Annotated in this window: 51 protein-coding genes and 1 pseudogene (1 of these 52 running past the window's edge); 31 read left to right on the top strand and 21 right to left on the bottom strand. The window is 58.9% G+C overall.

What is annotated here, in order from left to right; translation table 11 throughout:
* Positions 1–1,109 carry the 5' portion of an aspartate ammonia-lyase gene (aspA, locus tag BM132_RS18825; RefSeq protein ID WP_025216214.1) on the bottom strand. 316 nt of this gene lie to the left of the window's left edge, so the window shows 1,109 of its 1,425 coding nt (coding positions 1–1,109); the start codon lies at positions 1,107–1,109; its stop codon lies beyond the left edge, outside the window.
* A 181-nt stretch (positions 1,110–1,290) separates the two neighbouring features.
* Between aspA and BM132_RS18820 the strand changes: the two genes are divergently transcribed.
* The 5 genes from BM132_RS18820 to BM132_RS18800 all read left to right on the top strand — a co-directional run bounded on the left by BM132_RS18820 (position 1,291) and on the right by BM132_RS18800 (position 5,111).
* A complete protein-coding gene (locus BM132_RS18820; protein ID WP_092399478.1) occupies positions 1,291–2,208 on the top strand; it encodes a LysR substrate-binding domain-containing protein in 918 nt (305 codons plus the stop codon).
* Positions 2,209–2,543: 335 nt separating this feature from the next.
* Positions 2,544–3,035: a 5-(carboxyamino)imidazole ribonucleotide mutase gene (purE, locus tag BM132_RS18815; RefSeq protein WP_003196369.1), complete on the top strand. Its 492-nt coding sequence runs from the start codon at positions 2,544–2,546 to the stop codon at positions 3,033–3,035.
* Between the two features lie 12 nt (positions 3,036–3,047).
* The gene (locus BM132_RS18810) at positions 3,048–4,133 is read left to right on the top strand and encodes a 5-(carboxyamino)imidazole ribonucleotide synthase (RefSeq protein WP_092457717.1); all 1,086 of its coding nucleotides are present in this window, start codon (positions 3,048–3,050) and stop codon (positions 4,131–4,133) included.
* Positions 4,134–4,236: 103 nt separating this feature from the next.
* Positions 4,237–4,482 carry a GlsB/YeaQ/YmgE family stress response membrane protein gene (locus tag BM132_RS18805; protein WP_039593587.1) on the top strand — a complete coding sequence of 82 codons (246 nt, stop codon included), beginning with the start codon at positions 4,237–4,239 and terminating at the stop codon, positions 4,480–4,482.
* Positions 4,483–4,574: 92 nt separating this feature from the next.
* Complete coding sequence (locus tag BM132_RS18800) at positions 4,575–5,111, top strand: DUF3299 domain-containing protein (protein WP_092457714.1); 537 nt, start codon at positions 4,575–4,577, stop codon at positions 5,109–5,111.
* A 136-nt stretch (positions 5,112–5,247) separates the two neighbouring features.
* On the opposite strand, the gene BM132_RS18795 is transcribed toward BM132_RS18800, so the two are convergent.
* Positions 5,248–6,147 (bottom strand): D-hexose-6-phosphate mutarotase, encoded by a 900-nt coding sequence (locus tag BM132_RS18795; RefSeq protein WP_092399831.1) that lies wholly within the window; start codon positions 6,145–6,147, stop codon positions 5,248–5,250.
* A 57-nt stretch (positions 6,148–6,204) separates the two neighbouring features.
* Complete coding sequence (locus tag BM132_RS18790) at positions 6,205–6,609, bottom strand: acyl-CoA thioesterase (protein WP_003177184.1); 405 nt, start codon at positions 6,607–6,609, stop codon at positions 6,205–6,207.
* A gap of 362 nt (positions 6,610–6,971) precedes the next feature.
* Here BM132_RS18790 and BM132_RS18785 point away from each other — a divergent pair, with 362 nt between their 5' ends.
* The 8 genes from BM132_RS18785 to BM132_RS18750 all read left to right on the top strand — a co-directional run bounded on the left by BM132_RS18785 (position 6,972) and on the right by BM132_RS18750 (position 17,769).
* Positions 6,972–8,270: an MFS transporter gene (locus BM132_RS18785; protein WP_092457711.1), complete on the top strand. Its 1,299-nt coding sequence runs from the start codon at positions 6,972–6,974 to the stop codon at positions 8,268–8,270.
* 219 nt (positions 8,271–8,489) lie between these two features.
* Entirely contained in the window at positions 8,490–9,488 is a 999-nt protein-coding gene (locus BM132_RS18780; protein ID WP_092399472.1) for a phosphate ABC transporter substrate-binding protein PstS family protein, read from the top strand.
* Between the two features lie 455 nt (positions 9,489–9,943).
* Positions 9,944–11,977: an ABC transporter permease subunit gene (locus BM132_RS18775; protein ID WP_177193363.1), complete on the top strand. Its 2,034-nt coding sequence runs from the start codon at positions 9,944–9,946 to the stop codon at positions 11,975–11,977.
* A gap of 15 nt (positions 11,978–11,992) precedes the next feature.
* Complete coding sequence (gene pstA, locus BM132_RS18770) at positions 11,993–13,663, top strand: phosphate ABC transporter permease PstA (RefSeq protein ID WP_092399468.1); 1,671 nt, start codon at positions 11,993–11,995, stop codon at positions 13,661–13,663.
* A gap of 139 nt (positions 13,664–13,802) precedes the next feature.
* Complete coding sequence (gene pstB / locus BM132_RS18765) at positions 13,803–14,636, top strand: phosphate ABC transporter ATP-binding protein PstB (RefSeq protein WP_092457707.1); 834 nt, start codon at positions 13,803–13,805, stop codon at positions 14,634–14,636.
* A 113-nt stretch (positions 14,637–14,749) separates the two neighbouring features.
* Positions 14,750–15,511, top strand: a complete 762-nt coding sequence (phoU, locus tag BM132_RS18760; protein WP_047226725.1) for a phosphate signaling complex protein PhoU — start codon at positions 14,750–14,752, stop codon at positions 15,509–15,511.
* 169 nt (positions 15,512–15,680) lie between these two features.
* Complete coding sequence (locus BM132_RS18755) at positions 15,681–16,637, top strand: response regulator (RefSeq protein WP_092399462.1); 957 nt, start codon at positions 15,681–15,683, stop codon at positions 16,635–16,637.
* Positions 16,638–16,872: 235 nt separating this feature from the next.
* Positions 16,873–17,769 (top strand): peptidoglycan DD-metalloendopeptidase family protein, encoded by an 897-nt coding sequence (locus BM132_RS18750; RefSeq protein ID WP_092457704.1) that lies wholly within the window; start codon positions 16,873–16,875, stop codon positions 17,767–17,769.
* A gap of 98 nt (positions 17,770–17,867) precedes the next feature.
* Here BM132_RS18750 and BM132_RS18745 read toward each other — a convergent pair whose 3' ends face one another.
* The 3 genes from BM132_RS18745 to phoB form a co-directional block, all read right to left on the bottom strand.
* Positions 17,868–19,208 carry a hemolysin family protein gene (locus tag BM132_RS18745; protein ID WP_092457701.1) on the bottom strand — a complete coding sequence of 447 codons (1,341 nt, stop codon included), beginning with the start codon at positions 19,206–19,208 and terminating at the stop codon, positions 17,868–17,870.
* 123 nt (positions 19,209–19,331) lie between these two features.
* Positions 19,332–20,618 (bottom strand): phosphate regulon sensor histidine kinase PhoR, encoded by a 1,287-nt coding sequence (gene phoR, locus BM132_RS18740; RefSeq protein ID WP_256244288.1) that lies wholly within the window; start codon positions 20,616–20,618, stop codon positions 19,332–19,334.
* Between the two features lie 81 nt (positions 20,619–20,699).
* Positions 20,700–21,389 (bottom strand): phosphate regulon transcriptional regulator PhoB, encoded by a 690-nt coding sequence (gene phoB, locus BM132_RS18735; protein WP_003177195.1) that lies wholly within the window; start codon positions 21,387–21,389, stop codon positions 20,700–20,702.
* A 152-nt stretch (positions 21,390–21,541) separates the two neighbouring features.
* Between phoB and BM132_RS18730 the strand changes: the two genes are divergently transcribed.
* Positions 21,542–21,931: a COG4315 family predicted lipoprotein gene (locus BM132_RS18730; protein ID WP_092457697.1), complete on the top strand. Its 390-nt coding sequence runs from the start codon at positions 21,542–21,544 to the stop codon at positions 21,929–21,931.
* Between the two features lie 158 nt (positions 21,932–22,089).
* Here BM132_RS18730 and ubiA read toward each other — a convergent pair whose 3' ends face one another.
* Together ubiA and BM132_RS18720 are read right to left on the bottom strand one after the other, a co-directional pair.
* On the bottom strand, positions 22,090–22,980 hold the full coding sequence (gene ubiA, locus BM132_RS18725) for a 4-hydroxybenzoate octaprenyltransferase (RefSeq protein WP_092457695.1): 891 nt from the start codon (positions 22,978–22,980) through the stop codon (positions 22,090–22,092).
* Positions 22,980–23,543: a chorismate--pyruvate lyase family protein gene (locus BM132_RS18720; RefSeq protein ID WP_047226791.1), complete on the bottom strand. Its 564-nt coding sequence runs from the start codon at positions 23,541–23,543 to the stop codon at positions 22,980–22,982. Before BM132_RS18720 ends, ubiA begins: the two co-directional genes overlap by 1 nt.
* A gap of 197 nt (positions 23,544–23,740) precedes the next feature.
* On the opposite strand from BM132_RS18720, the gene BM132_RS18715 reads away from it, so the two are divergent.
* The 3 genes from BM132_RS18715 (at position 23,741) to BM132_RS18705 (ending at position 25,557) form a co-directional block, all read left to right on the top strand.
* Positions 23,741–23,905, top strand: a complete 165-nt coding sequence (locus tag BM132_RS18715) for a rubredoxin (protein ID WP_047226732.1) — start codon at positions 23,741–23,743, stop codon at positions 23,903–23,905.
* A 35-nt stretch (positions 23,906–23,940) separates the two neighbouring features.
* Complete coding sequence (locus BM132_RS18710; RefSeq protein ID WP_092458137.1) at positions 23,941–25,089, top strand: NAD(P)/FAD-dependent oxidoreductase; 1,149 nt, start codon at positions 23,941–23,943, stop codon at positions 25,087–25,089.
* A gap of 192 nt (positions 25,090–25,281) precedes the next feature.
* On the top strand, positions 25,282–25,557 hold the full coding sequence (locus BM132_RS18705) for an HU family DNA-binding protein (RefSeq protein WP_047226733.1): 276 nt from the start codon (positions 25,282–25,284) through the stop codon (positions 25,555–25,557).
* Between the two features lie 195 nt (positions 25,558–25,752).
* On the opposite strand, the gene BM132_RS18700 is transcribed toward BM132_RS18705, so the two are convergent.
* The gene (locus BM132_RS18700; RefSeq protein WP_092457692.1) at positions 25,753–26,661 is read right to left on the bottom strand and encodes a hypothetical protein; all 909 of its coding nucleotides are present in this window, start codon (positions 26,659–26,661) and stop codon (positions 25,753–25,755) included.
* Entirely contained in the window at positions 26,658–27,353 is a 696-nt protein-coding gene (locus BM132_RS18695) for a hypothetical protein (RefSeq protein WP_092399448.1), read from the bottom strand. The genes BM132_RS18700 and BM132_RS18695 overlap by 4 nt, the downstream gene beginning before the upstream one ends.
* Positions 27,354–28,001: 648 nt before the next feature.
* Between BM132_RS18695 and BM132_RS18690 the strand changes: the two genes are divergently transcribed.
* Positions 28,002–29,669: a TIGR04141 family sporadically distributed protein gene (locus BM132_RS18690; protein WP_092457689.1), complete on the top strand. Its 1,668-nt coding sequence runs from the start codon at positions 28,002–28,004 to the stop codon at positions 29,667–29,669.
* 412 nt (positions 29,670–30,081) lie between these two features.
* On the opposite strand, the gene BM132_RS18685 is transcribed toward BM132_RS18690, so the two are convergent.
* The 3 genes from BM132_RS18685 to BM132_RS18675 form a co-directional block, all read right to left on the bottom strand.
* Positions 30,082–30,687 carry a hypothetical protein gene (locus BM132_RS18685; protein ID WP_092457686.1) on the bottom strand — a complete coding sequence of 202 codons (606 nt, stop codon included), beginning with the start codon at positions 30,685–30,687 and terminating at the stop codon, positions 30,082–30,084.
* A gap of 1 nt (position 30,688) precedes the next feature.
* Positions 30,689–32,137: an AAA family ATPase gene (locus BM132_RS18680; protein ID WP_177218190.1), complete on the bottom strand. Its 1,449-nt coding sequence runs from the start codon at positions 32,135–32,137 to the stop codon at positions 30,689–30,691.
* A gap of 576 nt (positions 32,138–32,713) precedes the next feature.
* On the bottom strand, positions 32,714–33,073 hold the full coding sequence (locus BM132_RS18675; RefSeq protein WP_092457680.1) for a DUF6124 family protein: 360 nt from the start codon (positions 33,071–33,073) through the stop codon (positions 32,714–32,716).
* A 504-nt stretch (positions 33,074–33,577) separates the two neighbouring features.
* On the opposite strand from BM132_RS18675, the pseudogene BM132_RS18670 reads away from it, so the two are divergent.
* Positions 33,578–33,757: pseudogene (locus tag BM132_RS18670) on the top strand (serine/threonine protein kinase); the annotation flags it as partial.
* 70 nt (positions 33,758–33,827) lie between these two features.
* Here BM132_RS18670 and BM132_RS18665 read toward each other — a convergent pair.
* Together BM132_RS18665 and desA are read right to left on the bottom strand one after the other, a co-directional pair.
* Positions 33,828–34,361, bottom strand: a complete 534-nt coding sequence (locus BM132_RS18665) for a cysteine hydrolase family protein (protein WP_092457675.1) — start codon at positions 34,359–34,361, stop codon at positions 33,828–33,830.
* Positions 34,362–34,636: 275 nt separating this feature from the next.
* Positions 34,637–35,821 carry a delta-9 fatty acid desaturase DesA gene (desA, locus tag BM132_RS18660; protein ID WP_092399407.1) on the bottom strand — a complete coding sequence of 395 codons (1,185 nt, stop codon included), beginning with the start codon at positions 35,819–35,821 and terminating at the stop codon, positions 34,637–34,639.
* Positions 35,822–35,967: 146 nt separating this feature from the next.
* Here desA and dibA point away from each other — a divergent pair, with 146 nt between their 5' ends.
* From dibA to BM132_RS18615, 9 genes are all read left to right on the top strand, one after another.
* Positions 35,968–37,875 carry a phosphodiesterase DibA gene (gene dibA / locus BM132_RS18655; RefSeq protein WP_092457672.1) on the top strand — a complete coding sequence of 636 codons (1,908 nt, stop codon included), beginning with the start codon at positions 35,968–35,970 and terminating at the stop codon, positions 37,873–37,875.
* 142 nt (positions 37,876–38,017) lie between these two features.
* On the top strand, positions 38,018–38,200 hold the full coding sequence (oscA, locus tag BM132_RS18650) for a sulfur starvation response protein OscA (protein WP_047230313.1): 183 nt from the start codon (positions 38,018–38,020) through the stop codon (positions 38,198–38,200).
* Between the two features lie 50 nt (positions 38,201–38,250).
* The gene (locus tag BM132_RS18645; protein WP_092457669.1) at positions 38,251–39,264 is read left to right on the top strand and encodes a sulfate ABC transporter substrate-binding protein; all 1,014 of its coding nucleotides are present in this window, start codon (positions 38,251–38,253) and stop codon (positions 39,262–39,264) included.
* 146 nt (positions 39,265–39,410) lie between these two features.
* Complete coding sequence (cysT, locus tag BM132_RS18640) at positions 39,411–40,229, top strand: sulfate ABC transporter permease subunit CysT (protein WP_092399401.1); 819 nt, start codon at positions 39,411–39,413, stop codon at positions 40,227–40,229.
* Positions 40,230–40,241: 12 nt separating this feature from the next.
* On the top strand, positions 40,242–41,111 hold the full coding sequence (gene cysW / locus BM132_RS18635) for a sulfate ABC transporter permease subunit CysW (RefSeq protein ID WP_092399399.1): 870 nt from the start codon (positions 40,242–40,244) through the stop codon (positions 41,109–41,111).
* Between the two features lie 3 nt (positions 41,112–41,114).
* Positions 41,115–42,104 carry a sulfate/molybdate ABC transporter ATP-binding protein gene (locus BM132_RS18630; RefSeq protein WP_092457666.1) on the top strand — a complete coding sequence of 330 codons (990 nt, stop codon included), beginning with the start codon at positions 41,115–41,117 and terminating at the stop codon, positions 42,102–42,104.
* 424 nt (positions 42,105–42,528) lie between these two features.
* The gene (locus tag BM132_RS18625) at positions 42,529–43,899 is read left to right on the top strand and encodes a cytochrome C (protein ID WP_092457663.1); all 1,371 of its coding nucleotides are present in this window, start codon (positions 42,529–42,531) and stop codon (positions 43,897–43,899) included.
* On the top strand, positions 43,889–44,401 hold the full coding sequence (locus BM132_RS18620) for a sorbitol dehydrogenase (protein ID WP_092457660.1): 513 nt from the start codon (positions 43,889–43,891) through the stop codon (positions 44,399–44,401). Before BM132_RS18625 ends, BM132_RS18620 begins: the two co-directional genes overlap by 11 nt.
* Positions 44,398–46,620: a GMC oxidoreductase gene (locus BM132_RS18615; RefSeq protein ID WP_092457657.1), complete on the top strand. Its 2,223-nt coding sequence runs from the start codon at positions 44,398–44,400 to the stop codon at positions 46,618–46,620. Before BM132_RS18620 ends, BM132_RS18615 begins: the two co-directional genes overlap by 4 nt.
* 140 nt (positions 46,621–46,760) lie before the next feature.
* Here the strand turns inward: BM132_RS18615 and BM132_RS18610 are convergent, their stop codons facing one another.
* Entirely contained in the window at positions 46,761–47,285 is a 525-nt protein-coding gene (locus tag BM132_RS18610; RefSeq protein ID WP_092457654.1) for an Mpo1 family 2-hydroxy fatty acid dioxygenase, read from the bottom strand.
* Positions 47,286–47,372: 87 nt separating this feature from the next.
* On the opposite strand from BM132_RS18610, the gene BM132_RS18605 reads away from it, so the two are divergent.
* Complete coding sequence (locus BM132_RS18605) at positions 47,373–48,059, top strand: Crp/Fnr family transcriptional regulator (RefSeq protein ID WP_092457651.1); 687 nt, start codon at positions 47,373–47,375, stop codon at positions 48,057–48,059.
* Positions 48,060–48,239: 180 nt separating this feature from the next.
* Here the strand turns inward: BM132_RS18605 and BM132_RS18600 are convergent, their stop codons facing one another.
* The gene (locus BM132_RS18600; RefSeq protein WP_092457648.1) at positions 48,240–49,244 is read right to left on the bottom strand and encodes an AraC family transcriptional regulator; all 1,005 of its coding nucleotides are present in this window, start codon (positions 49,242–49,244) and stop codon (positions 48,240–48,242) included.
* Positions 49,245–49,344: 100 nt separating this feature from the next.
* Between BM132_RS18600 and BM132_RS18595 the strand changes: the two genes are divergently transcribed.
* Positions 49,345–50,427 (top strand): fatty acid desaturase, encoded by a 1,083-nt coding sequence (locus BM132_RS18595; protein WP_092457645.1) that lies wholly within the window; start codon positions 49,345–49,347, stop codon positions 50,425–50,427.
* 122 nt (positions 50,428–50,549) lie between these two features.
* Here BM132_RS18595 and BM132_RS18590 read toward each other — a convergent pair whose 3' ends face one another.
* From BM132_RS18590 to BM132_RS18580, 3 genes are all read right to left on the bottom strand, one after another.
* Positions 50,550–53,054 (bottom strand): TonB-dependent siderophore receptor, encoded by a 2,505-nt coding sequence (locus BM132_RS18590; protein ID WP_092457642.1) that lies wholly within the window; start codon positions 53,052–53,054, stop codon positions 50,550–50,552.
* A gap of 86 nt (positions 53,055–53,140) precedes the next feature.
* Positions 53,141–54,142, bottom strand: a complete 1,002-nt coding sequence (locus tag BM132_RS18585; protein WP_092457639.1) for a FecR domain-containing protein — start codon at positions 54,140–54,142, stop codon at positions 53,141–53,143.
* A complete protein-coding gene (locus tag BM132_RS18580; protein WP_092458134.1) occupies positions 54,132–54,632 on the bottom strand; it encodes a sigma-70 family RNA polymerase sigma factor in 501 nt (166 codons plus the stop codon). The genes BM132_RS18585 and BM132_RS18580 overlap by 11 nt, the downstream gene beginning before the upstream one ends.
* A 251-nt stretch (positions 54,633–54,883) precedes the next feature.
* On the opposite strand from BM132_RS18580, the gene BM132_RS18575 reads away from it, so the two are divergent.
* Entirely contained in the window at positions 54,884–56,764 is a 1,881-nt protein-coding gene (locus BM132_RS18575) for a methyl-accepting chemotaxis protein (protein WP_092457636.1), read from the top strand.
* On the opposite strand, the gene BM132_RS28580 is transcribed toward BM132_RS18575, so the two are convergent.
* Positions 56,754–56,939: hypothetical protein (locus BM132_RS28580; RefSeq protein ID WP_218157844.1), on the bottom strand; the 186-nt coding region annotated here is incomplete at its 5' end. The two genes, BM132_RS18575 and BM132_RS28580, sit on opposite strands and share 11 nt — an antisense overlap.

The following is a 56,939-nucleotide window of genomic DNA, read 5'->3' as shown; positions in this document are numbered from 1 at the left end:
ATCAACGGCTCCATCACGTTCAATTGCAGTTGCCCGCCTTCGGCCGCGATGGTCAGGGCCAAGTCGTTGCCGATGATTTGGAACGCGACTTGGTTGACCGCTTCCGGGATCACCGGGTTGACCTTGCCTGGCATGATCGAGCTGCCTGGCTGGCGAGCCGGCAGGTTGATCTCGTTGATGCCGGTGCGAGGACCGCTGGACAGCAGGCGCAGGTCGTTGCAAATCTTCGACAGCTTGACTGCGGTGCGCTTGAGCATGCCGGAGAACAGCACGAAGGCGCCCATGTCGGAGGTGGCTTCGATCAGGTCGGCGGCCGGTACCAGTGGCTGGCCGCTGATGGTTGCCAGGCGCTGCACGGCCAGGGCCTGATAGCGCGGGTCGGCGTTGATGCCGGTGCCGATGGCGGTGCCGCCCAGGTTCACTTCGGTGAGCAATTCAGGCGCCAGGGTTTTCAGGCGTGCCAGGTCTTCGCTCAGAGTGGTGGCGAAGGCACGGAATTCCTGGCCGAGGGTCATCGGCACCGCGTCCTGCAGTTGGGTGCGGCCCATTTTCAGGACGTGGCTGAACTCTTCACCCTTGGCGGCAAAGGCCTGAATCAGGCTGTCGAGGCTGGCCAGCAACGCATCGTGACCCAGCAGCAGACCCAAGCGGATCGCGGTCGGGTAGGCGTCGTTGGTGGACTGCGCCATGTTCACGTCGTTGTTGGGGTGCAGGTACTGGTATTCGCCTTTGTTGTGGCCCATGGCCTCCAACGCAATGTTGGCGATGACTTCGTTGGCATTCATGTTGGTTGAAGTGCCAGCGCCGCCTTGGATCATGTCCACCACGAACTCTTCGTGGAAATCGCCGCGGATCAGTCGTGCACAGGCTTCGCTGATAGCGGCATGCTTGGCTTCGCTGAGCTGGCCCAACTCACGGTTGGCATCAGCGGCGGCCTGTTTGACCATTGCCAGACCGACTACCAGCTTGGGGTAATGCGAGATCGGGACGCCGGAGAGACGGAAGTTGTTCACCGCTCGCAGGGTCTGGATGCCGTAATACGCTTGCGCCGGTACTTCAAGTACGCCAAGCAGGTCTTTTTCTGTGCGGAATGATGCAGCGGAAGACATGATAGAAATCATCTCGATAAGGACCCGGTCTGAGCCGGAACGCTGTGAATCCTAGGCTTTCAGAAAAATTAGAGCCAATGCTGTTAAACACTGCCCTATGCACATTCGGCATAATGGGAGTGTGACGCCGACCGTACGGTGAGCGTGTGACCTGTTTTGGTGCGTGCCTTGGGAGGACGTGATGAATCTAGAAAGCAAATGGCTCGAGGACTTCAGTGCCCTGGCTGCGACGCGCAGTTTTTCCCAGGCGGCCGAACGGCGCTTCGTGACGCAACCGGCCTTCAGCCGACGCATCCGCAGCCTCGAGGCGGCGCTGGGGCTGACCCTGGTCAACCGCTCCCGCACACCGATCGAACTGACAGCAGCGGGGCAGCTGTTCCTGGTGACGGCGCGTACCGTGGTCGAGCAACTGGGTGAAGTGCTGCGTCATCTGCACCATCTGGAAGGCGGGCAGGGCGAAGTGATGCAAGTGGCGGCCGCACACTCCCTGGCGCTGGGCTTCTTCCCGCGCTGGATCGCACAACTGCGCAATGAAGGCCTGAACATCGCCACGCGGTTGGTGGCGACCAACGTCGGCGACGCCGTGCATGCATTGCGCGAAGGGGGTTGCGACCTGATGCTGGCCTTCTATGACCCGGATTCGGCGATGCAGATGGACCCGGAGATCTTCCCCTCGCTGCACCTGGGCCAGACCGAAATGTTGCCGGTGTGTGCCGCCGATGCTGACGGCAAACCGTTGTTCGACCTTGAAGGCGAGGCCAGCGTGCCCTTGCTGGCCTACAGCGCCGGTGCCTTTCTCGGTCGCTCGGTGAACCAGTTACTGCGCCAGCGTGCCCTGCGTTTCACCACGGTTTACGAAACGGCCATGGCCGACAGCCTCAAAAGCATGGCGCTGGAAGGCTTGGGTATCGCCTGGGTGCCACAACTGAGCGTGCGCGCCGAACTGGCCCGGGGCGAACTGGTGGTCTGCGGCGGCGCCCAATGGCACGTGCCCCTGGAAATCCGCCTGTACCGCTGCGCACTGGTGCGCAAGGCCAACGTGCGATTGTTGTGGCGCAAGCTCGAGGGTGGCGCGGCGCAGGGGGTGACTGGCTCCTGATACCACGAAAACTCTTTGTGGGAGCGAGCCTGCTCGCGATAGCGGTGTGTCAGGCAACGATGATGTTGAATGTCAGTCCGCTATCGCGAGCAGGCTCGCTCCCACAGGGAAATTGTGGTGCTTGTTCGCTGACCTGAGAGTCAATAAAACCGCTGTTTAACCACAAATGACAGATGGTCGCGACAGGGGCTGTTTATCTATTTCATTGAGGTATACTGCGCGGCCTTCGGCCGGTCCAGATCGGCCATAATTCGTACAACAAGCCACGCCGGTTTCCTGCGTGGCTTGTTGTTTTTTGACGCGCCTGCGGGCGCCCAGAGAGAAGAGGCACGACGATGAGTGCACTGGTTGGCGTGATCATGGGCTCCAAGTCCGATTGGTCCACCCTTAGCCACACCGCCGATATGCTGGAAAAGCTCGGCATCCCTTACGAGGTGAAAGTGGTCTCCGCCCACCGCACCCCGGATCTGCTGTTCCAGTACGCCGAAGAGGCTGAGGCTCGTGGCATTGAGGTGATCATCGCCGGTGCCGGTGGCGCGGCCCACCTGCCAGGCATGTGTGCGGCCAAGACCCACCTGCCGGTGCTGGGCGTGCCGGTGCAGTCGTCGATGCTCTCGGGCGTCGACTCGCTGCTGTCGATCGTGCAGATGCCGGCCGGTATTCCGGTCGCGACCCTGGCCATCGGCAAGGCCGGTGCGATCAACGCGGCCCTGCTGTCGGCGAGCATCCTGGGCGCCAAGCACCCACAATTTCATACCGTGCTGAAAAAATTCCGCGCTGAGCAGACAGACAGCGTCCTGGACAATCCAGACCCACGCATTGCCTGAGGTGGTTGACGAATGAAGATCGGTGTAATCGGTGGCGGCCAGTTGGGTCGCATGTTGGCCCTGGCGGGAACGCCGCTGGGAATGAACTTCGCTTTCCTGGATCCGGCGCCGGACGCCTGCGCCAGCGCGTTGGGTGAACACCTGCGGGCCGACTACGGTGATCAGGACCATCTGCGCCAACTGGCCGATGAAGTCGATCTGGTGACCTTCGAGTTCGAGAGCGTCCCTGCCGAAACCGTTGCCTTCCTGTCCCAGTTCGTCCCGGTTTACCCGAGTGCCGAAGCCTTGCGCATCGCCCGCGACCGCTGGTTCGAAAAGAATATGTTCAAGGACCTGGGCATCCCTACACCCGCGTTCGCCGACATCCAATCCCAGGCCGACCTGGAAGCCGCCGTTGCTTCCATCGGCCTGCCTGCCGTCCTCAAGACTCGCACCCTGGGCTACGACGGCAAGGGCCAGAAAGTCCTGCGCATTCCTGAGGATGTGGCTGGCACGTTCGCCGAGCTGGGCAGCGTGGCCTGCTTGCTGGAAGGTTTTGTACCGTTCACCGGGGAAGTCTCGTTGATCGCCGTGCGGGCTCGCGACGGGGAAATCCGTTTCTATCCGCTGGTGCACAACACCCACAAGGACGGCATTCTCAAGCTGTCCGTGGCCAGCACCGATCATCCGCTGCAGGCCCTGGCGGAGGACTACTCCAGCCGGGTGCTCAAGCAACTGGACTATGTCGGCGTCATGGCGTTCGAGTTCTTTGAAGTGGACGGCGGCCTCAAGGCCAATGAAATCGCCCCGCGCGTGCACAACTCCGGGCACTGGACCACCGAAGGCGCCGAGTGCAGCCAGTTTGAAAACCACCTGCGGGCGGTGGCCGGGCTGCCGCTGGGCTCGACCGCCAAAGTCGGCGAAAGCGCGATGCTCAACTTCATCGGCAAGGTGCCGGACACCGAAAAAGTCCTGAGAATTGCCGACTGCCATCTGCACCACTATGGCAAGGCGTTCAAGGCCGGGCGCAAGGTTGGTCACGCCAACCTGCGCTGCGCTGACCGGGCCACGCTGGCCCAGCAGATCATCAAGGTCGAGACACTGATCGCCGAACAATAGTCTCAAGCGTCGGTGGAACCATTGGTCGGCTAACTTCTCTGATGGCTAGGTGCCAAAGTCTCAACGGGCTTTGGTCTGGCTACTTATCTCAGAGGGAAATGCCATGGGAATCATTGGAACCATCTTTATCGGCTTGATCGTGGGCCTGCTGGCGCGCTTCCTGAAACCGGGCGATGACAGCATGGGCTGGATCATGACCATCCTGCTCGGTATCGGCGGTTCGTTGGCAGCCACTTACGGCGGCCAGGCCCTGGGCATCTACCAGGCTGGCGAAGGCGCCGGTTTCATCGGTGCCCTGGTGGGCGCGGTGGTGTTGCTGGTGATCTACGGTCTGATCAAAAGAAACTGATTCTATTCTGTGACAAAGCCCCCTCTGCGTTGGCGCGCAGGGAGGGCTAGAATGCCCGGCGTCGCACTTCCTACTTATTGCCGAGCCCATTCATGCGCCGTTTAGTCTTGACCCTCCTTCTGCTGGGCAGCGGCCTGGCCCACGCCGCGGAACTGCCGGAAACCGACTGGCTCGAACTGATGCCCAAGTCGGACCAGAAAGCCCTCGAGGCCATGCCCGAGATTGACCACAACACCCCCGAAGCCAGCGGCACCTTCACCGAAAAAGGTGGCTTGAAACAAAGCAAGGGCTTGCCGGCGGTGATGTATTCGAGCAAGACCGTAGCGTCGATGAACAACAGGCATATCCGCCTGGGCGGCTACCCGGTGCCGCTGGAGTCCGACGCCAAGGGCCGCAGCACGCTGTTTTTCCTGGTGCCTTACCCTGGCGCCTGCATCCACGTCCCGCCACCACCGCCCAATCAACTGGTACTGGTGCGCTATCCCAAGGGTTTGAAGCTGGACGACATCTACACACCGCTCTGGGTGACCGGCACGCTGAAGATCGAAAAGGTCGACAACGACTTGGCCAGCGCGGCGTACGCGCTGGAAGCGGAAAAGGTGAGGGTGGTGCAGGAAGCGGATCTGTAGGTGCCAGTAAATTTGGCGTAGATCCACTGTGGGAGCGAGCCTGCTCGCGATGGCGGTGTGTCAGTCGATGCAGATGTTGACTGACACTCCGCCATCGCGAGCAGGCTCGCTCCCACAAGGGGATTTTCAGTGTGGCTTAGAGCGGCTTGCTGCCGATGCTGACGCCGAGGGTATGACTGGCCTGCGGCAACAGCGTTACCACATCGTCCATCACATTCGCCGTCTCGATACACAGCATGCGCTGCCAGCCATCGTCGGCCATGTCGCTGAAGGCCTTGGCGCGTTCGGTCCAGGGGTTCCAGATCACCGCCGAGCGTGAACCACTGCTGGTCAGTTCGATGCGTCGTTCCCAGTGCGGGTCAACGATGCTCAGCTTCGGTGGGGTATCGAGATAGATGCGATCAGTCTCGCCGGCAAAGTGCAGATCGCCGGCCTGGGTTACGGTATTCCAGTCGTCCAGTGTTTCGATATAACGCAAGCCATCCACGCCTTCGACATGCACGTTGCGCACGTCACTGACAGCAAAGTAACTGTGCAGTGCCTGGCTCAGACTGACGATTTCGCTGCCGCGGTTATGGCTGGTGAGGTGGATGTGCAACTGCTCGTCCATCACGATAGTCAGCGTCAGGTCCACCTGATGGGGCCAGCCCGAGAGGCCATTTTCGGGGTAGGGCAGCACGAATTCCACCTTGAGGCTTTCGCCTTCGGTTTCGATGCCCTTCAACTCCCAATCCATCGCCCGCACCAGGCCGTGAGCGGTGGCCGGTTCGTTGCTCACGCGCATGGCCTGTACGCTATCGGGGTTGCGCGTCAGGTTGCCGAACCAAGGCCAGCACACCGGCACGCCCGCGCGGATGCTCTTGCCCGCCTTGAACGTGGCCTGGTCGTTGAGCCAGATCAGTGGCGGCTGGCCGTCCACTTGATAACTGAGGATGTGCGCGCCTTGCTGGGCCACCAGCAACTCGGCCTGACCGTGGCGGATGCGCCAGCCGTTCAGTTCATCCAGTTTGACGGCTTCGACATGGGGCGTAGGCATACTGCAAATCTCGCTCAGGAACATGAACTGCAATGGACCGCAAAACGGCCCCCGTGTTTAACGGGCGCGCGGCGGAACCGAGCGGGTACGGCCACTGCCATCGATGGCGACGAACACAAACACTGCCTCGGTGACCTTGCGCCATTCGCTGGACAGCGGGTCGTCACTCCAGACCTCGACCATCATCTGGATCGAACTGCGGCCGATCTCCAGCGCCTGGGTATAAAAAGACAGCTGGGCACCCACGGCCACCGGCACCAGAAACGCCATGCGATCGATCGCCACGGTGGCCACGCGTCCACCGGCCACTTTACTGGCCATGGCCGTGCCGGCCAGGTCCATCTGAGAAACCAGCCAGCCGCCGAAAATATCGCCAAAGCCGTTGGTTTCGCGGGGAAGCGCGGTGATTTGCAGGGCCAGGTCGCCTTGCGGGATTGGATCTTCCTGTTCGAGCTCTATCATGCCGGGGGGGCCTCTGACCCGTAACTCTGTCTGATGTATCAGGTGAATAGCCGTCTTTGAAAAAAACGATTCAGCCCGAACATGCGTTCGTCACGTTTTTCATAAAGGCGTGCCAAAGGGAAACTCTGCGAAACCGGCTGGCAGGTTACTACGCCACCAACGACGTTTTCGCACAGCAACCCCTTACAGAGTGTTGCAAGGTTGCGAGTATATCGAGCGATAGACGTCGAGACGACCATCCGGTTCCGATTTTGACTGTCAATTACGCACCTCTATGTGCTTTTTTGAACAATTTGCTATCGTGCCGAGCCTGCCCACCGTTGTCCGGGGTTGCAGAACTGACTATAAGAGAAGCCCTTGCCATGACCACTGCGCCTTCGAGCACGGCGACACCCGTTCAATCGGCTCGTCCGTTGACCCGTAACGATTACAAGACCCTGTCGCTTTCTGCCTTGGGCGGTGCGTTAGAGTTCTACGATTTCATCATTTTCGTGTTCTTCGCCACCGTGGTCGGCAAATTGTTTTTCCCCGCCGAAATGCCTGAGTGGCTGCGCTTGATGCAGACGTTCGGCATTTTTGCCGCCGGTTATCTGGCCCGGCCGCTGGGCGGGATCATCATGGCGCACTTCGGTGACCTGCTGGGACGCAAGAAAATGTTCACCCTGAGCATTTTCATGATGGCCGTGCCGACCCTCATCATGGGATTGCTGCCGACCTATGCCCAGATCGGCATGTGGGCACCAATTCTGCTGTTGCTGATGCGGGTGATCCAGGGTGCGGCCATTGGCGGTGAAGTGCCGGGGGCCTGGGTATTCGTTTCCGAGCACGTCCCGGCGCGCCACATCGGTTATGCCTGCGGCACGCTGACCTGCGGCCTGACGGTAGGCATTTTGCTTGGTTCGCTGATGGCCACTGCCATCAACAGCATCTACACGCCCGTAGAAGTGGCGGATTACGCTTGGCGGATTCCGTTCCTGCTGGGAGGTGTGTTCGGCCTGTTCTCGGTGTACCTGCGTCGCTGGCTGCACGAAACCCCGATATTCGCCGAGCTGCAACTGCGCAAGGCCCTGGCCGCAGAAGTGCCGTTGCGCACCGTGATGCGCGATCACCGTGGCGCCATCGTCATTTCGATGCTGCTGACCTGGCTGCTGTCGGCCGGCATCATCGTGATCATCCTGATGACCCCGACCGTGCTGCAAACGGTGTATCACTTCAGCCCGACCACCGCGTTGCAGGCCAACAGTCTGGCGATCGTATTCCTGAGCTTTGGCTGCATCGGTTCTGGCGTGCTGGCCGACCGCTTCGGGGCCGGACGAGTGTTCGTGTTCGGCAGCGCGTTGCTGTTGATCACCTCCTGGACCTTCTACCACAGCCTGTTCGACCATCCCGATTGGCTGTTTCCGCTCTATGCCCTGAGCGGGCTGCTGGTGGGCACCATCGGCGCGGTGCCTTATGTCATGGTCAAGGCGTTCCCGGCCGTGGTGCGCTTCAGTGGCCTGTCGTTCTCCTACAACCTGGCCTATGCAGTCTTCGGCGGCCTGACTCCGATGATCGTCACCCTCCTGCTCAAGGAAAGCCCGATGGGGCCGGCCTATTACGTGGCCGTTATCTGCGGCATCGGGATTGCGGTGGGGGCGTATCTCTGGAAGAAAGGTCGCTAGGCCTTAATCGACGGTATTGACCTCATCGCGAGCAGGCTCGCTCCCACAGGATCTACGCGGTCCCTGTGGGAGCGAGCCTGCTCGCGATTGGACCTGCGCGATTGTCTTTTCAATCGCAATAATGGCCTTTCATCCAATTGTCATATTTCAGCCATAGAGTGTTCACACGGCTTACCGATACTTGGCCGACTTAACACACCTATCTGCTAGGAGTAAGGCATGAAACTGAAGCGTTTGATGACGGCAATGACCTTTGTCGCCGCTGGCGTTGCGACCGCCCACGCGGTTGCCGCTGTCGACCCAGCCATCCCGAGCTACACCAAGACCACTGGTGTGTCGGGCAACCTGTCCAGCGTCGGCTCCGATACCCTGGCCAACCTGATGACCTTGTGGGCAGAGGACTTCAAGAAAGAATACCCGAACGTAAACATTCAGATTCAGGCCGCCGGTTCCTCTACCGCGCCACCTGCTCTGACTGAAGGCACCTCCAACCTGGGCCCGATGAGCCGCAAGATGAAGGACAACGAGCTGCAGGCCTTCGAAACCAAATACGGTTACAAGCCTACCGCCGTACCGGTTGCCGTAGACGCCCTGGCGGTGTTCGTACACAAGGACAACCCGATCAAGGGTCTGACCATGGCTCAGGTCGACGCTATTTTCTCGTCCACTCGTCTGTGCGGCGCCAAGGCTGACGTCAAGACCTGGGGCGACCTGGGCGTGACCGGTGACCTGGCCAACAAGCCAGTCCAGCTGTTCGGTCGTAACTCGGTATCCGGCACCTACGGCTACTTCAAAGAAGAAGCCCTGTGCAAAGGCGACTACAAGTCCAACGTCAATGAACAGCCTGGTTCGGCGTCGGTTGTACAGTCCATCAGCAGCTCGCTCAACGGCGTTGGCTACTCGGGCATCGGCTACAAGACCGCCAGCGTGAAAACCGTTGCCCTTGCCAAGAAAGAAGGCGGCGAGTTCATCGAAGACACCGAAGAAAACACCCTGAACGGCAAGTACCCACTGTCGCGTTTCCTCTACGTCTACATCAACAAGGCACCGAACAAGCCTCTGGCCCCGCTGGAAGCCGAGTTCCTGAAGCTGGTCCTGTCCCAGCAAGGTCAGACCATTGTGGTCAAGGACGGTTACATCCCACTGCCAGCCAAGGTTGCCGCCAAGGCCCTGGCTGACCTGGGTCTGTCCGAAGGCGCCAACGTCGCCAAGAAGTAACTGCCCGGCCTAGCCCGGGTCCTGTGGGAGCGAGCCTGCTCGCGATAGCGGTGGGACAGTCAACATCACTGTTGAATCTGGCCCCTTCGCGAGCCGTCTCCCACAGACCAATTTCCTGTCCGCTGCCGGTGCCCACGGGCGGCGGATTTGTTGCGTCACTGCATTGTCATCTTTCTGTCATACAGGATCGCTAGGGTGTGCGCATGAATGATCTGGCCAATTCCACAATGACTACGACTTCCCCTCCCAAGCGCATTGACTTCAATACGCCTGAACTGCAACGCAAGCGCCGCATCCGTGCGCTCAAGGATCGCCTGACCCGCTGGTACGTTCTGGTCGGCGGGCTCGCCGTGCTGGCGGCCATTACCTTGATTTTCTTCTTTCTGGCGTACGTGGTCCTCCCGCTGTTTCAGGGCGCGGACCTGACCTCCAAGGACTCGATTACGCCTGCCTGGATGCAGGACGCCGGCAAACCGCTGATGATCGCCATCGAAGAGCAGAATCAGGTGGCGATGCGGATTTCCGACAAGGGCCAGGCGCTGTTCTTCGACATCGACACCGGGGCAGAGCTGCGTCGTGTCGACCTGCCGGTGCCGGCGGGTGCCAGCGTGACCTCCATCGGCGAAGACCAGCCCGGCAGCCCGCTGGTGGTGATCGGTCTGTCCAACGGCCAGGCGCTGGTGCTGCGCCATACCTATAAAGTCAGCTATCCAGACGGCAAGAAAACCATCTCGCCCGCCATTGAGTACCCCTACGGTGAAACGCCGATTGTGCTCAACGAGCAGGGCGCGCCGCTGGAGCACGTATCGCTCAACGCCACTGATTCGACCCTGTTGCTCGCCGGCTCCACGGGCGCGCAACTGCAGGTGTTGTCGATCACCAGCGAAGAAAACATGATGACCGGTGAAGTCACCAGCGAGCAGACGCGTATCGATCTGCCGCAGATGACCGAGCCGGTCAAAAACATCTTCGTCGACCCACGTCAGCAATGGCTGTATGTCGTCAACGGACGTGCCCAGGCCGACGTGTTCAGCCTGCGCGACAAGAGCCTCAACGGCCGCTACAAGCTGCTTGAGAACGGCGATGCCCAGGTCACTGCCAGCACGCAGCTGGTGGGCGGGATCTCCCTGATCATTGGTGACTCCACCGGTGGCCTGGCTCAATGGTTCATGGCCCGTGACCCGGACGGCGAACAGCGTCTGAAGCAGATTCGTACCTTCCAGATGGGCACTGCGCCGGTCATCGAGATCACCGCCGAGGAACGGCGCAAAGGTTTCGTGGCCCTGGACGCGTCCGGCAAACTCGGCGTGTTCCACAGCACCGCTCACCGCACCTTGCTGGTGGACCAGGTGGTCGACGGCCAGGGCTTGTTCGGTATGTCGCCTCGGGCCAACCGTCTGCTCGTGGAGCAAGGCGGCAAATTGCAACCGTTGCTGCTGGAGAACCCGCATCCGGAAGTCTCGTGGAGCGCGTTGTGGGGCAAGGTCTGGTACGAAAACTACGACGAGCCTAAGTACGTCTGGCAATCGACCGCGGCCAACACCGATTTCGAACCCAAGATGAGCCTTTCGCCGCTGACCTTCGGCACCCTGAAAGCTGCGTTCTACGCGATGCTGCTGGCTGCGCCGCTGGCGATTGCTGCCGCGATCTACACCGCATACTTCATGGCCCCAAGCTTGCGCCGCAAGGTCAAGCCGGTGATCGAGCTGATGGAAGCGATGCCGACGGTGATCCTCGGTTTCTTCGCCGGCCTGTTCCTGGCGCCTTACGTCGAAGGGCATCTACCGGGTATTTTCAGCCTGCTGATGTTGATGCCGATCGGCATCCTGGTGGCCGGTTTCGTCTTCAGCCGCTTGCCTGAGTCCGTGCGTCTGAAAGTGCCAGAAGGCTGGGAAAGCGCGATGCTGATCCCGGTGATCCTGTTCGTGGGCTGGCTCTCGCTCTACATGAGCCCGTACATGGAAGCCTGGTTCTTCGGTGGCGACATGCGCATGTGGATCTCCCATGACCTGGGCATCACCTACGACCAGCGCAACGCCCTGGTAGTCGGCCTGGCGATGGGTTTTGCGGTCATCCCGAACATCTACTCCATCGCTGAAGACGCCGTGTTCAGTGTGCCGCGTGGCCTGACCCTGGGCTCGCTGGCCCTCGGTGCCACGCCGTGGCAGACCATGACCCGCGTGGTGATTCTCACCGCCAGCCCCGGCATCTTCTCGGCGCTGATGATCGGCATGGGCCGTGCGGTCGGTGAAACCATGATCGTGCTCATGGCCACCGGTAACACGCCGGTCATGGAAATGAACCTGTTCGAAGGTCTGCGCACCCTGGCGGCCAACGTGGCGGTGGAAATGCCTGAATCGGAAGTCGGCGGCAGTCATTACCGCGTGCTGTTCCTGTCGGCGCTGGTGCTGCTGCTGTTCACCTTCATCATGAACACCCTCGCCGAGCTGATCCGTCAGCGTCTGCGCAAGAAATATTCGTCGCTTTAAGAAAGGTAGAAGTCTGTGAAACAGAACTCCCTGAAAGGATGGTTCAAGAGCGGCGCCCCCGGCGTCTGGATCAGCGGTGGCGCGGTGTCCATCGCGGTCATCATGACCATTGGCCTGCTGGCAGTGATTGCCGTGCGCGGTCTTGGCCATTTCTGGCCGGCGGACCTGATCCACGCCAGCTACAACGTGCCGGGCATGCCCGCGCATCTGGTTGTAGGCGAAGTAGTGCAGAAGGAATCAGTGCCCCGCGAGCGCTTGAAAAGCGCTGGCCTGCCGGTGCCGGACGAAGGCCCCGAGTTCATGACCCGCGAGTTGATCAAGGTCGGTAACCGGGACCTCAACGGCACTGACTTTACCTGGATCGTCGGTGACTGGCTGACCAACCAGACCACGCCGCCGGAGCTGATGGCCATCGAGCGTCGCGAGTGGGGTAATTTCTACGGCTATCTGGTCAACGTCAAAGAGAACGGCAAGGTCATCGCCGAAGGCGAAGCGGCCTGGCCGGAGCTGCAAGCTCGCGTGGCCCGGGTCAACAAGCTCGCGGCCGAGCTCAAGACCCTGGAAAAATCCGACATCGGCTCCATCAACGCAGGGCTTGAGCGCATTCGTCTCAAAGGCCGCAAGCTGGAGCTGGAAGGCAAACTGGACGCTGCTGCACAAGCGGACCTGGACGCTGACCGTGCTGAGCTCGATGCCCGTTACAAGGACATCGAAGCGCGTCTGGGTGATCTGCACGCGCAGTTCAACCGCGACAGCCTGACCGCCCGCGATGCCAATGGCAAAGAACTGGAAATCGAAATCGGCAAAGTGGTTCACGCCTACCAGCCGAACGGCATGGGGACGTTCACCAAGATCGGTTTCTATTTCAGCAAGGTCTGGGAATTCCTCAGCGACGATCCTCGTGAAGCCAACACCGAAGGCGGGATCTTCCCGGCGATTTTCGGCACCGTCATGATGACCCTGATCATGGCGATGGTCGTGACGCCATTCGGTGTGCTGGCAGCAGTGTACTTGCGCGAATACGCTCGTCAGGGACCGATGACCCGCCTGATCCGTATTGCGGTGAACAACTTGGCGGGCGTACCGGCCATCGTCTACGGCGTGTTCGGCCTGGGCTTCTTCGTTTATGTGTTGGGTGGTTCGGTTGACCGGTTGTTCTTCCCCGAAGCCCTGCCGGCGCCGACCTTCGGTACCCCGGGCCTGCTCTGGGCGTCCCTGACCCTGGCGCTGCTGGCGGTGCCGGTGGTGATCGTGGCCACCGAAGAAGGCCTGGCGCGTATCCCGCGTACCGTGCGCGAAGGCTCCCTGGCCCTAGGCGCGACCAAGGCCGAGACACTGTGGAAAATCGTGCTGCCGATGGCGAGCCCGGCGATGATGACCGGCATGATCCTCGCGGTGGCTCGCGCCGCAGGTGAAGTGGCGCCATTGATGCTGGTGGGCGTGGTGAAACTGGCCCCATCGCTGCCGCTGGACGGCAACTACCCGTACCTGCACCTGGACCAGAAGATCATGCACCTGGGCTTTCACATCTATGACGTAGGCTTCCAGAGCCCGAACGTCGAAGCGGCGCGACCGTTGGTGTACGCCACGGCGCTGTTGCTGGTGCTGGTGATTGCCACGCTCAACCTGTCGGCGGTGTGGATCCGTAACCACCTGCGCGAGAAGTACAAAGCACTCGATAGCTGATTTCACACTGATCTTTTGTGGGAGCGAGCCTGCTCGCGATGGCATCACCTCGGTTTTAAAGCCAAACCGAGTCGCCCGAATCGCGAGCAGGCTCGCTCCCACACAACCGAACCGAATTTGTTAGCACAGGGAGCCTCCCATGCAACACGAGACACAAGCACGCGGCATCAACATGTCGGCCCTGGGCCGCGACAAGCAGAGCCTGGACCTGGCTCAGGAAACCGTCGCCATCGAAGTGCCCGGTCTGAACCTGTTCTACGGCCAGAAGCAGGCGCTGTATGACGTTAGCCTGAACATCCCGAAGCAGCGCGTTACCGCGTTCATCGGTCCGTCGGGCTGCGGCAAGTCGACCTTGCTGCGCACCTTCAACCGCATGAACGATCTGGTGGATGGCTGCCGCGTCGAGGGCGAAATCAACCTCTACGGCAGTAACATCTACCGCAAGGGCGAAGATGTAGCCGAGCTGCGTCGTCGTGTGGGCATGGTGTTCCAGAAGCCTAACCCGTTCCCCAAAACCATCTACGAGAACGTGGTCTACGGCCTGCGCATCCAGGGTATCAACAAAAAGCGCATTCTCGACGAAGCGGTGGAGTGGGCGCTCAAGGGCGCGGCGCTGTGGGACGAGGTCAAGGATCGCCTGCACGAATCGGCACTGGGTCTGTCCGGTGGTCAACAGCAACGTCTGGTGATTGCCCGTACCATCGCCGTTGAGCCGGAAGTCTTGTTGCTCGACGAACCTTGCTCGGCCCTGGACCCGATCTCGACGCTGAAAGTCGAAGAGCTGATCTACGAGCTCAAATCCAAATTCACCATCGTCATCGTGACCCACAACATGCAACAGGCAGCGCGGGTTTCCGACTACACCGCCTTCATGTACATGGGCAAACTGGTGGAATTCGGCGACACCGACACATTGTTTACCAACCCGGCCAAGAAGCAGACCGAAGACTACATCACCGGTCGCTACGGCTAGCCGTAGAGCCGCAAGCTTTAAGCTGCAAGCGGCAAGTAAAAGCGATCCGGGTAACGACATACATCAGCTTGCAGCTTAAAGCTTGCAGCTCACAGCTTTTGCGGAGCAAAACCATGATTTCGAAGGAAGGCCTTACTCACCACATTTCCGCCCAGTTCAACGCCGAGCTCGAGGAGGTGCGCAGTCACCTGCTGGCCATGGGCGGGCTGGTGGAAAAGCAGGTCAACGATGCGGTGACCGCGCTGATCGAGGCCGACTCCGGCCTGGCCCAGCAAGTGCGCGAGATCGACGACCAGATCAACCAGATGGAGCGCAACATCGACGAAGAGTGCCTGCGCATCCTGGCACGTCGTCAACCGGCCGCTTCCGACCTTCGCTTGATCATCAGCATCTCCAAATCGGTGATCGATCTGGAGCGAATCGGCGACGAAAGCACCAAGATCGCCCGTCGCGCCATCCAGTTGTGCGAAGAAGGCGAGGCGCCGCGGGGTTACGTCGAAGTTCGCCACATCGGCGACCAGGTGCGCAACATGGTTCGCGATGCACTGGATGCCTTCGCCCGTTTCGACGCCGATCTGGCGTTGTCGGTGGCCCAGTACGACAAGATCATCGACCGCGAATACAAGACCGCCCTGCGTGAGCTGGCGACCTACATGATGGAAGACCCGCGTTCGATCTCCCGGGTGTTGAGCATTATTTGGGTACTGCGTTCGCTGGAGCGTATCGGCGATCATGCCCGCAACATCTCGGAACTTGTGATCTACCTCGTGCGCGGCACCGACGTGCGGCACTTGGGGCTCAAGCGTATGAAGGCCGAAGTGGAGGGCACCTCGTCCGAAACCGCTAATGTTCCGGGCGAAACTGACGATAAGTAAGATTGCCCAAGAAAAGCGCCCGGCCTTCTGGTCGGGCTTTTTTTTTGCGGCTTTTTTAATCGAAAGCAGCACCCCGCGAACGAAGAGTCCCGGCGTGACTGAAGGTTTTTGGCAATATGCCATCAGTAAAAGCGGTATGCTTGCCGGGATTTTTTAGAGGTGTATCTGGATGAGTAAGGTCAGTGTGTTGGTCGTGGACGACGCTTCGTTCATTCGTGACCTGGTGAAGAAGTGCCTGCGCAATTACTTCCCGGGCATCCGCATCGAAGATGCAGTGAACGGTAAGAAAGCCCAATCCCTGCTGGCCCGTGAGGCGTTCGACCTGGTGCTGTGCGATTGGGAAATGCCGGAAATGTCGGGCCTGGAGCTGCTGACCTGGTGCCGCCAGCAGGATAATCTCAAAGGTATGCCGTTTGTGATGGTCACCAGCCGCGGCGACAAGGAAAACGTGGTCCAGGCCATCCAGGCCGGTGTTTCCGGATACGTCAGCAAGCCGTTCACCAACGAGCAACTGCTGACCAAGGTCAAACAGGCCCTGCACAAGGTGGGCAAGCTCGACACGCTGATGAACAGCGCGCCGACCAAAATGAACTCGGCGTTCGGCAATGATTCGCTCAGCGCGCTGACCGGCGGCAAGGCGGCTCCGGTTGCGGCCGCGGCTGCGGCGGTCAATCCGTTTGCCAAGCCTGCTGTCGTTGCAGCTGCCGCGCCTGCCGCTGTTGCTGCTCCAGCCCGCGGCATGCTCAACAGCCCGCCCGTCAAGGCGCCTTCAGCCGCTCCGGCCGGTGCCAATCGTGGTCAGGGTCAGTTGCGCCTCTCCAGCGGCACCCAGCAATGCGTGATCAAGGCCCTGAGCCTCAAGGAAGCGCTGCTGCTGGTCAAACGCACCGACACCCTGCCACAGGTGCTGGAAAGCGCCGTGCTGGACATGGAGCAGGGCGACAACGCCGAAACCGCTCGCCTCAACGGTTACCTGCACGCCATTGTTGCTCACGAGCAGACCCCCGACAGCGAATGGCTGCAACTGACCTTCCGCTTCGTCGATAAAGACCCACAGAAACTCGACTACATCTCCCGCCTGATCGCCCGCGGTACAGCGCAGAAGCACTTCGTACCTGGCGCCTGATTCGGCGCACTTCAGTCAGTCATCGCGAGCAGGCTCGCTCCCACATTGATCTTTGGTAGCCACGAAATGTGTGTCCACCGCAGATCAGAATGTGGGAGCGAGCCTGCTCGCGATGGAGCCACCAGCGGCAATAGAGCCCTATCGGCCAACCCATTTTGAAACATCCGTCGACTACGCTGGTCCATCCAGCTGCTAGGCTGCAGTGCAGGCCTTCATTTCGACAGAATTTTTGCCCATGCTTTTGCCCCTGCTGTTTGCCTGTGGTCTTGTCCTGGCCTCCACCTCGGCCGTGGCGATGACGATCTACAAATCCACCGATGCCAATGGCGTGGTGTCCTACAGCGACCGCCCCAGCAAGGGGGCGCAGGTGTTCGTGTTCCGTGATCGCATGGTTGAACGTCTCGAGCGCCAGGTGTTTCTCGATATCAAGAAACAGAAGGGCGCGGACGCGGTGTTCGTGCGCAACGACCTGTACGCGCCTGTGGAGATCGAATTGAGTTTTGCCGGGCTACGCAACGTCAGCGGGGCACCGAGCCGGCCGATCCGGCGGGTGCTGCCGGCGCGCAGTAACCTGCGTCTGGCGCTGCTCACGGCCACGCGCCCCGGAAAGCCTTTGGTGTACACCCCACGGTTCGAATACTCCCTGGGCGACCCTGCAGGCACGGCGCAGGCCTATCGATACCCGCTGCCGTGGCGTGGCGGTCCGTTTCGGCTGAGCCAGGGGGCCAACGGTCAATACAGCCACTATGGCCCGAAAAACCGTTATGCCATGGACATCGCCATGCCCGAGGGCACGCCGATCATCGCGGCGCGCGGCGGTGTGGTGGTCAAGACGGAAAATCACCAGACCGGCCGTGGCACCGACCCGTCGGGCAACTTCGTGCGGGTGCTGCACGATGACGGGACCATGGGTGTGTACCTGCACCTGCAAAAAGGCTCGGTGAGCGTGCGGGAGGGGCAACGGGTGATGGTGGGAACGCCGCTGGCGTTGTCGGGCAACACCGGCAACAGTTCAGGTCCGCACCTGCATTTCGTGGTGCAGCGCAATACCGGGTTGGGGCTGGTGTCGATTCCCTACCAGTTCAATCAACCGGTGGGAGACTTGCCCAACTTTGCGTTGGGCAAGCAATGAGACCATAAAGCAAAAGATCGCAGCCTTCGGCAGCGCCTACAGGCGTACACATAACCCTGGAGCTGCCGAAAGCTGCGATCTTGTGAGCCAATTAAGGCTCAATCGAGCATCAACACCTTCGCCAGAATAATCTTCGGCCCTTTCATCTTCTTGATGATGATCCGCAGGCCTTCGACTTCCAGCACTTCTTCCTCTTCCGGCACGCGCTTGAGGGTTTCATAGACCAGCCCGGCGAGGGTCTCGGCCTCGATGTGGTCAAGGTCGATGCCCAGCAGGCGCTCAACCTTGAACAGTGGCGTGTCGCCGCGCACCAGCAGCTTGCCCGGCTGATAGGCCAGGATGCCGCGCTCCGCTTTGCGGTGTTCGTCCTGAATATCGCCCACCAGCACTTCCAGCACGTCTTCCATGGTCAGGTAACCGATGATGTTGCCGTCGGCTTCTTCAACCAGGGCGAAGTGCGAGCCACCCTTGCGAAACTGCTCCAGCAGCTGCGACAGCGGCATGTGCCGCGACACGCGCTCCAGCGGGCGGGTGAGTTCGGCCAGGTTGAACGACTCGGGAATGTGATCCAGGGCGGCCAGTTCCAGCAGCAGATCCTTGATGTGCAGCAGGCCGACGAACTCCTGGCTCTCGCTGTCATACACCGGATAGCGGCTGAACTTGTGGCGACGGAACATCGCCAGGATCTCCTTGAGCGGCGCATTGAACTCCAGCGTCACCAGGTCTTCCCGGGAGTTGGCCCAGTCCACCACCTCCAGCTCGCCCATTTCCACCGCCGAGGCCAGCACGCGCATGCCTTGGTCGCTTGGGTCCTGGCCACGGCTGGAGTGCAGGATCAGTTTCAGTTCTTCACGGCTGTAATGATGCTCGTGATGCGGGCCGGGTTCGCCTTGGCCGGCGATACGCAGGATGGCGTTGGCGCTGGCGTTGAGCAGGTAGATCGCCGGGTACATGGCCCAGTAGAACAGGTACAGCGGCACGGCGGTCCACAGCGACAGCAGCTCGGGCTTGCGGATCGCCCAGGATTTGGGCGCCAGCTCACCGACCACGATGTGCAGGTACGAAATGATGAAGAACGCGGTGAAGAACGATACGCCCTTGATCACTTCCGGCGACTCAACGCCGACCGCGCCCAGCAGCGGCTCCAGAACGTGGGCGAACGCCGGCTCACCGACCCAACCCAGGCCCAGGGAAGCCAGGGTGATACCCAATTGGCAGGCCGACAGGTAAGCGTCGAGTTGGCTGTGAACGGTACGCAGGATGTGCCCGCGCCAGCCGTTTTTCTCGGCGATGGCCTCGACCCGGGTCGAGCGCAGTTTGACCATGGCAAATTCGGCCGCAACGAAAAAGCCGTTGAGCAGAACCAGGATCAGAGCAAAAAGAATCATGCCGAATTCGGCGAAGAGTGTTGCCAGGGACAAGCCAGGGGAAGGGTCCATGATGGAGTTTTGCGGGTTCCGTATATTCGAAAGGATTAGAAATGAGTGCCTGAAAAGGCAGGCACAAGTCAGCCAATGTAGCGGCTGACTGGGCCGTTGCCTAGTGGCGAGTGCTGGCCGGTATCAATCGGCGGCGCTGGTGAGGCGCGAGCGAACCGTCTGTGCCGGGGCAAAATGGCAGGTAAACGTACTGCCATGGCCAGGCACGCTGCTGATTTCCATGCGCCCGCGATGCCGCAACAAAACGTGCTTGACGATCGCCAGGCCCAGCCCGGTGCCGCCGGTATTGGAGTTGCGGCTGGAATCGACACGGTAGAAACGTTCGGTCAGGCGCGGCAAGTGCTTGCTGTCGATGCCGATGCCCGAATCCTGCACGCTCAGGTGTGCGCCTTGGCCGTCGGCCCACCAGCGAACGTGAATGCGGCCTTGCTCCGGCGTGTACTTGACGGCGTTGAACACCAGATTGGAGAAGGCACTGCGCAATTCGGCCTCGCTGCCCTTGAGCTGCACGTTCGGGTCGGCTTCAAGGGTGATGGTCTGCTGCTTGGGCCCGGAGAGTTCCTGGGCATCCTCCACAATGATTTGCAGCAAGTCATCGACAGGCACCGGCTGGTTGTCCGAGGGGTAATCGGTGGCTTCAAGTTTGGCCAGCAGCAGCAGGTCATTGAGCAGGGTCTGCATGCGCCCGCTTTGCTGGTGCATCTGCTGCAAGGCCCGGCTCCAGCGTGGGTTCACTTCCTCGACATTGTCCAGCAGGGTTTCCAGATACCCGCAGATCACTGTCAACGGCGTACGCAACTCATGGGAGACGTTGGCGACGAAGTCTTTGCGCATCTGTTCCAACTGATGGATGCGCGTCACGTCACGCACCAGCATCAAGTGCTCGTTGTTGCCGTAGCGCGTGAGGTACAGCTGAATGCGCACCCGGTCATTGGTGGGCGAAGGAATCTCCAGCGGCTCGGCGTAGTTTTCCTGTTCGAAGTATTCCTTGAAGCGAGGATGGCGCACCAGGTTGGTCACTGGCTGGCCGCTGTCCTGGGGGGTCTTGAGGCCCAGCAGGGTCTCGGCGGCGCGGTTCCACCATTCCAGGTTGCCGTCGCTGTCGAGCATGATCACCGCGTCCTTGAGCGCCGCAGTGGACTCCTGGACCCGGTCGATCACCGCTTGCAGGCGACCACGCACGCGCTGGTCGCGCCGCTGCAGGTGATAGATGCTGTCGAATACCTCACCCCACAGGCCATAGCCGTCGGGCGGAGCCTCGTCGGGTTTGTGCAGGCGCAGCCACTCATGCATGCGCAGCAATTGCTTGAGCGTCCAGGCCAGGTACAGCGCCAGGCCCGCAGCCAGACTCCAGCCGTAGAAGCCCGTGATCAGGCCCACGACCAGACAGCCGGTCACTAGCAACAACATGTGGCGAATCAGGGTGCCATGCCAGTTTTGATTCAATTGAACGCGCGTCCTTGTCAGCTTGTCGGGCGGTAAGGGCTCGGGTCAGGCCTTGGTCGAAAAACGATAACCGGTGCCGCGCACCGTTTGTACCAGATTCTCATAGGCATCGCCGAGGGCTTTGCGCAGGCGACGAATGTGCACGTCCACGGTGCGTTCCTCGACATAAACATTACCGCCCCAGACCTGATCCAGCAGTTGGCCGCGCGTGTAGGCACGCTCCTGGTGGGTCATGAAAAATTGCAGCAGGCGGTATTCGGTCGGGCCCATCTCGGCGGGTTTGCCATCGATGGTCACGCGGTGGCTGATGGGGTCCAGCAGCAGGCCACCGACTTCAATCGGTGCCTCGCCATCGGTCGGACCGGCGCGTCGCAGCACGGCCTTCAGGCGTGCCACCAGCTCGCGTGGGGAAAACGGCTTGGTGATGTAGTCGTCGGCGCCGACTTCCAGGCCCTGGATCTTGTTGTCTTCTTCGCCCTTGGCAGTGAGCATGATGATCGGGATATCACCGGTCAGCTCATCGCGCTTGAGGCGTCGCGCCAGTTCAATGCCAGACGTACCGGGAAGCATCCAGTCCAGCAGAATCAGGTCGGGCTTGCGGTCGACGATGATGGCGTGGGCCTGTTGAGAGTTTTCTGCTTCCATGCAGTCATAGCCGGCCATCTCCAACGCAACGGCGATCATCTCGCGGATGGGCGCTTCGTCGTCGACGATCAGAATGCTCCTGCCAACCATGGGGTAATCCTCTTGTCATTTAACTGTCTTGCGCCGCATTAGATAACGGAATTATTGCAGTCGTGTGACACTTGTTTCGGCAACCGGCAGTGTAGAGGATCCTGGACTAAGCTTTTGAGTCCGAATCCTGACAACTGCAAAAGAGGGTTTCCATGACTTACCTTACCCGTTCCATCAAGGCTCTGGGCCTGGCGGTTGCCTTGGTGCTGCCGGCGCTGGCGTATGCGGCTGACGAGCCGGCGATGGTCACTGATGGTGTGCTGACCGATCACAAGGGCATGACGTTGTACACCTTTGAGAAAGACAAAGACGGCAAGTCGGCGTGCAATGCCAAATGTGCCGAGAACTGGCCACCGCTCATGGCTGAAAGCGCCGCCATGCCGACGGGCCACTGGACGGTGATCACCCGTGACGACGGTTCGTCGCAGTGGGCCTACGATGGCAAGCCGCTGTACACCTTTGTGAGGGACACGAAAGCTGGCGAAATGACCGGAGACGGCCTGATGGAAGGTGCCTGGAAGGTCGCCAAGCCCAAGAAGTGACTGACCAGCGCCAAACTGCTTTTTTGGGTAGGGGAGCTTGCTCCCACTGGGCGGCGCAGCGGCCCCAGGCGTTTGCGGCTGCTGCGCGACCGAGCGGGAGCAAGCTCCCTCGCCACAGAGATGTTCATGATCGTGGGTTCAGCGCTGGGTCAGCGGTCTCACCGCAGCGCGTAATCCAGCACAATCCCCACGAAAATCGCCAACCCGGCCCAATGGTTGTGCAAAAACGCCTTGAAGCAGCGCATCCGGTCTTTGCTGCGGGTGTACCAGAATTCCCAAGCAAAACACCCGGCAGCGGCCACCAGCCCCAGGTGGAACCAGCCACCCAGCTGGAATTTTGATCCGGCCAGCAGCAGGCAACCCAGGGCCAGGCCCTGCAGCGTCAGGATGATCACCCGGTCGGCATCGCCAAACAGAATGGCCGTGGACTTGACGCCGATCCTCAGGTCATCGTCCCGGTCAGTCATCGCGTAATAAGTGTCGTAGCCCACCGTCCACAACAGGTTGGCGATGTACAGCAGCCAGGCCGCCGCCGGCAAATGACCGGTTTCGGCGGTGAACGCCATCGGCATGCCCCAGGAAAACGCGGCCCCCAGCACCACTTGCGGATAGTAGGTGTAGCGCTTCATGAACGGATAACTGAACGCCAGTGCCAGCCCGCCGAGGGACAGCAAAATGGTCGGTGCATTGGTGCACAGCACCAGCAGGAAGCTCACGCTCATCAGCACCGCGAAGAACACCAGCGCCTCTTTCGAACTGATCTTGCCGCTCACCAGCGGGCGCTGTTCGGTGCGTTTGACGTGGCCGTCCACCTTGCGGTCGGCCCAGTCGTTGATCACACAACCACCGGCGCGGGTCAGTATCACGCCAAGCACGAAAATCACGATGTTGGCCAGGGACGGCGAGCCTTCGCCGGCAATCCACAAGGCCCACAACGTCGGCCATAACAGCAGATAAATGCCGATGGGCTTGTCCAGGCGCGTCAGTTGCACGAAGTCCCACGCCCGCGGGTTCAGGCGGTTCAAGGATTTGAGCAGTTGCACGTACATCAGCAGTTCTCCGAATAGGCGCGGGCGACGGTCCACAGGCGCGGCAGAAAAATTTCCGCCACCAGCACACTCAACGTTCCGCGATCAAAACGCGAACGGCGGCCCCACAATTCACGGGCGCGCACCTCAGCCGGCAACCATTGCTCGGGGTAATGGCAAACCTCGATGGCCCGGCGCTGGAACGCCTGGTCGCAAAACAGCAACTCGCCCAGGGAACGACTGCCCAGTTCGTCCATCTGCAAACCGTCGCCCTGCAACGCGCTGCGCGCCGCCACACTGCGGGCAAACACCCAGGCCTCGCCATGGCCGCGCAGATACACCTCGCGTACCCAGCCTTCGCTGCCCTCGGCCAGATCCAGCGCGGCACATTCGTCGGCACGCAAGGGCTGCCAACCTTCGAACAGCGGCGTCACGCTGAAACGCTCATCCGACAGCCGCGTCAGGCGCCGGGTCAGGGACCCTTCGTCGAACAGCCAGTCGAGCACACAGGCGTCAGGGCGAGGCGACAGCAGGGGCTGGGGCAACCATTGGAGTGTAGGAAATATCGAATTTGTATGCGGCACAGAGGTCTTGAATGGCAGCAAATGAGGCCGCGAGCTTACCATGTCGGGTGGCGAATTTGATTCAGCGGGGCGGTCTTAGCGTCGATCATGCTTGCATCTATCGCGACCGATCAGTACAAAACGCCCTGAGCCGGAAGGGGCAGCTTTACATCGACCCAACCATACCGGCAAATGCCGACACCTGAGGAAGTACCTGAATGAAAAAGTGGCAATGTATTGTCTGCGGCCTGATCTACGATGAAGCCCTTGGTTGGCCGGATGATGGCATCGCGCCCGGCACTGCCTGGCAAGACGTACCCGAAGACTGGCTCTGCCCGGACTGCGGCGTGGGTAAATCGGATTTCGAAATGATCGCTATCTGATCGTTTCCTGCATGGAGAGCTACATGGAGAGCAACATGAGTGCACCTGTCGTCATCGTCGGTACGGGCCTTGCCGGTTACAACCTGGCCCGGGAGTTTCGCAAACTCGACAGCGAAACCCCGCTGCTGCTGATCAGCGCCGATGACGGCCGCTCCTACTCCAAGCCGATGCTCTCCACAGGCTTTGGTAAAAACAAAGACGCCGACGGCCTGAGCATGGCCGAGCCGGGCGCCATGGCCGAGCAACTGAACGCCCAAGTGCGCACCCACACCCGCATCAGCGGCATCGATCCAGGCCACAAACGCTTGTGGATCGGCGAAGAAACGGTGAACTACCGCGACCTGATCCTGGCCTGGGGCGCAGAAACCGTGCGCGTGCCGGTGCAGGGTGATGCCTCGGACCTGATCTTCCCCATTAACGATCTGGAAGACTACGCACGCTTTCGCGCAGCGGCCGCCGGCAAGCGCCGGGTGCTGTTGCTCGGTGCCGGGCTGATCGGCTGCGAATTCGCCAACGACCTGATCCTGGGCGGTTACGAAGTCGAGCTGGTCGCGCCGTGCGAGCAAGTTATGCCGACCCTGCTGCACCCTGCAGCCGCCGCTGCGGTACAGGCCGGGCTGGAAAGCCTCGGCGCGCGTTTCCACCTGGGGCCGGTGCTCAATCGCCTGCAACGGGTGGCCGACGGGCTGGAGGCGCATCTGTCCGACGGCCAGGTGATCGCCTGCGACCTAGTGGTCTCGGCCATCGGCCTGCGCCCCCGCATCGACCTGGCCGCCGCTGCCGGCCTGGTGGTCAATCGCGGCGTGGTGGTCGACCGCCACCTGAAAACCTCCCACGCCAACATCTACGCCCTGGGCGACTGCGCCGAAGTCGACGGCCTGAACCTGCTGTACGTCATGCCGCTGATGAGCTGCGCCCGTGCCCTGGCCCAAACCCTGGCCGGCAACCCGACCGCCGTACGCTACGGTGCCATGCCGATTACCGTGAAAACCCCAGTGTGCCCACTGGTGGTTTCGCCACCGCCACGGGGCAGCGAAGGCGTGTGGAGTGTCGAAGGGCAAGGCAGCGACATCAAGGCCCTGTGCCGCGACGCCCACGGCAATCTGCTGGGCTATGCCCTGACAGGCGCGGCGGTGATGGAGAAACTGGCGCTGAACAAAGAGCTTCCAGCGCTGCTGGCGTAAACGCCAGTCCTTCTGTCGCAAATACCCTGCTTTCGGCGCGACAAAGGCCACCCTGACACTGGCGTCGCCTGCGGCCCCGTGCCATCCTCACTCCCGTCTGCCGCAGAGTAGAGCCTGCGGCGCCTTAGGGGCTGTTCCCATGAGTACAGCCCAGACATAACAACAAAAAAACCGTCAAAAGGGGCTTCATTCATGCGTAAACCAGAACTCGCCGCCGCCATCGCGGAAAAGGCCGACCTCACTAAAGAGCAAGCCAACCGCGTCCTCAACGCCGTTCTCGAAGAAATCACCGGCGCCCTGCACCGCAAAGACAGCGTCACCCTGGTAGGCTTCGGCACCTTCCTGCAGCGCCACCGCGGCGCGCGTACCGGCAAAAACCCACAGACCGGTGAGCCGGTGAAAATCAAGGCCAGCAACACGGTCGCCTTCAAGCCGGGCAAAATGTTGAAGGCCAGCGTCAATCCATAATCGCCGCGGGTTCCCCGGTTAGGGGACAAACGGTAGAAAAAAAGGGCATGCCGATTGAGTCGGATGCCCTTTTTTTATGGCTTTGTCCCGAACATCGAAGGCCCCAAACCGCCAATGTGGGAGCGAGCCTGCTCGCGAGGGCCGCCTGTTGGTTGTAGTGAGGAGATTTATCTTCGCTCGGCGGCGCAGCCCAGATTAACGCCCGTATACCTTCTGCAACTGCGCCTCTGTCAGCGCATCCTCGAACGGCACCGGCACTGATTTCACCGCGCCGTAGAGGTTGCGATAACGCCAGTAACTGCCGTCGTGGGCCAATTGATAACCGCGTTCGACCACGCGCTGACCATCGAGCACATAACGCAAGGTTTCCTGGGCGGCTGGCGGTGGGGTCGGCAGCATCAGGTCAGTGGTCAGCACGCGCATCGACTCATCGATGCACTCGTCCAGCACCGCCGTGACTTGCGTCAGATCCAGGCTGCCATCGTCGATGCAGCGTTTGCCGCAGCGCCGAATCGGCTGGCTGGTGACTTCAATGCGCATGCGGTACAGCGCCGAACCGGCAATATCCTGAACCTGCACCTGATTGATCAGCACGAAACTACCGCGATCGGGAGTGAGCATCAGTTTAGGTTCGACCAGCAGGCGCGCGGTCACGGGCCCTGCTCCCTGCTTGAGGCCGGCCGCCAGCGAAGCCTGCTGGAAACGCTGTTGCAAACGCTCTTGCAACGGCACGCCAGCCAACAGGTCGGCCAGCGGGCGCGACTCCTTGGCGGCGGCGGTTTCCGCATCCCGCTGCAAGCTGCCGCTGCCCATCTGAGTATTGATCAGGCTGGCGACCAGCAAACCGGCAAGCCCGGCAGAGTTGCCGGAACTGGCGATCAGATTATGGCTCGACGACGCGGCCTGCTGCGCGGCCTTGGCGTCGACCACAGTGCTGGCCCCCACAAAGGCCGGCGGCAGTTGTACATCCACTTTGAGCCCATGGGCCTGGACGTAGGTCACCGCATCTTGCGACTTGAAACCGGCCGGCGGCGCAGGCTTTTGCGCACAACCGGCCAGCACCAGCAGGGCCAGCGTGCCGGCCGCGATCAGCGCCCGTTTCATTGTTCGAACGGGGTGATCATCTGCTGGCGGCTGGTATCCATCGCCTGATAGAACGCGTTGGTCAAATTGGCGTAGTTAGGCTCGTCCCACTCACCCTGAGCGGCCTGCACGACGGCAAAAGGTTTGAACCACAGCAGCTTGTTGTCGGCCAGATCAACCACCATGCCTTGCCCGCCCACCTGCGCCATCGGCACGCTGGTCGGCACGACGCTGTAATAGCTGCGAGTGGCGCCGGTAGCCAGAATGTTGACCAACAACAGGCGATCCACCCCGTAAGTCGCCTTCAGCGGCGTCAGGTCGCGGACCGTGTAGCCTTCGCGGAAACTGACTTCCTTATAGACCTTCAGGTCCACCGGCTCGTCGATACGCTTGGCCTTGTAACCCTTGGCCTGCAACTTGGCGACAATGGCATCCGGCAGCGTGTTGAGGTCGTTGACTTGCCATTTCTCGACATTGTCGCTGAGCGAACTGTTAACGCCCTTGTTGATAGCCAAATCCAGAAGGCCCTGATTGCCGGTCAGCGCCAGCACAGGCTCGGGCACTACGGTAATTGCCACACCGATGGTTGGCTCCTTGGCATCCCAGAACTGATGGTCCAGCGGTACGGGAGGTTGAACGTGGGCGCAGCCGGTGAGCGTGAGGCAGGCGAGTAACGTCAGTGCAGCGAGGGTGCGGAAGGTGTGAAAAGACATGCATCAAGTCCTTATGATTTAAAAACGATGCTGCCTGTGTCGGCAGCATCGGGCAGGACTATAGTGGCAGATTGATATATTTTTTTCAGCTGGGCTACAGGATGCTCGGGAGGAAATTGCAAATTTTGAAGCCGCGTGGATGTTAATCCCTGCGTGTCTATAGGACGCATACGGGCTTGTGCGGTTTGTTCCGACGGGCAGTAGCGGCCGATTCTGTTGAAAAAGTCGATCATGGTTTCCACGGCAGAGAAGTACGCGTCCGAGATTGAAATCGTTACTTTTGGCAGAGGTTTCCAGACGCAGATTTCACGCAGCAGCGTGCAAAAATGGCATTCTCACTAGGCAATGGCCAGGCAGTTTTGGATAACCGACTTTTTCAACAGAATCGGCCAGAAGCAGACGTTCGTCAGCAGCCATATGGTCGAAGATGAGAGTTTCGAACAGTCAGTTTCCATCGAGTCATTTCGGATGGCTTAAAGAAAGGGCGATGATTCGTAGGTACTGGTCTATGCTTGCTTTCGGAGCGGATAGAGGTAGGAATTTCAGGACACCCTGCAGCTAGAAATGCAGAAAGTAAATTGCAAACCGAATATTTACTATTGTGAGAACAATAAATAGGCTGAAGATGTAACGCTAGGAGAAGTTGCTATGCTGATAGGAAGCATCGTCGCAACCGAGTCGAGTTATTCAGCTGCTAGCGCACGAAAAATTAAAAAAGAACGAAAAGAAAAACTATCCATTTACTTAGCAAAAAATCCGAAAATTGCAGACTTCGATCTATTGAAGCTAGAAAATACTAATCCGCCAATTGAGCTTGATATTTCCGGATTAGAAGCGGCAATATTATATATAAAAAAGGAACCTCCAAAGCACTCGCCACCATGGACTCAACTGTTCACATCTAGACCTGAAGTTCCTTTTGATGCCTTTGGAAGCAGCAGTAGCGTTGGAGCCGTTCTTTGCATCACAGTGCATCAGAATAAATTTCTACTAACATTTGGTACAGGCTTTCATCTTTTACAAGAAGAGGCAATTGAACGCGATTTTGGATTGCGCGTTACCTTGAACTCGGTTGATCCAGACAAGCTTAGAAGCTTAGACAAATCAAGTTACGATCATAATCCTCTAAACTCACGCACTCAGAGCACTAAGGAGGTTGATATATTCGATCTGCATATAGATTCTGACTTGGAGATGCTGTACGCCGTCACTGGCATTTCAACCGTTGAGCTATTCGGATCTCACGTTACTGGGAGAGACGCACTAACAGTAATCACTAGTACAGAGCTAAATGAACTAGAAAAAATTCTTGGGGAAGCGCTCAACAGGTATAAGCAGAAACTTCCAGATAGCTTTGAATGGGTGGACAATGTAAATAAGGTTAGAGATCACGATGATATCAATATTCTCGATCTCGAATTAGAAAAAATACTTTGTGGTCCAGACTTGTCCTGCTTATGGCTTGGGGAACCAGAAATTGTAGACTGGGAAGAACAGATCGGCTACTCATTTGATTTGTACGCGCGCAGTGAACGACACGCAGTACTTGAGCTGCCACAACTTCTATCGTACCTAAATAGTAAATCGCTACCAATTTCTGTTGAAAGTCTTAAACACACCTCAATCCACGTGAATGACTCACAGTATCATGCTATTAAAAGCTGGAGCGCTTACAAGTGTCTATACGCTGAACTCAAGTATGGCGCTGATCAATTTATCCTGCGAAGTTCGACTTGGTACAAAGTTAATAGTGATTTCCTAACAGCTGTCGACGCGAGCTTATCAAGCCTTGAGGCGTACAAGTATTGCTTCCCAATTTACAATGAGGATAGAGAAGAAGATTACAATCAGGCTTTAATCAGTGATCCATCATTCGAGTTGCTTGACAAGAAAAATATTAAGATAGGGGGGGCGTATGACAAGCTAGAGCTTTGTGATTTAGTTCGAAATGGAAAGGATTTAATCCACGTTAAATATTATAGAAGCTCAAGCACGTTAAGTCATTTATTCTCACAAGGTTGCGTGTCGGCCGAAGCATTCGTTAGGGATGTTGAGTTTAGAAAAAAGCTTAACACCAAACTTCCACAGTCAATACAGTTGGCAGACCCCCTTCCGCGTCCAGATCCCGCAAGCTATAAAATAGTTTACGCTATTGCAACTACAAAGAAACTTCCTCTAGAGTTACCTTTTTTTTCAAAAGTCACTTTGAAAAATGCCCTCAAAGTTCTTCGGGGATTGAACTACTCAGTTGAAATTATTGCGATTGATATTGATCCAATCCTTAAGATAAGAAAAAAATACAAACCAAAACAATAATTCTAAGGGCCCGAATATGGCGGAATAAAACCTACACATCTCAAATGTTAAGCTCAGGGTCCGAGTAGTAACCCGAGATTAGCTGGGTTCGTATTATGGAACGCTGACGTTATCTGCCTGTGGCCGTTTCTGGCCAACAGCCGTCGCGTCAGCGGCAACTATCCGCCAAGGCAGCCGGAGGGGACATTGCCTCCATACCTCCTCTCTCGAAGAGCCCGCGGGTGGTTCACCTAAACGTCCCTCCGCCATATAAAATCGGCGATACGGATTAACTGATAGCATCTACAGACGTGCAGTGTTGTGAGGTTTGATGGGATCACCGAATTGAATTTCTCTATCAGTCTAATATTACAACCACTCAAATCCAAGAGCTAGTTCAAGCAATTAGACTCGAATCATATAACCGAGAATCTTAATCGGGCAAAAAATCAGTGAAGTGATCGCACTCAATTTTAGGCGGGGACACCATCGGGACGATATATCTTGTAATTCCTTGAAAGGTGTATGGGCGAAAAGTTGAGACAAACTCAGTCAGTACACCTCTTAGTGCAGCGCTTGCTTGTATCTTACGAGCGAGGGCCTCTGGGTTATCGATGCTTGACCTGATATTAGTTGGATCACAGACCAACCATAATGATAAGTTTTTTAAGGTGTAATCAAAGTCCAAAAAAATGTGTTTAAAGTCCTCAGTTAAAAATCTTGAGAACATGGTGTCGAATTTTTCTACGATGTCGGATTTTCTAATATGTTTGAGCGGAGATGACTTGAGCTCCGCTATATACATAAATATCTCTTCATTGTTTTTTACAATGACGACTCCATCTGGCGATTTAGGTGGAGTAGCAAAAGCCTGGGTATTGTAAAATGCGTCGGGCTTCAATACTGCTACGCGCTCATAGTCTATATCGCCATCAGCACCGGTCAAGGTTTCGCCAAAAGATACCTTGATGCCTTCCTCTTCCAAGCTGCCTGCACTTATTCCAAACGCCAATGGGTCTTGATTAATATGGTTGATCATTTCAAAACTCGATATTGGAAAACAGTTCCATTTTTTCGTTTAGGAGTTTTTCAGAGGCGTCAACAAAATTTTGATCATCCAATCCAAATTCATTTATATCAAGTGACACGCCGATCGTCCCTTCATCGGTCTCTTCAAATATGTCACACTTTACGTTGTCTGCAGCCAGTGTTTTCGAAATGACAATATTGCTAAGTTTATTAAACACGTAATTACTATGGGAGGTCATAATAATTTTCACACCAAAACTAGAAAGCTCGGCGTAGATTTCGGTCATTTTTATTTGATTTTCCGGATGAAGATGCGCTTCCGGTTCTTCTATTATTAAAATTGGTGTGGCTTCTCTTTCCTTGAGTGAAGTACTGGTTAGGGCTGCAGCCACTGCTTTGTCTTGCACGGGCTCTGCTGAAAGTATATAACGAATGTAAGCTACGATGGGTCCAATCTCGGATACCATAGAGGATGTCGCGGATAACTCTAAGCGCAAATCTGTATTGTCGGGAATGTAATAAAGTTTTTTGGTGTTGGACTCAAAAACAATTCTCCCCTTCAGAATGTCGGCTTCAATTTTCTTTGCGATTTTTTCGTGAAAACATTCAGGATTGTAAATGTAAGCTTTTTCGTTGATCTCGGTGAGTTTCAAATAATACTCACTAAGCTGCCATGAAATCCCAGGCAATTCTATTTTCGAATTTAAGAATGTACGTTTTTTTGAAAGTTCTGCAATGATGGCGCCAAATGAGGATAACGCCTGATATAGACCTGACCTGGAGGCAGGAAGGTAATAAATATTCGAAATTTCAGCGGCGGGCACGACGATTGAAGCAAAGGCCTGAGCAATACTAGACATCCGTATTTCTTTGATGCTCGTAGTCGGATCATTGGACTTTCTGTGATAAACCACAGTTTTAGCAATCTTTCGTTTCGTTTCTGCAGGCGCTACCGATATCACCTTCAAGGTGTAAGTCAGCGAAGTTGTTTTGAAACCTTCTCCATCATTTGTAAGAGTAAATTTTATTCCAGGAAGCTCAAAGTGTATTGAGCAGGGTGACTTTTTATTGCGCTGATTTAATATAGATTTAAATCCTGCATAAGAACTTTCAATTTTTTCATTGAAAGCAGCAGCTATAGTTTTGTCAAAAGTCGCTCTTGCGGACTCCTCAAAAAACCTCTTGACATCCAAATCTTGCGAAGAATCGTCTTTAAGTTTTTTCTTATATGTCTTTTCTAAAGACTCATTAAACTCAAAGTCCGAGTCTATTAGCTCGATTTGAGAAAATACACTAATCATCAAAGCGCGACTTTCCAATAGCGAGCATATCGCCAAATAATAAGCAGTTAATGCGTATGATTTGCCGATATTATTAGTGCCAACGATTAGATGCATTGGGCACTTTAAGTCAAATACGAAATTTTTGACTGGGCCAAAATTTCTAATTTCAATTTTCATTACGTTCCCTGCACCGAAATTACATCGCGTCTTGTGTAAAAAGTCTGCCATTCTTCAGATCATATCAAAAATTTTCGGAACTCGTGCCAGCTAAAAATGAATTGGCCGATGTTAGTCTTAACCGTTTACCCCTGCTAAACGTGCTGGCCTCGCGAAGGACTCCTTGCTGTCATCCACCGACGCGACTATCCGCCATGCTGCTAGAGGCGGGCTCGATCTGCATTGCAACGGTGCACTGGCCTCGAATTCACCTTCGGCAAAGGGTTAGGTTCGAATTTCACCAATCACTGGAAAAGCCCCAGCACAATCCAAATTATCATTCCTATGATGGACTGTTTCTGGCAGATAGCAGGCGAGGGTCAATAGTCAGTATTAGGGCCGCTTGCTTGTTGTCCGTACGTGATGCATCGAAACGAAAGCGCAGTCCCGAGTTATTGCCGAATGCGCATGGGTATCAGAGATAAGCTAGCTAGATAGCGCAGCCCAGTGATGAAACACGCTCGCGAGGAAAGCTGCGGTCAGATGCAAATACATCAAACCCGACGCAAAACGTCGGGTTTGATATCGCATGGTTTGCTAACGCGGATCAACGTTATCCAGCACCCGGTTCGCCAGCAACGAACTCAGTTCAATCAACTGCTGAATGCCAAGGGCAAAGTGACGTCGCGAGCCTTCCAGCTCGAAGGCCAGATCGCTGACCATCGCATCCGCCGAAGCCAGGGTTTCGCTGAGGTTGGCTAGCAGGGATTCGTTGTCGATGTCTTTCACGACGGTGAACAGCTGGCCCGGTTTGGTGGCGTCTTTGGGCTTCGTCTGTTTTGGCAACAGATAGAAATCCAGGGCGCGCTTGGCGGCTTCGTCGTGTTTTTTGGCTTTGGATTTGGGGGATGGGGCAGTGTGATCTGTTTCGGGGGGATTCGGAGTAGGTTTGAACATTGGGACTTCCTTATTAATAGGGCCGCAACCTTCTCGCTACTAAACGAATTGGTGGCAGCTGTGCGCAAGTTAGTAGACCGGTGAAGTCACCAAACCGGCGCGCCCGAAGGCGCCATGCGCACAGCCACCATCGAGTGCAGGCGAATGCCTGACTGGATGAGACTCATGCAACCGTAGTGACAGTCCGGGCTACTAAACCCGACCACTGATGGGCAGTGGCAGGGAAAACGATAGAGCCCGGAGACAAGGCGCACAAGCGGGCGAATTCTGGCGTAGTTGTAGGCAAAGGCGCAAGGATGCGTAGCTTGGCACAAGCGCGACAATCGGGCCGTAGGCGCGGTCTGAAGGATGCCTGCAATTTGTGGGAGAGGACTTACCAAAACGTCGCCTCAACACTGGGCGCTGCACCGGTCATCCCGTTTGCGCATCAAATCCAGCTTGAACTCCCCCGTTTCTCATGGGCATGCAGCGCATAAAATTGGTGAATTTTAATTGGAGGGCAGCCGTTTACCTTCAACCCAAGCTCTAGACGCCCGCATGGAGCGCGAACTCAATGCACCGCGCAATTTGCCCAAGCGTTGCTGGGCGGCGTTGCGCGTGGCGCTGACGTTTGATCCGGGGCAGCGCCGCATAACTGCGGCGCAGTTGCGTGACGCCTTGGGTGCTGAGGCGTCCTGGTGGTGAATCGGTTGCGAGCAATGATCATGAGCGTGCCGGCCATGCATCTTGTGGCCGGCAAGCCCTGTGCATTCCCTTAGCTTCGGCTCTGCTGGAAGCTCCACTCCTCAGCCCGAACCAGTTGGCAGAACGGCCCTTCAAGCGTTGCATTGTGATGAGCAACGATGTCCTTGGCTTTCATCACTGGGGTGTCTGAACAGGTATGGCCTTCGGCGATAAGTACCGCGTCGAAGCCAAGATCACGAGCAGCACGGCAGGTGCTGTCGACGCAGTATTGAGTTTTCATGCCAGTGATCACCACGCCGGTAGCCCCGCGAGACCGTAAATTGTCCGCCAGGTCGGTCATTTCGAAGGCGTTGGGCCGCCGTTTTTCGAATACCACCTCTCCGCCCAGAAGCTTCAGTTCCTGCGCAACCATCGTCAACGGGCTGCCTGGTCCGATTGGAGATCCCTCGGGCCCGATGTGGCGCGCGAGAAAAATCGGAGCGCCAGCGCTGCGTGCCTTGTCCATCAGGGTATTCACTGTTGCCAACAACTCTTCGCAGCGCCATGGTTTTTCCGGGCCGTGAACAAGCCCGACTTGGATATCGAGTATCAACAGGGCGTACATGGGTGCATCTCCTTGCGTTTGAGCCAGCGACACAAGGGCGTAAAAAAAGGCCCTGTCCATCGCTGGCGGGCCTTTGAAGTTCGTCTGCTATTGGCTCACGACACCTCGCACGCTCCGCTTTCAGCGGTCGTGGTGGTGGTAGTCGAGGTGAGGCAATAATGGGTCATAGCTCGACACTAGCACACAAAGCCCAAAAAAAAACGGCGCTTCCCCACTCAAGGAGAAGCGCCATCTTTTTACGTGAACAGCATTGCGCCGGATGGCGGGGTTGCCTATCAGGCCGTTGCAGGCCGCAGCGAGTAGGTCTTGAGCTGGTCCGCGAAGTCGCGCAGGGACTGGATGCCGCTGGCCTCGGCTTCGTGAATCCATTCCTTGATGGCCGCGAGCATGTCGTGGCCGTTGCTGCTGGTCTTGGCCCAGATTTGCTGCAAGGCCAGGCGTTTTTCGTAGATCACCTTCAACGCCTGACTGTGTTCCAACATGCTCTGGATGCGCGCGTGGTGGCGTTCATCCAGCAGGCTGGTTTCCCGCGATAGCAGGCGTTTGGCCCGGTGGAACTGGTGGCGGACCGAGTGATCGACTTTTTCCAGTTCCTGCTTGACCAGCGGCGCGATGACCAGCCTGCGGTACTGGGCCATGATCTGGAAACGGTTGTTGAGGATCGCCATGGCGGTGTCCATGTCCAGATGCCCCTTGCCCTCGACACGGTGGGCGATCGGCGCGACGCGCTGGACCTTGGCCAGGCGCAGGAAACTGAATACCTGGATCCAGGCCCAGCCCAGGTCGAACTCCCATTTGCGTACCGACAGCTTGGCCGAATTGGGGTAGGTATGGTGATTGTTGTGCAGTTCTTCGCCACCGATCAGGATGCCCCAGGGCACCAGGTTGGTCGCCGCGTCGCGGCATTCGAAGTTGCGGTAGCCCACGGCATGCCCCAGGCCATTGACCACGCCGGCGGCCCAGACCGGAATCCACATCATCTGGATGGCCCAGATGGTGATGCCGATAGTGCCGAACAGCAGCAGGTCGATGACGCCCATGATCGCCACGCCCAGTATCGGGAAGCGGCTGTAAAGGTTGCGCTCGATCCAGTCATCAGGGCAGTTCTTGCCGTAGATGCGCAGGGTTTCGGGGTTTTCCGCTTCGGCGCGATACAGTTCGGCACCTTTGCGCAGCACGGTGGACAGGCCTTTGATCACCGGGCTGTGGGGATCATCGACGGTTTCGCATTTGGCGTGGTGCTTACGGTGGATAGCGGTCCACTCGCGGGTGTTCTGCGCCGTGGTCAACCACAGCCAGAAGCGGAAGAAATGTTTGAGGCCGGCGTTGAGCTCCAGGGAGCGATGAGCCGAATAACGGTGCAGATAGACCGTGACGCCAATGATCGTGACATGGGTCATCAGCAGGGTGACTGCCACCAGTGACCAGGGCGACAAGCCAAGAAAACCTTCGTACCACATAGGCTATAGGGCCCTCGATAAAGATAGAAACAGCCGTTGCATTATCACCTGCCGTACAGATAAAACCAGTCGGCCTTTCAGATAACAGTGGCAGGATGTTTCTTACTCTATAATTCCCGCCTCTTTGTGGGGACATGGATGACCTGATGACCATTTATCACCGTAGCGCCATGCGTGGAGCACTGCTTTATCTCGTGCTGTCGGTCGTCTGGCTGCAGCTGGTTGGTTATTTACTGAGCAGCTTTTTCGATCAATCCGCCGATCAGCTTCGCTGGCAGTTGATCAACGGGTATGCCTGGGTCCTGGTCAGCGCCGGCTTGGTTTTCCTGGCGGGTGTGCGGATATCCCGGCTTTTCGGAAAAGGCGAACAGCGTGCCGACGGCGAACGTTTGCGCCAGGCCGCCGCCGTCTTCGATTGCACGCGCGAAGGGGTGTTGGTGACGGACCCGAACGGCCTGATCGTGCACGTCAATCGTGCCTTCATGGCGATTACAGGGTATGCCCGGGAGGAAGTGCTGGGCCGGCGGCCCAACCTGTTCAAATCTGGCCGTCACGGGGCGGATTTTTACCAGGAGATGTTTGCGTCCCTGGGCAGCCTTGGCGAGTGGAGCGGCGAGATCTGGAACCGGCGAAAAAGCGGTGAGATCTATCCGCAATGGCAGACGATCCGCGTCATTCGCGACGATAACGGTCAGGTGAGCCATTACGTCGCGGTGTTTTCGGACATCAGCGCCATCAAGGATTCTGAGCACGAACTGGCGTACCTGGCCCACCACGATCCGCTGACCGGTCTGCCCAATCGCCTGCTGTTTTCCGATCGCGCCGAGCAGGCCCTGGCGTCGTCGCAGTTGCACAAACGCGGCTGCGCCTTGTTGCTGGTGGACCTGGACCACTTCAAGAACATCAACGACAGCCTGGGGCATCACGTTGGCGATCAATTGCTCAAGAGCGTGGCCGAGCGATTCCGGGGGCTGTTTGCGCCGGGCGTGACCTTGGCCCGGCTGGGGGGCGACGAGTTTGCGGTGCTGGTGGAAAATTGCTCGCAGCCGGCGCAGGCGGCGGTGCTGGCCCAGCGCATTATCGATGCTCTCAAAGAGCCGGTGAGTCTCGAAAACCAGCTCTTGTTCATCAATGCCAGTGTGGGCATCAGCCTGTTTCCCGGGGATGCCCTCAGCGCGGGGCAACTGCTGCGCAATGCAGATTCCGCGCTGTTCAAGGCTAAAAGTGCCGGGCGCGATGGCTACGCCCTGTATACCGAAGAACTCACCGCTCATGCCCAACAACGGGTCGAGATCGCCTTCGAACTGCGACGCGCGCTCCAGCAGCAGGAGCTGCGGGTTCATTACCAGCCGGTACACGATCTGGCGACCAGCCGCCTGATCGGTGTCGAGGCTTTGGTGCGCTGGGAACATCCCGAGCGCGGGCTGGTTTCGCCGGCCGAGTTCATTCCCATCGCCGAGCGCACCGGGCTGATCGCCCAAATCGATGCCTGGGTCATGGAGCAGGCCTGTCGACAGATGCGTCAATGGCAGGAGGCCGGGGTGGCGTTATCGTTTGTCGCGGTCAACGTTTCCAGTCGGCTGTTCGCCCGTCGCGAGTTGTACGAACAGGTCGCGCGGGTACTGCACGTTTCAGGCCTGGACCCGGCCTGTCTGGAACTGGAAGTGACCGAAAGCGCGGTGATGGACGATCCGGAAGTGGCCCTGGAGCAAATGCACCGTCTGCGGGAATTGGGGGTGCGACTGGCTATCGATGATTTCGGTACCGGTTATTCGTCGCTGCTGCGACTCAAACGCCTGCCCGTCCAGAAGCTCAAGATTGATCAGGGCTTTGTTGCCGGGTTGCCGTGGGATGAAGACGACGCAGCGATTGTCCAGGTCATCATCGCCCTGGCCCGCAGCATGGGCATGCAAGTGCAAGCCGAAGGCATCGAGCAGCGCGAGCAGGCCGCGTTCCTGCTGAAACACGCCTGTGGGATGGGGCAGGGCTACTGGTTCGGGCGTCCTGTTGCCGCGCAGCAGCTGGATTGGGCGCACGCGCCCGCCATCAATTAATAGCCTTTGCACATCGGCAACTTGTGTTTTTGGTTATATAAAAATTCTTAAATAGTCTTTTTAAGAATATCTAAGCCTCTCTAGTATCGCTCCTACGCCACAAACGGTGCCGCCCACTTCCAGGCATTCAAGGAGCAATAGCATGAGCGCATCTCTACGCAGCGTTGACGGTCAGGACGAAGCAACCCTGTTGCGCGAGATCCTGAATGCCTTGCGGGACCTTCGTTTTGGCGCGGTGGAAATCACCGTCCACAACGCGCAAGTCGTCCAGATCGAGCGCAAGGAAAAATTCCGGTTGCAGCAGCCGAGCCACAAACCGGGTTGAAGACCAACACTTCACAGCCATAAAAAACCGGAATTCCAGGAGTTTTCACCATGCCGTCCATTCGCCGTTATGCCTTGGCTGTGTTGGCCAGTGCTGTTTTTGCAGGGTCCGCCTTTGCCAAGGATTACGAGTTGCTCAACGTGTCCTACGACCCTACCCGCGAGCTGTATCAGGATTACAACGCCGAATTCGTCAGTTTCTGGAGCAAAGCACACCCGGATGACACCGTGAAGATCCAACAGTCCCACGGCGGCTCGGGCAAGCAAGGCCGGGCGGTGATCGATGGTCTGCGGGCCGACGTGGTGACTCTGGCCCTGGCCGGCGACATCGATGAAATCGCCAGGCTGGGCAGGTCCTTGCCAGTGGACTGGCAAAAGCGTCTTCCCGAAGCGAGCACACCGTACACCTCGACCATCGTGTTCCTGGTGCGCAAGGGCAATCCCAAGGGCATCAAAGACTGGGGTGACCTGATCAAGGAGGACGTGTCGGTCATCACGCCGAACCCGAAGACTTCCGGTGGCGCTCGCTGGAACTTCCTCGCGGCCTGGGCCTATGGCCTCAAGGCTAACGGTGGTGACGAAGCCAAGGCCAAGCAATACGTGCAAGCGCTGTTCAAGCACGTGCCGATCCTCGACACCGGCGCCCGGGGTTCGACCATTACCTTCGTCAACAACGGTCAGGGCGACGTACTGCTGGCCTGGGAAAACGAAGCTTTCCTGGCATTGAAGGAAGACGGTGGCGCGGACAAGTTCGACATCGTCGTGCCGTCGTTGTCGATCCTCGCCGAACCGCCGGTGGCAGTGGTGGACAAGAACGCCGGGAAAAAGGGCAACGCCGAGATCGCCGAAGCCTACCTCAAACACTTGTACAGCCCGGCTGGACAAGAGATCGCGGCGAAAAACTTTTATCGCCCGCGGGACAAAGACGTTGCCGCCAAGTATTCCCGGCAGTTCCCTGAGCTGGAATTGGTGACCATCGACAAGGACTTCGGCGGCTGGAAAACCGCCCAACCGAAGTTCTTCAACGATGGCGGCGTGTTCGATCAGATTTATCAGGCGCAGTGAGCTGATAGAGCCTCATCCATGTGGGAGCGGGCTTGCTCGCGAAGGCGGCTGGACAGTCAGTGTTGATGTTGCCTGACACACCGCTTTCGCGAGCAAGCCCGCTCCCACAGGTTGCGCACCCTGCGAGTTTTCACCCAAGGACTTTTATGTCGCGTCGCATCTCACCGGTCATACCCGGCTTCGGGCTGACGCTGGGCTACACCCTGGTGTATCTCAGTCTGATTGTGCTCATACCGCTGGCGGCAATGTTCGTGCATGCCGCCCAGCTCACCTGGGAGCAGTTCTGGGCAATCATCTCGGCGCCACGAGTGCTGGCGGCCTTGAAGCTCAGCTTCGGCACGGCTCTGTGCGCGGCGATCATCAACGGCGTGATCGGTACGCTGCTGGCCTGGGTGCTGGTGCGCTACACCTTTCCCGGTCGCAAGATCATCGATGCAATGATCGATCTGCCATTCGCCCTACCTACGGCCGTGGCCGGCATCGCGCTGACGGCGTTGTATGCACCGACAGGTCTGGTGGGCCAGTTTGCCACCGACCTGGGTTTCAAGATCGCCTACACCCCGCTGGGCATTACCCTGGCGCTGACCTTCGTAACGCTGCCGTTCGTGGTGCGCACGATGCAACCGGTGTTGGCCGATATTCCCCGTGAAGTCGAAGAAGCCGCCGCCTGTCTCGGCGCCAAGCCATGGCAAGTGGTTCGTCACATCCTGGTGCCGGCGTTGCTGCCGGCCTGGCTGACCGGCTTCGCCCTGGCGTTTGCCCGTGGTGTGGGTGAGTACGGTTCGGTGATTTTCATCGCCGGCAACATGCCGATGAAAACCGAGATCCTGCCACTGCTGATCATGGTCAAGCTCGACCAATACGACTACACCGGCGCCACCTCCATTGGCGTGCTGATGCTGGTGGTTTCCTTCCTTCTGTTGCTGGTGATCAACCTGCTGCAGCGGCGCATCGAAACCCCATAAGGAGGCACGGACATGTCCCAAACGTCTATTTACGCGACCTCCACCAACGCCGCTCGCCGTGGCAGTGCAGCTTCGCGGCGAGTCCTGCTCGGCCTTGGCTGGCTGATTTTTGCGCTGTTCCTGCTGCTGCCGCTGTTCATCGTGGTCTCCCAGGGACTGAAACTGGGCCTGGGGGCGTTCTTCACCGCAATCTTCGAACCCGATGCCTTGTCGGCGCTCAAGCTCACGGTGATCGCGGTGCTGATCTCGGTGCCGCTGAACCTGGTGTTCGGTGTCAGCGCCGCATGGTGCGTGAGCAAGTATTCATTCCGTGGCAAAAGCTTGCTGGTGACCCTGATCGACTTGCCGTTCTCGGTTTCGCCGGTGATCGCAGGCCTGGTGTACGTGCTGATGTTCGGCGCCCAGGGGCTGTTCGGGCCGTGGCTTTCGGATCACGACATCCAGATTGTGTTTGCGCTGCCAGGCATCGTACTGGCGACAATTTTTGTCACCGTGCCTTTCGTGGCCCGCGAGCTGATCCCGCTGATGCAGGAGCAGGGCACCCAGGAAGAGGAAGCCGCGCGCCTGCTGGGCGCCAACGGCTGGCAAATGTTCTGGCATGTCACCGTGCCGAACATCAAGTGGGGCCTGATCTATGGCGTGGTGCTGTGTACGGCCCGGGCCATGGGCGAGTTCGGCGCGGTGTCGGTGGTGTCCGGGCACATTCGCGGGGTCACCAACACCCTGCCGTTGCACGTCGAGATCCTCTACAACGAATACAACCACGTGGCCGCGTTCGCCGTGGCGAGCCTGTTGCTGATCCTGGCGCTCTTGATTCTGCTGCTCAAGCAGTGGAGCGAAAACCGTATCAACCGTCTGCGCAACAGCAGCGCGGAGGAATAAGTCATGTCGATTGAAGCCCGTAACGTCAGCAAGAATTTCAACACCTTCAAGGCCCTGGACAACATCAACCTGGACATCCAGAGCGGTGAGCTGGTGGCGCTGCTCGGCCCGTCGGGGTGCGGCAAGACCACGCTGCTGCGGATCATCGCCGGCCTTGAAACCCCGGACCAAGGCAACATCGTGTTCCACGGTGAGGACGTGTCTGGCCACGATGTGCGCGATCGCAACGTGGGTTTCGTGTTCCAGCACTACGCCTTGTTCCGCCACATGACCGTGTTCGACAACGTCGCCTTTGGCTTGCGCATGAAGCCCAGGAACCAACGCCCGAACGAAAGCCAGATCGCAACCAAGGTCCACGAACTGTTGGGCATGGTGCAACTGGACTGGCTTGCCGACCGCTATCCCGAACAGCTTTCCGGCGGACAGCGCCAGCGCATTGCCCTGGCCCGGGCACTGGCGGTGGAGCCCAAGGTGTTGCTGCTGGACGAACCCTTCGGCGCCCTCGACGCCAAGGTTCGCAAGGAACTGCGGCGCTGGCTGGCGCGGTTGCACGAGGACATCAACCTGACTTCGGTGTTCGTGACTCACGACCAGGAAGAAGCCATGGAAGTCGCCGATCGGATCGTGGTGATGAACAAGGGTGTGATCGAGCAGATTGGCTCGCCGGGCGATGTCTACGAAAACCCCGCCAGCGACTTTGTGTATCACTTCCTCGGCGACTCGAACCGCCTGCACTTGGGTGAGGATCGGCATGTGCTGTTCCGCCCCCACGAAGTCTCGCTGTCGCGTTCGGAGTTGGAGGATCACCACGCCGCCGAAGTGCGCGACATCCGCCCGCTGGGCGCCACCACCCGGGTGACCCTGAAGGTGGAAGGCCAGAGCGATCTGATCGAAGCTGAAGTGGTGAAGGACCACGACAGCCTGGTGGGCCTGGCGAAGGGCGAGACGCTGTTCTTCAAGCCGAAGGTCTGGCAGAAAGTCTCGAACCTTTAAGATCAAAAGCATCGCGAGCAGGCTCGCTCCCACAGTGGAATGGGCTTGACCACAAGTCTTTGGGTCACCCAAAAAACCTGTGGGAGCGGGCTTGCTCGCGAAGGCGTAGTCACATTCACCCTCGATGCAATCTGACCCGCCGCTTTCGCGAGCAAGCCCGCTCCCACAAGTGGAGCGGTGTCGGCCACAACATCTGCGGCCCAGCCCCCAGTCTCCTGTGGGAGCGAGCCTGCTCGCGATGGCGGTCCCGCTGACGCCCCGATCAGAATCTGAATAACCCCGCCCAACCTTGCTTCGATTGGTTCTACACCAATACCTTTTCCCATCTAAATCCCTACCTAGACTCTGACTTGCCAGGAGGCAAGTGAGAGTTCATGACGGACCGGTGTTATCTCCTGGCGCCCTGATGCCAAGGAGATAAAGCATGAGAATGGAAGTCAGTCGGCATGGCCCGTTTGGCTATGCCTTGCTAAGCGTTTTATTGAGCCCATCCGTCAGCGCCACCCCCACGTTGTCACCGCAGATACCCTTCGATGTCACGGTTGCCGAGGAACATCCCACTCTGGCCAGCCTTCAGCGCGATTTCGATGACCTGTCATGGCAGACGTTCATTGCCTTGAACTGGCCGGCGCTGGACAACGGCAATCCGAATACCGGCACTCCCATCGGCAAACAGGATGGGGCGACGGTGTGGGAAAGCTGGAAAGAGAGCTACCAGATCTTCCGGGCCAAGGGTCAGGCGCCGTTGGCCTGGGACGCGCCGGCGACGCTGCCCGAAGCGTGCAAGTCGCTCAAACCCGGTCGCCTGTTGCAGCAGATGGGCAAGGTGCCCGATGTGCTGGATGAGTTTATTCAACCCTTCGAGAGTGGCCCGTTGGTGGATCAGAACGGTGCCTATACGCGCAACGAAATCGTGGTCAATCGATCGATGTTCGATTCAATTGTCGACAATGGTCTGTACAGCATCGAAGGCCAGCAGCAGTTTTTTGCCGCAAACCCGACCAACACCGTGGCTTTCAGTTGCGGCTCGGCCAAGACACAGGACGTCGGTGCGCTGATGGTGAAAGCGTCGTGGAAAGTGCTGGGCGCCAATGATCGCCCGCAGGATTTTCACACCGTTGATGCGCTGGTCTATACACCGGGAAACAGCGACCCGAGCAAAGGACCCATTGTCGGGGAGTCGTGCAAGTCCGAACCGGTGGGATTGGTGGGACTGCACATCGTTCACAAGACCGACAGCGCAGCGCAATGGGTCTGGTCGACTTTTGAACATGTGAAGAACGTACCCGAAAAGACCACGCCCCCGGCCCAGCGGGTGGGACCTTATCTGTTCTACAACACTGCCAGCCAAAGCGACATCAACCAGCCGCCGCCCCGGCCATGGAATCCGGCGGTCAAGGCAACACCCTCGCAGATCGTGCGTGAGATACCGCTGACCGAGGCCACCAAAACCCTGAACGCCACCTATCAAGCCCTGTTGCGTACGGTCAACCCACAGAGCGTCTGGGCGAACTATCAACTGATCAGTACCCAGTGGCCGTCGGCACCACAGCCCAACTGTCAGATATCAGCCGCCAACCCGCTGGGCAATCCCGCTCCGTTGTTCCTGGCCAACGCCACGCTGGAAACCTACATCCAGGGCACCGTACCCCAAGGGTCTTCCAGTTGCATGGCGTGTCATGGCAATGCGGCGACCCATGTCACCGAATCCCCGCGCACCAGCTTCGCGGATTTCACCTATTTGCTCGAACGCGCGCAGTCCACGACTGGACAAGGAGTCAAGCATGAGCAGTGATCTGGAGAATTTCGTAGGCCTTTCATCGGTCCTGACTGGCATTTCCACTGAGCGATTGGCGCCGGAGATCGACCAGGTGGGTTTGCCACCGCTGTTTCTTGAATTCATCACGCCAAGAGTCACGCCTGATGTGCTCAGTACATTGCTGACTCAATACGCCAACCTGGCGGGGGACAATCAATCCCCGGATCAGATCGCCCAAGCGGTGTTGATGGACGGAACGCGACCGGCCGACACGCAGACCGCCAAAGCCGCGCGTTCGATCATGAAGCTGTGGTTGCTGGGCGTCTGGTATCAACCCTATGACGCGGCGAGTTTCAAAAAGGATGAGCAGACGGTGGTGTCCGACCAGGCTTATATCAATGGATGGGCCTGGAAAGCCGCCCAGGCTCATCCCATGGGCTACAGCGAGATGTTCTTCGGCTACTGGAATACGACGCCGCCCAGCCTTGAGGATTACACCGGGGTACCCGCCAACACGCAGCAAGGAGCTTCGTCATGAGTACCGAACAAGCAGAGGTGGTCATCGTTGGTGCGGGGTTGGCCGGCAGCATCATCGCTTATCAGTTGGGCATGGCTGGCGTGGATGTGCTGGTGCTCGAATCGGGCCCGGAGATTCCGGCCAATCGTACGCAGTATCTGGAGCGCTTCTACACCGCGACCCTGAAAACCCCGGAATCACCCTATCCTCCGGTATCGACCCTGGATACACCGCGTGATCCGACCAAGGAAAATGCCCCGCGGGCAACCATCGCCGATCTGATCCTGGGTTGGGACAAACCGGCGATCAGTTACCTGGTGCAGAAAGGTCCGTTGCCCTTCAACAGCACCTATGAACGGGTGGGCGGCGGGACGACCTGGCATTGGGTGGGGACGTGCCTGCGCATGGTACCGAACGATTTTCGCCTGAAGAGCAAGTACGGCGTCGGGGTGGACTGGCCGATCGGCTACGACGATCTGCAAAGTGCCTATTGCCGGGCCGAGGCGGAAATCGGTGTGTCGGCCAATGTCGCCGACCAGGCTTATCTGGGCATGACCTTTCCCGAGGGCTATTCATTCCCGATGCACAGCATCCCGCTGTCGCTGGTCGACGGCAGTTTTGTCACGGCGGTGACAGGGCAGTCTTTCGATGGCTTGCCATTGGTCGTCAGCCCGACGCCGGCTGGGCGTAACTCCCAACCTTACGCCGGGCGCCGGGTGTGTGCCGGCAATACCAACTGCACGCCGATCTGCCCGATTCAGGCCAAGTACGACGCCACGGTGACCATGAACAAGGCCCTGGCCACCGGCAAGGTCCGGGTCATGTATCGGACCGTAGCCAGCAAAGTGACCGTGGGCTCGGACAAGAACATCAACGGTATCGAGTTCATTCAATATCAGCTTGGCGAGGGACCGAAGACGGGAAACGGCGTGGCCATCGGACAGCGATACGTGATCGCGGCCCATGCCATCGAAACCCCTAAATTGTTGCTCAACTCCAAGACCCCGGACTGGCCCAAAGGTGTGGCCAACAGCAGCGGGCAGGTGGGACGCAGTCTGTCCGACCATCCGATTTACCTGGCGTGGGGGCTGATGCCAGAAGGCAAGACGGTTTTCCCCTATCGTGGCCCGGTGTCCACGGCGGGCATCGAGAGCCTGCGCGACGGTGCTTTCCGCAGCCAGCGAGCGGCATGGCGCATCGAAATCGGCAATGAGGGCTGGAACTGGCCGGTTGGCGATCCTTACGTCACCGTGGCTGATTTTATCGACGGGACGAACACAAGCCGCACCAACCCATTGCCAGCGAAAGAGACACCGGCGCCGCCCACTGAGGCGCTTTACGGCACGGCACTGATCAAAAAACTCAATGAGCTGTTCATCCGCCAGTTTCGGATCGGCTTCCTGGTGGAACAGGTGGAAGACCATCCCGACCAGGCCAATAGCTACATCGTGCCCTCGACGGATAACTACAAGGACGGGCTTGGCATTCTTCGGCCGGAAATCCACTACGACCTGTCCGATTACACCAAGGAAGGTTTCAGGCAGGCGAAGATACTGGCGAGCCACATCATCAAGGACCTGCTCGGCGCCGTGGAACTGACAGCCCCCATTGGCAAAGGAACCTTCAACTACAAAGGCGAAGATTACAGCTTCCAGGGCGCCGGACATCTGATGGGGACCTATCGCATGGGCGATGATCCAGCCAAGTCGGTGGTGGACAAATACCAGCGCAGTTGGGACCACAAGAACCTGTTCCTGGTGGGTGATGGCGTGTTCCCCAGCACGGGCACCTCGAACCCCAGCCTGACGATTGCGGCGCTGTCGTTCCAGGCCGGGGACACCGTGGCCAACGACCTGAAGGCAGTGACGATGCAGGTCCAATCCAACGTCGCCTGGCAGGGCACTGGAGTGCAGATCAACGGGTTGGTACCGCGCGTGGTTCGCTACGTCAGTGGGCTATGGTGCGCGAGTCCGCAGGGGGGCAATGTCGACGGAAAGGGCGGGTCGAGGCACATCGACTACAGCAGCTATGCCTTGCCCGGTGCCGCCGAAGGCGCCTTGATCGGTCGTGTGGGCGATGGTGGCAAGCCGTTCCTGGTGGGTGATCTGGCGCAGGTTCCGGGCGACCAGCAGGGGGAACTGCAACTGTGCATCAACGATGATCTGACCGGGCAATATGGGGCTGGCTTGAAAGATAACACCGGCGCGCTGATGATACGGGTCGAGTTTGGTGCGCTGTAACTTGAGCGGTAGGGCCTGACTCTTGTGGGAGCAAGGCTGGCCCGCGATGGCATCGCCTCGGTCTAACAGCTACACCGAGGTGTTTGCATCGCGGGCAAGCCTTGCTCCCACAGAGGGGAAGGCTGGCATTGCGTTGTTTTTCAGACGGCCGAGCGCTGGTTGCGCAACATCACGGGCCCGGCGCGCTCTGCAATGGCCCGCTTCAGTTCGCCACGAAGCCCCAGCAGGAAACCCGCCTCCACCACCACGAACAGCGGTCCGACAATCAACCCGGTGAGGTCATCGACGAACGCCGGTTTACGGCCTTCGTAATAGTGGCCGACGAACTGGATCACCCAGCCCACCACGAACATCCCCAAGCCACTGCCCAGCCATACCCAGGTGCTTTGCGCGGCGAGCACCTGGCCCAGCCATAGCGCCAGGGCCAGCAGTACCGTCATCACCACCCCCAAGCGCAACTCCAGGCGCAGATAGAACCAGGCACTGGCTACCGCTACCAGCAGCGCCGGCGACACCAGGAGCGCGCCCATCGGCCAACCCGGCCGTGACAACAGCACGGCTACGGCGACGAAAATCAGCGGAATACCGATGAAGTGCGTGGCGATGTTACGTGGATCGCGGTGGTAGGCGGCGTATTGACTGAGATGATCAACGAGGCTTTTCATTGTTGTTCCTCCTGAGGTGATGCCTGCATGATGCCCGGGTTCCACGAGGCGTTCTGTCAGTTAGCCGACACTTGTCCCGGAGTTTCCATGAATACGCATCCCTGGCACTCGCACCTGTTGGCCGGTCACTGGTACAGCCACTTGCCCGCTGAGTTACAGAATAGTCTGTTGGGCATGTCGCGGGTGCGCCGCCTGGTGCCAGGGCACCGGCTGTTCCAGCGCGGTGACCCGCCCTGCGGGATGTACGCCGTATTGGAGGGCGCGGTACGGATCGGCGCAGTGAACGAACAGGGCAAGGAAGCGCTGCTCAGCGTGGTGGAAGCGCCCCACTGGTTTGGTGAAATCTGCCTGTTCGATGGCCAGCCGCGCACCCATGACGCGGTGGGCGTGGGCCAGTGCACCTTGTTGCACTTGCCTCAGGCGTCGTTGATGGCGTTTCTGGAAGAACATCCGGTCTATTGGCGAGATATTGCGCGGCTGATGAGCCACAAACTGCGCCTGACCTTCATCAATCTCGAACACCTGAGCCTGATGCCCGCCCCGGTACGTGTTGCCCATCGCCTGCTGATGATCGCCGAAGGCTACGGCGAAATCGAACCGGCGCGACGGGTCTTGCAACTGCCCCAGGAGCAACTCGCGCTGATGCTCTCACTGTCGCGCCAGACCACCAACCAAATCCTCAAGGACTTGCAGGGCCAGGGCATTGTGCACCTGGGTTATGGCGAGATCGAAATTCTGGATATCGAGCGGTTGCGGGCGTTGACCACAACCTGAGTCCGGCCCGGCATCTGTGGGAGCGGGCTTGCTCGCCAAAGCGGTGGGCCCGTTGGCTGTGATGTTGACTGTGCTGCCGTCTTCGCGAGCAAGCCCGCTCCCACAGGGTTTGTGTGTGCCATAAATCGAATGTGGGAGCGAGCCTGCTCGCGATAGGGCCAGCCCGGCCAGCGCAAACCCCTACCGCAAACCGTCACGAAACTGCCCCGGCGTCATTCCGGTCCAGCGCTTGAACGCACGGCTGAAGCTGCTGGCGTCGGCAAAGCCCAAGAGATAACCGACTTCGCTCAGCGAACATTGCGGGTCGCGCAGGTGTAGCAGCGCCAGGTTTTCCCGGCATTCGTTAAGCAGCGTGTCGAAGCGGCAGCCTTCATCGGCCAAATGCCGTTGCAGGCTGCGCAGGCTCAGGTGCATGGCCTGGGCGATGCGCTCGGCGCTGGGTTCGCCTTCGGGTAGTTGGGCCTCGATAGCGGCTCGCACCTTGCGCTCCCAGGTCAGTGGCTGGAGCTGGGCGAGGGTGCGCTTGAGTACCGTCTCGTTATGTTCAGCCAGCTCCGGGTTGGCGTCGTCCAGGTGGCTGTCGAAATCGACGAGGTTGAATTCCAGGCAATCTTGCTCGGCGCCGAAATACACAGGTGAACGAAACACTTTATGCCAGGGGCCAGGGTCTGATGGTTCCGGGCGCCGCAAGTACACCGCCAGCGGTGCGTAATCGCGGCCCAGTCGGTTGCGACACGTGCGTACGTAAATCGCGGCGAATGCATCGATGGCTTCAAAGGCCGGCGTCGCCCGGCCCTGGGGCACATCGAGAGTGAAGCGGTAACGGTCTTCGCAGCGGCTCAGTTGCAGTATCAATGCATCGCTGACCACTGGGTGATAACGCACGATCCGCTCAAACACTTCTCGCAAACTGCCGCTGGCCACCAGGGCATAACCCAGCGCGTGGAACGTAGTGGGGCTGACGAAGCGAGACACCCGCAGGCCGATCGCCGGATCGCCGCTGGCCTGCACGGCCAGCTCCCACAGGCGCGTGGTGGCCGAGAGCGGATAACGGGCATTCGGGTCGTCCATCCATTGCGGATCGAGCCCGGCCTCCAGGCACAGGGCATGGCTGTCCAGGCCCAGCGCATCAAGCTGTTTGCGCAGGGCGCGGGTCCAACTGGCGAGGGACGTGGATTCAGTCATGGCAATTGGCGCTTGCGGTCAACAGGTTGGCGTTTACGGCTACCACCCTAGGGGGCATCGCCCGGCAGGATGAGCACATCTCTAACAGAGGATGTAAGCCATGCACGGCACTTGCGCAAGCCCCGAGCGATTGAATGCACAACAGCGGTCCGCCCATATTCGCCAAGTGGTCCTGGCCCGTGGCGAGGAGCTGCGCCAGCGCTACCCGATCCTGCGCCACCAGGATGCGTTGGGCGCGGGCATCCTGGCGTTCGCCCTGGCCGGGATGGTCGGTTCGGCACTGCTCTACATCAACGGTTACCTGGCCGGTTGGGCGTGCCTGCTACTCAACGCTTTTTTCGCCTCACTGACCCACGAGCTGGAACACGACCTGATCCACAGCATGTATTTCCGCAAGCAACGCGTACCCCACAACCTGATGATGGGCCTGGTGTGGCTGGCGCGCCCCAGCACCATCAACCCGTGGATCCGCCGCCACTTGCACCTCAATCATCACAAAGTGTCCGGCAGCGAGGCCGACCTGGAAGAGCGGGCCATCACCAACGGCGAGCCCTGGGGGTTGGCGCGCTTGCTGATGGTGGGCGACAACGTGATGTCGGCCTTCATTCGCCTGCTGCGGGCCAAGACCTGGGCGCACAAGCGCAGCATCCTCAGGCGCACGCTGAAGGTGTATTTCCCCCTGGCGCTGTTGCACTGGGGCGCGTGGTACGTATTTCTCGGTTTCCATGGGTCCAACACTGTCGCCCATCTGCTTGGCACGTCGATTGATTGGTCGGCGACTACGCTGGCAGTGATGCACGTGATCGATATCGCAGCGGTGGTGATCATCGGCCCGAACGTGCTGCGCACCTTTTGCCTGCATTTCATCAGCTCGAACATGCATTACTACGGCGACATCGAGGTGGGCAATGTCATCCAGCAAACACAGGTACTCAACCCGTGGTGGCTGTGGCCGTTGCAGGCGTTCTGCTTCAACTTCGGCAGCAGCCACGGGGTCCATCATTTCGTGGTCAAAGAGCCGTTCTACATCCGCCAGATGACGGTGCCGGTGGCCCACAAAGTGATGCGTGAGATGGGGGTGCGGTTCAATGATTTCGGCACGTTTGGCCGGGCGAACCGGTTTGTGCGGGAAGAGGGGGTGGTGCGCAAGGAAGCTCCCGCCGGGCCTGCAGGAGCTGTGTAGGGGTTGTGTAGGAGCTGACGAGTGCAACGAGGCTGCGATCTTTCCCCTGACGCTTGAATCCCAAGTGAAAGATCAAAAGATCGCAGGCTTCACCAGCTCCTACACAGTCCTGCGAAAGCAGGTCAGAACTGGTAACTCACCGTAGCCGCCACGTTGCGTTCTTCGCCCAGGTAGCAGTAGCTCAGGCTGGCGCAGGAGGCGACGTAGGTTTCGTTGGTCAGGTTGTTGGCGTTCAGGCGCACGTCCACGCCTTTCAAGCCGACCTTGCCCAGGTCATACCCCACCGACGCATCGAACAATGTATAGGACGGCACCTTCATGGTGTTTTCCGCATCGGCCCAGCTGTAGCCGACATAACGTACGCCACCGCCCAGTCGCAGGCCATCGAGCGCGCCGCTGTCGAACTTGTAGTCCGCCCACACCGAAGCCATGTGGCGGGGGGCCTGGGTCGGTGAGTTGCCCTTGTTTTCGATGATGTCGGTGGCGGTGCTCAACGTGCTGATCATCGACTTCGAGTATTCGATATCGGTGAAGGTGTAGCTGCCCAGCACTTTGAACTGCTCGGTCAACTGCAGATGCGCTTCCAGTTCCAGGCCTTGGGAGCGAACGGCACCGACGGCGCGGTAGAAGTTTTCCTGGGGCAATTTGGTCGCCAGGTTCTCCTGATCGATGCGGAACAGCGAGGCGGTGTACAGGTCATCCGTACCCGGTGGCTGATACTTCAGGCCCAGTTCCCATTGCTTGCCATCGGTCGGCGGCAGCGGATTGCCGGCGCTGTCGGCGTAGGAGTTGGGGTTGAACGACTCGGAGTAGCTGACGTACGGCGCCAGGCCGTTGTCGAACAGGTACAGCGCCCCGGCGCGGCCAGTGAGCTTGCTGCGCTTGTCGTTGATCTCGGTGCCTTGCGGGCGGCCGAACTCAGCGATGCGGTTTTCATCCGAGGTTTTCACCCAGTCCTGACGCAGGCCCAGGGAGAAACGCCATTTATCCATCTCGATCAGGTCTTGCAGGTAGACACCGGTCTGTTCCAGGCGCCGCAGGTAGCTGGTGGGGCTGAAGTAGGTGATGGCCGAGTTGCCATAGACCGGGTCGAAGGCGTTGATCGGGGCCAGGCCGCCGCTGGTCCAATCCACCACGGTCTTGCGCCGCTGGTAGTCAGCGCCCATCAACACGGTGTGCTTGGTCGCCCCGCTGAAAAATTCAGCCTGCAGCATGTTGTCGACGATAAACGAATGCAGTTTTTCTTCGGCGCCGGTGTAGTAGCGGTTCAGCTCGTTGCTGGTCGGGGTGGTCCAGCCGTAGGCATAGACCTGATCATTGGTGACTTGGGAGTCCAGGTAACGGAAGTTCTGCCGGGCGGTGAAGACATCGTTGAAACGGTGTTCGAACTGGTAGCCGAATGACTGCTGATCACGCTCATAACCATCGACCCCCGGCTCGCCTTCGAAGAAGTTTTCCGAGATACGCTTGCCGTTGCGCTGATGCAAGGTGCCGTCGGCCGGCATGCCGCCGTGATAACCACCGTCGGGGTCGTGCTGCAGGTAGGCCTGAAGCGTCAGCGACGTGTCTTCGGTAAAGTCGATGCTCACCGTGGGGGCGAGGGCAAAGCGCTTTTCCTTGGTGTGGTCGAACTGCGTGTCGGAGGTGTCCGCCAGGCCCACCAGGCGATAGGCGATGCGTTTGTCGTCATCCACCGGACCGGTGAAGTCGAAGCCCATGCCGCGTTGGCCCTGGGTGCCGACCGTGGCCTGGATCTGGTGATAAGCCTCGTACAGTGGTTTCTTGCTGGTGAGCGCCACCAGGCCGCCGGGGGAGCTGCGGCCATAGAGCACCGAAGACGGGCCTTTGAGAATATCGACCCGCTCAAGGAAGTACGGATCGACCTGCATGGAGCTGTAGGTGCCGCTGTCGCCCATGGACTTGAGGCCGTCGAGGTAGATGTTGTCCACCGAGCCATCGTTGAAACCGCGCATCGCCACGTAGTCGTAGCGATGGGTCGCGCCGTAGGGGTTGGTCAATACCCCGGGGGTGTAACGCATGGCCTGGGAAACGGTTTGCGCGCCTTGGTCGTCCATTTGCTCGCGGGTTACCACGGAGACGCTTTGCGAGGTTTCCCGCAGGGCGGTACTGGTCTTGGTGGCGACCTGGCTGTGGGTGGCGTTGTAGCCCGCCATGCTGCCTAAGGCGTTACCCAGGGCAAACCCCTTGATGTCGGTGGTCGGCAGCGCCAAAGTCCCGTCCGAGGCCTCGGTTTGCAGCACATAGCTGCTGCCATCGGGGCTGACGGCGGTCAGGCCCGAAGCGCTGAGCAGATGGCTCAGGGCCTGGTCCGTCGAATACTCGCCGTGCAGTCCCGGGGACTGGATACCGCTGGTCTGCTGCGGAGTGCTTGCCAGGGTGATGCCGGCCTGACGAGCGAACTGGTTCAGCACATCGCTCAGGGGGCCGGCGGCAATGTTGTAGCTCTGGCGGGCGGCGGTGATGCCGTCTTGCGCCGCGACAGCGAACATCGGCACGGCACCTGCACTGAGCACGGTGGTGAACAGCGCAGCGCGGATGGCATGGCGCAACAGGCCTGTTTGCGAGGAGCGGCCAAAGGGGGTGTTGAGGTTTACGCGCTCAGTCATTGTGGGTTTCCGTTGGAGTCGCTAAGGGCAGATAAGCGTTGCTTACTGTCCTAGCCGGACTTGCGCGCAAAACCCGCCAAAAAAAATCAGGCCGATTCCTGCACCGTGACCCACCAGCGGGTTCGATAGCGTAATTGCACGGGGAGCGTGCGCGGCAGGACGGCCAGTAACTTGTCGGTGTCTTCCAGGCGGAAAACACCTGACAAGCGCAAGTCTGCAATCGACGCAGCGCATTTCAGATAGCCCTGGCGGTAACGTCCTACCTCGTTGAGGAAGTCTTCCAGGCGCATGTTGCGCGTAACGAGCAAACCGTCCGCCCAGGCGCCGACGTCCATATCCAGCGGCGGCGTCATGGTCGCGGTTGATGAACTGATCAGATAGCTCTGCCCGGCGCTCACCATCAGCGCAGTCCCATCGCCGCCGCGGTGCGAACGGATCGCGACCTTGCCACGGGTGACGCTCAGGCGTGTGCAGGCATTGTCCTGCCGCACGACGAAGCGCCCGTCCAGCCCTTCAAACAGACCATGTTGGCTGCGCACCAGCAGCGGCCGCTCGGGATCGTGACCGCAGGTGAGCATGATTTCACCCCGCGTCAGGCTGATCAGGCGATGCTCGGTCGTGTAGTCCAGGTCGGCGGCGCTGTCAGTGTTCAGTTCAAGCCGCGTACCGTCCGGTAGCTGGAAGCCTCGGTGTTCACCGGTGGTGGTGGCGAAATCCGCGTTCCACGATTGCCAGCCCAGATCCTTGCCCAGCCAGGTGGCGGAGCCTATCAGCGCCACCCCCGACAACAGTTTCAAGGCCTGGCGCCGACCGAGTCGCTGGGCGCTGTTTTCCAGGGTGTCGAGAGCGACGTGGGCGCCGGGGACCGCCCTCAGGTTCGAGGTCAATTCACTGTGCAGCGATTGCACCCGCTGCCAGGCCAATTCGTGTTCGTGATGGGAGGCGCGCCAGACCTCGCATTGTTGGCGCAAGGCCGGATTGGCAGCATGGTTGCGCAGGCGCAGCAGCCAGTTGATCGCTTGCCTGACTACCTGTTGGGATGGGCCGCTGCGTCGACTCAACACGTTATCCACTGGCTCAGCTTTCATAGCGCAACACGTAGCAGTGATACAGCGCATCGGCGACGTATCGTTCCACCGACCGCAAGGAAATGCCCATCTGCTCGGCAATCTGCTTGTACGTCAGGCCTTCGCACTGGGCCAGCAGAAACGCCTTGCGCACTTTCGGCTTCAGGCCCTCCAGCATTCTGGCGACGGCTTCCAGCAACTCCAGGATCAAGGCCTGGGCTTCGGTGTCGGGGGCTTGGGCGGGTGGCAGGTGGGCGATGGATTCCAGGTAAGCGCGTTCGATTTCTTCCCGGCGCCAATGATCGATCACCAGGCCTTGGGCGATGGTGCGTAGAAAGGCGCGGGGCGACTTGAGCTCAAGGCGTTCGGTGCGTTGCAGCAGGCGCACGAAGGTGTCCTGTGCCAGGTCCGCTGCGTCGGCAGCATTGCCCAAGCGGCTGCGCAGCCATGTGTGAAGCCAGCCGTGATGGTTGCTGTAGAGCGCCTGAACTGCAAACTGGGGAGAAGACATGAACGCGAAGGCCTGGATATCACAAATGATAATAGGTCGCATTGTCATCAGCGGTCAGTGAATTTGCAACCACCGTTCGACGCACCGTGTCCTTCCGTCGCCCATTTGTTCAAAGGGCTCATATTTTTTTAACTGTTGCCGACAGCGTTATATGCGTGCACCAAAGTGGAGCAGATCACAAGTCCGCCCGCGCTGTGACATGAATGCTGCAACCGGAATGCACCCCCACTCCCTGCATAAGAAGCCTGTCGATGAATCTGAAGTTCAGCCATAAAATCCTTCTGGCCGCCTCTGGTGTGGTCGTTCTGGCTTTTGCCCTGTTCACGCTCTACAACGACTACCTGCAACGAAACACCATTGGCAGCAGTCTCGAATCTTCCATCCAGCAGTCCGGCGACCTGACGGCCAGCAGCGTCCAGAACTGGATGAGCGGCCGGGTGCTGGTGCTGGAAAACCTGGCGCAGAATATTGCGCACCAGGGCGCGGGTGCCGATCTGCCGGGGCTGGTGGATCAACCGGCGCTGACGTCGAATTTCCAGTTCACTTACGTGGGCCAGGCCAACGGCGTCTTCACCCAGCGCCCTGACGCAAAAATGCCCGACGGCTACGACCCGCGCCAGCGCCCCTGGTACAAACAGGCAGTCACCATCGATCAAACCATGCTCACCCCGCCCTACATGGCAGCGGTGGGCGGCCTGGTGGTGACCATCGCCCTGCCGGTGAAGCACAACGGTGAGCTGCTCGGTGTGGTGGGTGGCGACCTGAGCCTGGAAACCCTGGTGAAAATCATCAACTCCGTGGATTTCGGCGGCATCGGCCATGGGTTTCTGGTCAGCGGCGACGGTCAGGTCATCGTCAGCCCGGACAAGGACCAGGTGATGAAGAATCTCAAGGACATCTACCCCGGTACGCCAGTGAGCATCGAGAAAGGTATCCAGGAGGTTGAGCTCAATGGGCAGGATCGCATTCTTTCGTTTACCCCCGTCGCGGGCCTGCCAAATACTCAGTGGTACATCGGTCTGTCGATCGACAAGGACAAGGCCTACGCACCGTTGAGCCATTTCCGTACCTCGGCGCTGATTGCGATGTTTGTGGCGGTGGCGGCCATTGCGTTGTTGCTGAGCCTGTTGATCCAGGTGTTGATGCGTCCGTTGACCACCATGGGGCGTGCCATGCAGGACATCGCCCAAGGTGAAGGCGACCTGACCCGGCGTCTGGTGGTACAGGGCAAGGATGAGTTCGGTGAGCTGGGGAGTTCATTCAACCAGTTCGTGGAACGGATTCACGCGTCCATCTCGGAAGTGTCTTCCGCCACTCGGCAAGTGCATGATCTGTCGCAGCGGGTGATGACTTCGTCCAATGCCTCGCTCGTTGGCTCCGATGAGCAGAGCGCCCGCACCAACAGCGTGGCAGCGGCCATCAATCAGTTGGGCGCCGCGACTCAGGAAATCGCCCGCAATGCCGCCGACGCCTCGCAACAGGCCAGTGGTGCCAGCGAGCAAGCCGATGACGGACGCCAGGTGGTGGAAAAAACCATCCAGGCCATGACCGAGCTGTCGCAGAAGATCAGCCTCTCGTGCACCCAGATCGAAACCCTGAACGCCAGCACCGACAACATCGGGCACATTCTGGACGTGATCAAGGGCATCTCTCAGCAAACCAACCTGCTGGCGTTGAACGCTGCCATTGAAGCGGCCCGTGCCGGTGAAGCCGGACGTGGGTTTGCGGTGGTGGCCGATGAAGTGCGTAACCTGGCGCACCGTACCCAAGAGTCGGCGGAAGAAATCCACAAGATGATCACCTCGCTCCAAGTCGGTTCCCGTGAAGCGGTGACGACGATGAACGCCAGTCAGGTGTCCAGCGAAGAAAGCGTGGAAGTGGCCAATCAGGCCGGCTTGCGGCTGGTCAGCGTGACGCAGCGCATTGGTGAAATCGACGGCATGAACCAGTCGGTGGCCGCCGCCACCGAAGAACAGACCGCCGTGGTGGAAACCCTCAACATGGACGTCAGCCACATCAACCTGTTGAACCAGCAAAGCGTCGCCAACCTCAATGAAACCCTGAAAGATTGCGATGCCCTGTCGCAACAGGCCAACCGGTTGAAGCAACTGGTGGACAGCTTCAAGATCTGATCTCTGCCAACATCACCGCCAACCGTCCCGCCGCCATCGCGAGCAGGCTCGCTCCCACAGGGGATTGGCGGTGGATCTGGCTCTGGCGGCCAACCGAAATCAGTGTGGGAGCGAGCCTGCTCGCGATGACGGCGGCACAGCCAACATCATCGTCAGCTGACCCACCGCTTTCGCG

The sequence above is a fragment of the Pseudomonas sp. NFACC45 genome (assembly GCF_900113505.1).
Lineage (GTDB): Bacteria > Pseudomonadota > Gammaproteobacteria > Pseudomonadales > Pseudomonadaceae > Aquipseudomonas > Aquipseudomonas tehranensis.
The sequence above is the reverse complement of the archived record's forward strand: the minus strand, read 5'-3'. Positions and strand labels throughout refer to the sequence as shown.

Bases quoted from the DNA above. Each gene is read 5' to 3' on its own strand.
- BM132_RS18790 (WP_003177184.1), bottom strand. From the start codon at position 6,609: ATGATAGAGCTCGAACAGGAAGATCCAATCCCGCAAGGCGACCTGGCC.
- BM132_RS18780 (WP_092399472.1), top strand. From the start codon at position 8,490: ATGAAACTGAAGCGTTTGATGACGGCAATGACCTTTGTCGCCGCTGGC.
- phoR (WP_256244288.1), bottom strand. From the start codon at position 20,618: ATGTTGTTGCTAGTGACCGGCTGTCTGGTCGTGGGCCTGATCACGGGC.
- cysW (WP_092399399.1), top strand. From the start codon at position 40,242: ATGTCCCAAACGTCTATTTACGCGACCTCCACCAACGCCGCTCGCCGT.
- BM132_RS18710 (WP_092458137.1), top strand. From the start codon at position 23,941: ATGAGTGCACCTGTCGTCATCGTCGGTACGGGCCTTGCCGGTTACAAC.
- ubiA (WP_092457695.1), bottom strand. From the start codon at position 22,980: ATGTACGTGCAACTGCTCAAATCCTTGAACCGCCTGAACCCGCGGGCG.
- BM132_RS18775 (WP_177193363.1), top strand. From the start codon at position 9,944: ATGCAGGACGCCGGCAAACCGCTGATGATCGCCATCGAAGAGCAGAAT.
- BM132_RS18795 (WP_092399831.1), bottom strand. From the start codon at position 6,147: ATGCCTACGCCCCATGTCGAAGCCGTCAAACTGGATGAACTGAACGGC.
- cysT (WP_092399401.1), top strand. From the start codon at position 39,411: ATGTCGCGTCGCATCTCACCGGTCATACCCGGCTTCGGGCTGACGCTG.
- BM132_RS18805 (WP_039593587.1), top strand. From the start codon at position 4,237: ATGGGAATCATTGGAACCATCTTTATCGGCTTGATCGTGGGCCTGCTG.
- phoU (WP_047226725.1), top strand. From the start codon at position 14,750: ATGATTTCGAAGGAAGGCCTTACTCACCACATTTCCGCCCAGTTCAAC.
- BM132_RS18785 (WP_092457711.1), top strand. From the start codon at position 6,972: ATGACCACTGCGCCTTCGAGCACGGCGACACCCGTTCAATCGGCTCGT.
- BM132_RS18575 (WP_092457636.1), top strand. From the start codon at position 54,884: ATGAATCTGAAGTTCAGCCATAAAATCCTTCTGGCCGCCTCTGGTGTG.
- desA (WP_092399407.1), bottom strand. From the start codon at position 35,821: ATGTGGTACGAAGGTTTTCTTGGCTTGTCGCCCTGGTCACTGGTGGCA.
- BM132_RS18615 (WP_092457657.1), top strand. From the start codon at position 44,398: ATGAGTACCGAACAAGCAGAGGTGGTCATCGTTGGTGCGGGGTTGGCC.
- phoB (WP_003177195.1), bottom strand. From the start codon at position 21,389: ATGGTTGGCAGGAGCATTCTGATCGTCGACGACGAAGCGCCCATCCGC.
- BM132_RS18730 (WP_092457697.1), top strand. From the start codon at position 21,542: ATGACTTACCTTACCCGTTCCATCAAGGCTCTGGGCCTGGCGGTTGCC.
- BM132_RS18645 (WP_092457669.1), top strand. From the start codon at position 38,251: ATGCCGTCCATTCGCCGTTATGCCTTGGCTGTGTTGGCCAGTGCTGTT.
- BM132_RS18810 (WP_092457717.1), top strand. From the start codon at position 3,048: ATGAAGATCGGTGTAATCGGTGGCGGCCAGTTGGGTCGCATGTTGGCC.
- BM132_RS18610 (WP_092457654.1), bottom strand. From the start codon at position 47,285: ATGAAAAGCCTCGTTGATCATCTCAGTCAATACGCCGCCTACCACCGC.
- BM132_RS18590 (WP_092457642.1), bottom strand. From the start codon at position 53,054: ATGACTGAGCGCGTAAACCTCAACACCCCCTTTGGCCGCTCCTCGCAA.
- BM132_RS18820 (WP_092399478.1), top strand. From the start codon at position 1,291: ATGAATCTAGAAAGCAAATGGCTCGAGGACTTCAGTGCCCTGGCTGCG.
- BM132_RS18685 (WP_092457686.1), bottom strand. From the start codon at position 30,687: ATGATCAACCATATTAATCAAGACCCATTGGCGTTTGGAATAAGTGCA.
- BM132_RS18800 (WP_092457714.1), top strand. From the start codon at position 4,575: ATGCGCCGTTTAGTCTTGACCCTCCTTCTGCTGGGCAGCGGCCTGGCC.
- BM132_RS18695 (WP_092399448.1), bottom strand. From the start codon at position 27,353: ATGTCTTTTCACACCTTCCGCACCCTCGCTGCACTGACGTTACTCGCC.
- BM132_RS18595 (WP_092457645.1), top strand. From the start codon at position 49,345: ATGCACGGCACTTGCGCAAGCCCCGAGCGATTGAATGCACAACAGCGG.
- BM132_RS18675 (WP_092457680.1), bottom strand. From the start codon at position 33,073: ATGTTCAAACCTACTCCGAATCCCCCCGAAACAGATCACACTGCCCCA.
- BM132_RS18745 (WP_092457701.1), bottom strand. From the start codon at position 19,208: ATGGACCCTTCCCCTGGCTTGTCCCTGGCAACACTCTTCGCCGAATTC.
- purE (WP_003196369.1), top strand. From the start codon at position 2,544: ATGAGTGCACTGGTTGGCGTGATCATGGGCTCCAAGTCCGATTGGTCC.
- dibA (WP_092457672.1), top strand. From the start codon at position 35,968: ATGACCATTTATCACCGTAGCGCCATGCGTGGAGCACTGCTTTATCTC.
- BM132_RS18700 (WP_092457692.1), bottom strand. From the start codon at position 26,661: ATGAAACGGGCGCTGATCGCGGCCGGCACGCTGGCCCTGCTGGTGCTG.
- BM132_RS18755 (WP_092399462.1), top strand. From the start codon at position 15,681: ATGAGTAAGGTCAGTGTGTTGGTCGTGGACGACGCTTCGTTCATTCGT.
- BM132_RS18620 (WP_092457660.1), top strand. From the start codon at position 43,889: ATGAGCAGTGATCTGGAGAATTTCGTAGGCCTTTCATCGGTCCTGACT.
- BM132_RS18750 (WP_092457704.1), top strand. From the start codon at position 16,873: ATGCTTTTGCCCCTGCTGTTTGCCTGTGGTCTTGTCCTGGCCTCCACC.
- pstB (WP_092457707.1), top strand. From the start codon at position 13,803: ATGCAACACGAGACACAAGCACGCGGCATCAACATGTCGGCCCTGGGC.
- BM132_RS18665 (WP_092457675.1), bottom strand. From the start codon at position 34,361: ATGTACGCCCTGTTGATACTCGATATCCAAGTCGGGCTTGTTCACGGC.
- BM132_RS18715 (WP_047226732.1), top strand. From the start codon at position 23,741: ATGAAAAAGTGGCAATGTATTGTCTGCGGCCTGATCTACGATGAAGCC.
- BM132_RS18625 (WP_092457663.1), top strand. From the start codon at position 42,529: ATGAGAATGGAAGTCAGTCGGCATGGCCCGTTTGGCTATGCCTTGCTA.
- BM132_RS18585 (WP_092457639.1), bottom strand. From the start codon at position 54,142: ATGAAAGCTGAGCCAGTGGATAACGTGTTGAGTCGACGCAGCGGCCCA.
- BM132_RS18705 (WP_047226733.1), top strand. From the start codon at position 25,282: ATGCGTAAACCAGAACTCGCCGCCGCCATCGCGGAAAAGGCCGACCTC.
- BM132_RS18600 (WP_092457648.1), bottom strand. From the start codon at position 49,244: ATGACTGAATCCACGTCCCTCGCCAGTTGGACCCGCGCCCTGCGCAAA.
- BM132_RS18580 (WP_092458134.1), bottom strand. From the start codon at position 54,632: ATGTCTTCTCCCCAGTTTGCAGTTCAGGCGCTCTACAGCAACCATCAC.
- BM132_RS18680 (WP_177218190.1), bottom strand. From the start codon at position 32,137: ATGAAAATTGAAATTAGAAATTTTGGCCCAGTCAAAAATTTCGTATTT.
- oscA (WP_047230313.1), top strand. From the start codon at position 38,018: ATGAGCGCATCTCTACGCAGCGTTGACGGTCAGGACGAAGCAACCCTG.
- BM132_RS18605 (WP_092457651.1), top strand. From the start codon at position 47,373: ATGAATACGCATCCCTGGCACTCGCACCTGTTGGCCGGTCACTGGTAC.
- BM132_RS18630 (WP_092457666.1), top strand. From the start codon at position 41,115: ATGTCGATTGAAGCCCGTAACGTCAGCAAGAATTTCAACACCTTCAAG.
- BM132_RS18690 (WP_092457689.1), top strand. From the start codon at position 28,002: ATGCTGATAGGAAGCATCGTCGCAACCGAGTCGAGTTATTCAGCTGCT.